The organism is Vibrio sp. 1F263 (assembly GCF_041439035.1).
Lineage (GTDB): Bacteria > Pseudomonadota > Gammaproteobacteria > Enterobacterales > Vibrionaceae > Vibrio > Vibrio tasmaniensis_A.
The window spans coordinates 1-57,671 of the sequence record NZ_JBGONI010000001.1; the positions used below are offsets into that span (position 1 = coordinate 1).

Annotated in this window: 53 protein-coding genes and 1 tRNA gene (1 of these 54 running past the window's edge); 16 read left to right on the forward strand and 38 right to left on the reverse strand. The window is 43.8% G+C overall.

Annotated features, from left to right (window positions below):
• On the reverse strand, positions 1-310 hold a 310-nt coding region (locus ACED25_RS00005; protein WP_371694383.1), incomplete at its 3' end, for a transposase.
• 420 nt (positions 311-730) lie between these two features.
• Between ACED25_RS00005 and ACED25_RS00010 the strand changes: the two genes are divergently transcribed.
• Together ACED25_RS00010 and ACED25_RS00015 are read left to right on the forward strand one after the other, a co-directional pair.
• Positions 731-1,003 (forward strand): hypothetical protein, encoded by a 273-nt coding sequence (locus ACED25_RS00010; RefSeq protein ID WP_009846433.1) that lies wholly within the window; start codon positions 731-733, stop codon positions 1,001-1,003.
• Between the two features lie 19 nt (positions 1,004-1,022).
• Positions 1,023-2,387: a hypothetical protein gene (locus ACED25_RS00015; protein WP_009846432.1), complete on the forward strand. Its 1,365-nt coding sequence runs from the start codon at positions 1,023-1,025 to the stop codon at positions 2,385-2,387.
• A 238-nt stretch (positions 2,388-2,625) separates the two neighbouring features.
• On the opposite strand, the gene ACED25_RS00020 is transcribed toward ACED25_RS00015, so the two are convergent.
• Together ACED25_RS00020 and hisC are read right to left on the reverse strand one after the other, a co-directional pair.
• On the reverse strand, positions 2,626-3,399 hold the full coding sequence (locus ACED25_RS00020) for an ABC transporter substrate-binding protein (protein WP_017085617.1): 774 nt from the start codon (positions 3,397-3,399) through the stop codon (positions 2,626-2,628).
• 10 nt (positions 3,400-3,409) lie between these two features.
• Positions 3,410-4,543 carry a histidinol-phosphate transaminase gene (gene hisC / locus ACED25_RS00025; protein WP_017104259.1) on the reverse strand — a complete coding sequence of 378 codons (1,134 nt, stop codon included), beginning with the start codon at positions 4,541-4,543 and terminating at the stop codon, positions 3,410-3,412.
• 181 nt (positions 4,544-4,724) lie between these two features.
• Here hisC and ACED25_RS00030 point away from each other — a divergent pair, with 181 nt between their 5' ends.
• The 6 genes from ACED25_RS00030 to ACED25_RS00055 all read left to right on the forward strand — a co-directional run bounded on the left by ACED25_RS00030 (position 4,725) and on the right by ACED25_RS00055 (position 8,428).
• Complete coding sequence (locus ACED25_RS00030; RefSeq protein WP_009846429.1) at positions 4,725-5,612, forward strand: LysR substrate-binding domain-containing protein; 888 nt, start codon at positions 4,725-4,727, stop codon at positions 5,610-5,612.
• Positions 5,613-5,897: 285 nt separating this feature from the next.
• Positions 5,898-6,146, forward strand: a complete 249-nt coding sequence (locus ACED25_RS00035; protein ID WP_017104260.1) for a hypothetical protein — start codon at positions 5,898-5,900, stop codon at positions 6,144-6,146.
• A gap of 161 nt (positions 6,147-6,307) precedes the next feature.
• On the forward strand, positions 6,308-6,928 hold the full coding sequence (locus ACED25_RS00040) for a septation protein A (protein WP_009846427.1): 621 nt from the start codon (positions 6,308-6,310) through the stop codon (positions 6,926-6,928).
• A 195-nt stretch (positions 6,929-7,123) separates the two neighbouring features.
• Positions 7,124-7,522: an acyl-CoA thioester hydrolase YciA gene (gene yciA / locus ACED25_RS00045; protein WP_009846426.1), complete on the forward strand. Its 399-nt coding sequence runs from the start codon at positions 7,124-7,126 to the stop codon at positions 7,520-7,522.
• A gap of 209 nt (positions 7,523-7,731) precedes the next feature.
• The gene (locus ACED25_RS00050) at positions 7,732-8,028 is read left to right on the forward strand and encodes a YciI family protein (RefSeq protein WP_012603655.1); all 297 of its coding nucleotides are present in this window, start codon (positions 7,732-7,734) and stop codon (positions 8,026-8,028) included.
• Between the two features lies 1 nt (position 8,029).
• A complete protein-coding gene (locus tag ACED25_RS00055) occupies positions 8,030-8,428 on the forward strand; it encodes a GspS/AspS pilotin family protein (RefSeq protein WP_029223165.1) in 399 nt (132 codons plus the stop codon).
• Positions 8,429-8,529: 101 nt separating this feature from the next.
• Here the strand turns inward: ACED25_RS00055 and metE are convergent, their stop codons facing one another.
• On the reverse strand, positions 8,530-10,878 hold the full coding sequence (metE, locus tag ACED25_RS00060; protein WP_371694384.1) for a 5-methyltetrahydropteroyltriglutamate--homocysteine S-methyltransferase: 2,349 nt from the start codon (positions 10,876-10,878) through the stop codon (positions 8,530-8,532).
• Positions 10,879-11,156: 278 nt separating this feature from the next.
• Between metE and ACED25_RS00065 the strand changes: the two genes are divergently transcribed.
• Positions 11,157-12,068 (forward strand): LysR substrate-binding domain-containing protein, encoded by a 912-nt coding sequence (locus tag ACED25_RS00065; RefSeq protein WP_009846422.1) that lies wholly within the window; start codon positions 11,157-11,159, stop codon positions 12,066-12,068.
• A gap of 156 nt (positions 12,069-12,224) precedes the next feature.
• On the opposite strand, the gene ACED25_RS00070 is transcribed toward ACED25_RS00065, so the two are convergent.
• Positions 12,225-12,425, reverse strand: coding sequence for a DUF4250 domain-containing protein (locus tag ACED25_RS00070; protein WP_009846421.1), 201 nt, complete (start codon positions 12,423-12,425; stop codon positions 12,225-12,227).
• 121 nt (positions 12,426-12,546) lie between these two features.
• Entirely contained in the window at positions 12,547-13,227 is a 681-nt protein-coding gene (locus ACED25_RS00075; protein ID WP_009846420.1) for a hypothetical protein, read from the reverse strand.
• A gap of 330 nt (positions 13,228-13,557) precedes the next feature.
• Between ACED25_RS00075 and ACED25_RS00080 the strand changes: the two genes are divergently transcribed.
• The gene (locus tag ACED25_RS00080; RefSeq protein ID WP_371694455.1) at positions 13,558-15,891 is read left to right on the forward strand and encodes a YgiQ family radical SAM protein; all 2,334 of its coding nucleotides are present in this window, start codon (positions 13,558-13,560) and stop codon (positions 15,889-15,891) included.
• 125 nt (positions 15,892-16,016) lie between these two features.
• On the opposite strand, the gene ACED25_RS00085 is transcribed toward ACED25_RS00080, so the two are convergent.
• The 3 genes from ACED25_RS00085 to ACED25_RS00095 are packed head-to-tail and all read right to left on the reverse strand — an operon-like array spanning position 16,017 to position 18,971.
• Entirely contained in the window at positions 16,017-16,481 is a 465-nt protein-coding gene (locus ACED25_RS00085) for a GtrA family protein (protein ID WP_371694456.1), read from the reverse strand.
• Entirely contained in the window at positions 16,468-17,955 is a 1,488-nt protein-coding gene (locus ACED25_RS00090) for an ArnT family glycosyltransferase (RefSeq protein ID WP_371694385.1), read from the reverse strand. The genes ACED25_RS00085 and ACED25_RS00090 overlap by 14 nt, the downstream gene beginning before the upstream one ends.
• On the reverse strand, positions 17,952-18,971 hold the full coding sequence (locus ACED25_RS00095; protein ID WP_017101037.1) for a glycosyltransferase family 2 protein: 1,020 nt from the start codon (positions 18,969-18,971) through the stop codon (positions 17,952-17,954). Before ACED25_RS00095 ends, ACED25_RS00090 begins: the two co-directional genes overlap by 4 nt.
• A gap of 125 nt (positions 18,972-19,096) precedes the next feature.
• Here ACED25_RS00095 and ACED25_RS00100 point away from each other — a divergent pair, with 125 nt between their 5' ends.
• The 4 genes from ACED25_RS00100 to ACED25_RS00115 all read left to right on the forward strand — a co-directional run bounded on the left by ACED25_RS00100 (position 19,097) and on the right by ACED25_RS00115 (position 22,981).
• On the forward strand, positions 19,097-19,774 hold the full coding sequence (locus ACED25_RS00100; RefSeq protein WP_009846415.1) for a response regulator transcription factor: 678 nt from the start codon (positions 19,097-19,099) through the stop codon (positions 19,772-19,774).
• Positions 19,771-21,069, forward strand: coding sequence for a sensor histidine kinase (locus tag ACED25_RS00105; RefSeq protein ID WP_371694386.1), 1,299 nt, complete (start codon positions 19,771-19,773; stop codon positions 21,067-21,069). The genes ACED25_RS00100 and ACED25_RS00105 overlap by 4 nt, the downstream gene beginning before the upstream one ends.
• A 127-nt stretch (positions 21,070-21,196) precedes the next feature.
• Positions 21,197-22,126, forward strand: coding sequence for a 1-aminocyclopropane-1-carboxylate deaminase/D-cysteine desulfhydrase (locus ACED25_RS00110; RefSeq protein ID WP_371694387.1), 930 nt, complete (start codon positions 21,197-21,199; stop codon positions 22,124-22,126).
• Positions 22,127-22,243: 117 nt separating this feature from the next.
• Positions 22,244-22,981 carry a dienelactone hydrolase family protein gene (locus ACED25_RS00115; protein WP_017101034.1) on the forward strand — a complete coding sequence of 246 codons (738 nt, stop codon included), beginning with the start codon at positions 22,244-22,246 and terminating at the stop codon, positions 22,979-22,981.
• Positions 22,982-23,057: 76 nt separating this feature from the next.
• Here ACED25_RS00115 and ACED25_RS00120 read toward each other — a convergent pair whose 3' ends face one another.
• The 5 genes from ACED25_RS00120 to ACED25_RS00140 all read right to left on the reverse strand — a co-directional run bounded on the left by ACED25_RS00120 (position 23,058) and on the right by ACED25_RS00140 (position 29,461).
• Positions 23,058-24,311, reverse strand: coding sequence for a D-amino acid dehydrogenase (locus tag ACED25_RS00120; RefSeq protein ID WP_122046849.1), 1,254 nt, complete (start codon positions 24,309-24,311; stop codon positions 23,058-23,060).
• 225 nt (positions 24,312-24,536) lie between these two features.
• Entirely contained in the window at positions 24,537-25,463 is a 927-nt protein-coding gene (locus ACED25_RS00125) for a LysR family transcriptional regulator (RefSeq protein WP_371694388.1), read from the reverse strand.
• Between the two features lie 572 nt (positions 25,464-26,035).
• Positions 26,036-26,126 (reverse strand) — tRNA-Ser (locus tag ACED25_RS00130).
• Between the two features lie 180 nt (positions 26,127-26,306).
• On the reverse strand, positions 26,307-26,756 hold the full coding sequence (locus tag ACED25_RS00135; protein WP_009846408.1) for an L-alanine exporter AlaE: 450 nt from the start codon (positions 26,754-26,756) through the stop codon (positions 26,307-26,309).
• A gap of 248 nt (positions 26,757-27,004) precedes the next feature.
• Positions 27,005-29,461, reverse strand: a complete 2,457-nt coding sequence (locus ACED25_RS00140) for a hybrid sensor histidine kinase/response regulator (RefSeq protein ID WP_017104265.1) — start codon at positions 29,459-29,461, stop codon at positions 27,005-27,007.
• Positions 29,462-29,632: 171 nt separating this feature from the next.
• On the opposite strand from ACED25_RS00140, the gene ACED25_RS00145 reads away from it, so the two are divergent.
• Entirely contained in the window at positions 29,633-30,202 is a 570-nt protein-coding gene (locus ACED25_RS00145; RefSeq protein ID WP_009846406.1) for a UPF0149 family protein, read from the forward strand.
• 118 nt (positions 30,203-30,320) lie between these two features.
• On the opposite strand, the gene ACED25_RS00150 is transcribed toward ACED25_RS00145, so the two are convergent.
• From ACED25_RS00150 to aspS, 24 genes are all read right to left on the reverse strand, one after another.
• Complete coding sequence (locus ACED25_RS00150; RefSeq protein ID WP_009846405.1) at positions 30,321-31,352, reverse strand: potassium channel family protein; 1,032 nt, start codon at positions 31,350-31,352, stop codon at positions 30,321-30,323.
• Between the two features lie 189 nt (positions 31,353-31,541).
• Positions 31,542-32,354 (reverse strand): ABC transporter ATP-binding protein, encoded by an 813-nt coding sequence (locus ACED25_RS00155; protein WP_371694389.1) that lies wholly within the window; start codon positions 32,352-32,354, stop codon positions 31,542-31,544.
• Between the two features lie 354 nt (positions 32,355-32,708).
• Positions 32,709-33,770 carry a FecCD family ABC transporter permease gene (locus ACED25_RS00160; RefSeq protein WP_371694457.1) on the reverse strand — a complete coding sequence of 354 codons (1,062 nt, stop codon included), beginning with the start codon at positions 33,768-33,770 and terminating at the stop codon, positions 32,709-32,711.
• Positions 33,767-34,807: an iron ABC transporter permease gene (locus ACED25_RS00165; protein WP_017101028.1), complete on the reverse strand. Its 1,041-nt coding sequence runs from the start codon at positions 34,805-34,807 to the stop codon at positions 33,767-33,769. Before ACED25_RS00165 ends, ACED25_RS00160 begins: the two co-directional genes overlap by 4 nt.
• A gap of 53 nt (positions 34,808-34,860) precedes the next feature.
• Positions 34,861-35,844 carry a Fe2+-enterobactin ABC transporter substrate-binding protein gene (gene fepB, locus ACED25_RS00170; RefSeq protein ID WP_371694390.1) on the reverse strand — a complete coding sequence of 328 codons (984 nt, stop codon included), beginning with the start codon at positions 35,842-35,844 and terminating at the stop codon, positions 34,861-34,863.
• 117 nt (positions 35,845-35,961) lie between these two features.
• Entirely contained in the window at positions 35,962-36,777 is an 816-nt protein-coding gene (locus ACED25_RS00175) for a siderophore-interacting protein (RefSeq protein ID WP_371694391.1), read from the reverse strand.
• A gap of 168 nt (positions 36,778-36,945) precedes the next feature.
• The gene (locus ACED25_RS00180; RefSeq protein WP_371694392.1) at positions 36,946-39,006 is read right to left on the reverse strand and encodes a TonB-dependent receptor; all 2,061 of its coding nucleotides are present in this window, start codon (positions 39,004-39,006) and stop codon (positions 36,946-36,948) included.
• 905 nt (positions 39,007-39,911) lie between these two features.
• A complete protein-coding gene (gene nadA / locus ACED25_RS00185; RefSeq protein ID WP_009846384.1) occupies positions 39,912-40,973 on the reverse strand; it encodes a quinolinate synthase NadA in 1,062 nt (353 codons plus the stop codon).
• A 209-nt stretch (positions 40,974-41,182) separates the two neighbouring features.
• Positions 41,183-41,965 carry a tol-pal system protein YbgF gene (gene ybgF / locus ACED25_RS00190; RefSeq protein ID WP_009846383.1) on the reverse strand — a complete coding sequence of 261 codons (783 nt, stop codon included), beginning with the start codon at positions 41,963-41,965 and terminating at the stop codon, positions 41,183-41,185.
• Between the two features lie 33 nt (positions 41,966-41,998).
• Complete coding sequence (pal, locus tag ACED25_RS00195; RefSeq protein ID WP_009846381.1) at positions 41,999-42,541, reverse strand: peptidoglycan-associated lipoprotein Pal; 543 nt, start codon at positions 42,539-42,541, stop codon at positions 41,999-42,001.
• Positions 42,542-42,652: 111 nt separating this feature from the next.
• Positions 42,653-44,008, reverse strand: coding sequence for a Tol-Pal system beta propeller repeat protein TolB (gene tolB, locus ACED25_RS00200; protein ID WP_371694393.1), 1,356 nt, complete (start codon positions 44,006-44,008; stop codon positions 42,653-42,655).
• Between the two features lie 17 nt (positions 44,009-44,025).
• On the reverse strand, positions 44,026-45,093 hold the full coding sequence (gene tolA / locus ACED25_RS00205; RefSeq protein ID WP_371694394.1) for a cell envelope integrity protein TolA: 1,068 nt from the start codon (positions 45,091-45,093) through the stop codon (positions 44,026-44,028).
• 13 nt (positions 45,094-45,106) lie between these two features.
• Positions 45,107-45,550, reverse strand: coding sequence for a protein TolR (gene tolR, locus ACED25_RS00210; RefSeq protein WP_371694395.1), 444 nt, complete (start codon positions 45,548-45,550; stop codon positions 45,107-45,109).
• A gap of 3 nt (positions 45,551-45,553) precedes the next feature.
• The gene (tolQ, locus tag ACED25_RS00215) at positions 45,554-46,237 is read right to left on the reverse strand and encodes a protein TolQ (protein ID WP_009846377.1); all 684 of its coding nucleotides are present in this window, start codon (positions 46,235-46,237) and stop codon (positions 45,554-45,556) included.
• Positions 46,227-46,664 (reverse strand): tol-pal system-associated acyl-CoA thioesterase, encoded by a 438-nt coding sequence (gene ybgC, locus ACED25_RS00220; protein WP_017104273.1) that lies wholly within the window; start codon positions 46,662-46,664, stop codon positions 46,227-46,229. The genes tolQ and ybgC overlap by 11 nt, the downstream gene beginning before the upstream one ends.
• A 172-nt stretch (positions 46,665-46,836) precedes the next feature.
• Entirely contained in the window at positions 46,837-47,139 is a 303-nt protein-coding gene (ybgE, locus tag ACED25_RS00225; RefSeq protein ID WP_009846375.1) for a cyd operon protein YbgE, read from the reverse strand.
• Complete coding sequence (gene cydX / locus ACED25_RS00230) at positions 47,132-47,239, reverse strand: cytochrome bd-I oxidase subunit CydX (protein ID WP_000270284.1); 108 nt, start codon at positions 47,237-47,239, stop codon at positions 47,132-47,134. The genes ybgE and cydX overlap by 8 nt, the downstream gene beginning before the upstream one ends.
• Positions 47,240-47,270: 31 nt before the next feature.
• Positions 47,271-48,407, reverse strand: a complete 1,137-nt coding sequence (cydB, locus tag ACED25_RS00235; RefSeq protein ID WP_122046858.1) for a cytochrome d ubiquinol oxidase subunit II — start codon at positions 48,405-48,407, stop codon at positions 47,271-47,273.
• A gap of 13 nt (positions 48,408-48,420) precedes the next feature.
• Positions 48,421-50,007 carry a cytochrome ubiquinol oxidase subunit I gene (gene cydA, locus ACED25_RS00240; RefSeq protein WP_009846373.1) on the reverse strand — a complete coding sequence of 529 codons (1,587 nt, stop codon included), beginning with the start codon at positions 50,005-50,007 and terminating at the stop codon, positions 48,421-48,423.
• A gap of 552 nt (positions 50,008-50,559) precedes the next feature.
• Positions 50,560-51,576 (reverse strand): Holliday junction branch migration DNA helicase RuvB, encoded by a 1,017-nt coding sequence (ruvB, locus tag ACED25_RS00245; RefSeq protein WP_009846372.1) that lies wholly within the window; start codon positions 51,574-51,576, stop codon positions 50,560-50,562.
• Positions 51,577-51,679: 103 nt separating this feature from the next.
• Positions 51,680-52,291: a Holliday junction branch migration protein RuvA gene (gene ruvA, locus ACED25_RS00250; protein ID WP_009846371.1), complete on the reverse strand. Its 612-nt coding sequence runs from the start codon at positions 52,289-52,291 to the stop codon at positions 51,680-51,682.
• A gap of 92 nt (positions 52,292-52,383) precedes the next feature.
• The gene (locus ACED25_RS00255) at positions 52,384-53,844 is read right to left on the reverse strand and encodes a methyl-accepting chemotaxis protein (RefSeq protein ID WP_371694396.1); all 1,461 of its coding nucleotides are present in this window, start codon (positions 53,842-53,844) and stop codon (positions 52,384-52,386) included.
• Between the two features lie 213 nt (positions 53,845-54,057).
• Positions 54,058-54,579 (reverse strand): crossover junction endodeoxyribonuclease RuvC, encoded by a 522-nt coding sequence (gene ruvC / locus ACED25_RS00260; protein ID WP_009846369.1) that lies wholly within the window; start codon positions 54,577-54,579, stop codon positions 54,058-54,060.
• A gap of 171 nt (positions 54,580-54,750) precedes the next feature.
• On the reverse strand, positions 54,751-56,529 hold the full coding sequence (aspS, locus tag ACED25_RS00265) for an aspartate--tRNA ligase (RefSeq protein WP_017062081.1): 1,779 nt from the start codon (positions 56,527-56,529) through the stop codon (positions 54,751-54,753).
• A 314-nt stretch (positions 56,530-56,843) separates the two neighbouring features.
• Between aspS and ACED25_RS00270 the strand changes: the two genes are divergently transcribed.
• Positions 56,844-57,671: the 5' portion of a DUF72 domain-containing protein gene (locus tag ACED25_RS00270; RefSeq protein ID WP_371694397.1), read on the forward strand. It continues 78 nt past the right edge of the window; the window shows 828 of its 906 coding nt (coding positions 1-828); the start codon lies at positions 56,844-56,846; the stop codon falls past the right edge of the window.

A 57,671-nucleotide genomic window follows, 5' to 3' on the forward strand; every position in this document is an offset into this window, starting at 1 on the left:
CCTCAACTTGCTTGGCTCTACGACTGATGCAGGTGTAATGCGGACAACTTAACGGCACATGGGCTAACCTAAATATCGAGTCGATAAATCCTTGCAGCGCTCTCAGTGGCATAGAAAAAACTCGTTTCACCATGAGTGCTGTCGTAATAGCTAAATCACTGAACCGACGTGGCCTCCCGCGCTTATTCTGTTTGCTTTGCGCCCACCCACTTATTGCTTCTTCATCGATCCAGAAGGTCAGAGAACCACGGTTAATGAGCGATTGGTTGTATTGCTTCCAGTTGGTTGTTTTGTAACAAGGTTTAGGCATAAGGCTACGAGAGAGAGTGGTGGTAGCTGATCAGATCGTAGGTTCTTGATTTAGTTCCATTGAATTACGCAACAAAGCCCTTTATGTCAACCCGCTTATCGCTTCTCATCAATCCAAAGGTAATAAAACAACTGTTAATGAGTGATTGTTACTTCCAGCTGGTGTTTTGTAACGAGGCATGAGCTACGAGAGGGAGTTGACGTAACTGTTCAGATCGTTGGTTCTTGATTTAGTTCCTCCGAATTACGCAACAAAACCACCAATTTGCACTGAACAATATGGAATTTCTGTTTAACGCAATCGGTTGCTCCGCTTTGGCAGTATGACTTATAAAATGAATTGTAAGCAGTTGATACAAAGCTTAATAACCCAATCAGCTACTAGGTTGGTCTCCCCGATGTTATATGAGGTCCCATAACAATGATTAAATTTCTACATATCAGTGCAATTATATTACCTATAGCTTTGATCGGCTGCGGGGGAGATAGTTCAAAAAAATCAACCACCACTTCAAAGCCTAAAACCCAGCAAGTTACCGCGACTAAATCTACTCTAAACCAAAAACTGAACAAGGTAGATTTGCAATCAAAAAAACTGAGCTCAGAAGGCGTTAATACGATTATGAACTTGCCTGTCGGAAAGACGAGCCTATCTATCTCTACACCGACCAAATTCAGTCAAGTTAAACAATAGATATTGAAGGATTAGTATTATGAAAAAAACCGTTTTAGCTTCAACCATTTGTATAAGCCTATTCTCTTCATCTATCGTTAACGCCCACTACAATGGTGCTCATGAAGTCGGTGAGAACATGCGTAGTAGCATTGATGAAATGATTACAACTAAGCTTAAAGCGTCATTTTTTGACTCTGCTGCGCTTTATATGGACGCAACAAATGTTAAGCAATTAAAAACCTCCCCAACTGGATTGCTAACATCTTTGACTACGGGTTCGCAGAACACGGAACTTCCGTTGGAAACTAGACAGGAGTTGATCGACGCATCTCAAGAAGTCGGCTTTGTCGTTGACTACTTGAAGAAAAACCCTAAGACACAAGGTGTCGATAAAGAGGTGATGGATTTCTGTATTGCAGAAAACGTAGAAGCGAAGAATTGGCCGGGTATTGATTATGTTGTCGATCAATACGGCACAAAAAATGGTATCACTACGCTCCCCGTCTCTATTATCTATTTCGCATCCAAAGGCGAATGCCAAGATCCAAATGATTGGGCACCCAAGTTAAATCAGAGCACCGCAAAATCAGAATTTGAATCCTCAATTCCCCAAGAGATCATTGCTTACAGCTCAAACGTAGGTAACACTGGCGGTGAACTCGTCTTCATTCTTGAAAACAGTTATAACTTCAGTGACGAGCCCGAAGAGCAATTTGAGTCTTTTACTTTCTATCAAACATCAAGCGATGACACTCCTGGAACAGGTCTGTTTAGACGTACTCAAGTTAATAAAAACTCCTCAGATCCTACGCAAGCGTATTCAAAGTTTATCAACGTGGCATGTCAGGACTGTAATAGTGACAACGAGAAGTTTAAAGTTGAGAGCCGCGCCGAGTCTGGCTACGGTACAGTGTCAGTCGCTTCAAGTGCTGTCGAATCTGGAGGCAAATTAATTCCTGGTTTCGTAAGTGAAGATTCAACCGAAACCGAATACTTTGTTCAAGTAAACTATGAGACAAAGGCCCCTAACAAGGCTACATCTCTATTCGTTGATGCATTCAAATTCGAAGATTCCCTGATCCATGGCCGTTACTATTACGATGGTTTTAAAGGTGTGAAGTTCAGTGCTGAAGAGTTACAAACCGCGAATTTAATTGCTGAGTATTCCCTAGCTCATCCCCTAAGCTTAAACGGGCTATCGGTAGTGGAAACCAACGGTGTTCTAACGAATAACTCTTACTCACTACAGGTAAAATCAAATAACTCGGTCATTGTTGCTCCAGTAACCGTGACGGACGCAGAAGATATTCAATTATTAAATGAGATATCTAAGGTTACAGCAGAAGCTATCAATTACGACAATAGCGATGTGACGATTGCTGATTGGAATAAAATATACTAATCAGATCATTAGTTACGATTGTTGGCAAGGCACTGCCTACTTTCCTTGCACTAAGCCACTCAGTCGAGTGGCTTTTTTTGTACGTCTCTTCTCCCCTTCCCAACTACACACTTAAACACTTAAACACTTAAACACTTAAACACTTAAACAATGGTCTTTTGGAGCCAATAAAAATCCGAGAGCCTCACAGCCCTCGGATTTTTGTTTTTGGTGTTCTAATTTTTAGGCGTTAGACGAATTACAAATCAGCGCCATAGATATCAAACGTAAAGTACTTCGCGGCGATCTTGTCGTAAGTACCGTTTGCTCTGATCTCTTCAATCGCGGCATTGAATTGTTTCGCCAGTTTTGAATCCTGCTTTCTTAGTGCTAACGCCGTACCTTCGCCAATGTAGGCTTTGTCGGTCACTGCTTTGCCTTTGAATTCAAAGCCCTCGCCTTCTTTCTTGTCTAAGAAAGCCAATGACAGTTGATCTGAGTTGCCGAAGGTTAGATCTAGACGACCGTTTTGCAGATCCAGATAAACTTCATCTTGGCCGGTATAACGCTTAATGTTTGCCACATCGCCAAACTTGTCGGTTACGTAGCGATCGTGAATCGTACCTTGCTGAACACCGATGGTTTTACCTGCTAAGCCTGCCTCATCGACGCTGAATTCCGCGCTTTTAGCAGCAACAAACACGGCTGGAGTTTGGTAGTACTTATCAGTAAACAAGATCTTACGCTTACGCTCTTCGGTAATACGCATTGAAGCCATAATCACATCTGACTTTCTTGCCAACAAACTTGGAATTAGCGAGTCCCAACTTTGTGAAACCCAAGTACAATCGAGTTTGGCTTGCTCACACAAGGCATCCGCTATCTCAATATCAAACCCGACAGGCACACCATCACTGTTTTTGTAGTTAAATGGCGGATACGTAAAGTCTGACGCCAAACGGATTTCTTTCGCCTGTACCGTTGTACCAAGTAAAGCGGCCGCACAAGCGAGTCCTAGTATTATCTTTTTCATCATTGCCATCCTAGATATGATCTTTATCGAGTTGAGATTGAGTTTCTTTATGCTGAGATTGTTTGCCTTGTTGATTCTTTTCTAATTCGGTTTGGTAGCGTGTTAGTGACGTTATCACTTCTAGCATGCTCTCTTGGCTACCAATACTGATTCGTACACAGTTACGCAAAGCAGGTTCGTGGTTTTGGTTTCTTGTCACAATGCCATCCTTCGCCAATACGCTAAACACATGGTGCCCCGGTTTTTGACGTAGCAAAACGAAATTAGTCGATGAAGGGTAAACCTGTTCTATAAATTCAAACCGCGTTAGCTCACAAGCAAACCGATTACGCAATTCAACCAACTTTAACGTCGCGCTTTCCATCAACGCAATTCGTTCATCAGACAATGCGTCTAGCACTATTTGAGATGAGCAATCTGGCATTGGATAAGGGGGAATCAGTTTCGCGACATACTGCATCACATTTTGACTCGCTAAGATAAAGCCACATCGAACCGCAGCCAATCCAAACGCCTTAGACAAGGTGCGAATCACAACCAAATGCGGATAACGCGCAATAAGGCTCACCGCTGAAGTTTGTGGTTCAAATTCGATATACGCTTCATCGACTACCACTAGCGACTTGCCAATCGTGCCTTCCAGTACCTGAATCAAATCCAATTTAGGGATCACATTGCCCGTAGGGTTGTTTGGTGAGCAAAGAAACACGATATTAGCCAATTCCGCTTTATTCACTATATCAGCGACGTTAAGGCTGAAGTCTTCCTGCAATGGAGAGTCTAAAGTATTAATCGCCAATGCATCGGCGCAAAACTCATACATCGCATAGGTTGGAGAACAGATAAGTATGTTGTCGCTCGCCGGCTTACAGAATGTTCTAATCAGCAAATCAATCGCTTCATCTGCACCACGGACAGCAACCGTCGCGGCATCAGTGCCACAGTAATCTTGGTAAGCCTTAGCAATATCTTGTGGTAAGAAGTCTGGGTATCGGTTGTGACTTGCTTCTCCTTGAAACAGCGAGCTTTCCAATTCATTGGCGTTTAACCAAACACGTCCATCACCACCAATTCTTCTTGCCGATTGATAAGGTATTAATTTTTTTACAGCCTGAGGTACTAAGCTATCAATAAAAGATGTCAAGAAGCTATCCCTTTCACAAAATCACAATGTCTTCATCATTGCCTTCATATTCAATAAATGTGACCTATACACATATTGAATCACAAATGATGATTAAGTATTTACATTCAAACAGAACACTATTGATAAATGAATCGAAATAATCACACAATAGCCATGATAAAAAATCATAGGTAAAGATATGAATCGCACACTTCCTTCAACTAAAACCTTGCTCGCGTTCTTGTCGACGGCAAGGCACCTCAATTTTACGCGAGCGGCACATGAGCTGAATGTTACGCAAGGTGCAGTGAGTCGTCAGGTATTGTCGTTTGAAGAAAGTCTCGGGTGCGATCTTTTCTACCGACATGCTCGCGGGTTGTCATTAACACCTAAGGGAGAAGAACTGGTTCCGCTGATTCAAGATACCATCCAACAACTGCAATCGGCGTTAAATCAAGTTGCCAGCTCTCCATCGAAGATCAAGCTCAACGCACCAAGTTGTATTACCTCTTGGCTGCTACCCAAGTTGATGTCTTTTCAGCAAGCCTATCCTGAAATTGATGTCGAACTCACGTCGACCATCAAGCACGTTTTTGAACCAAGCTTTGACCCGTTTGACGCCGTAATCACCTATGGTAAGAAGCCAAGCCAACAATCGATAGTGAGCCAGTTATTGTTCAACGAGCAACTGGCTCCGGTCTGCCAAGCTCAAAGCATTACGCAAAGCCATCTTGTAAGTAGCGCTTCTACTATCATCAAGCCACACAAGCTCGCCCAATACACTTGGTTGCACGCCAACAATGAGCAGAGTGATTGGCGGCTTTGGTTGGAACACATAGGCAGCCACGACCTTTCAAGCAAGAACAACCAACAATTCGCGACGCTCGATCAAGCGATGAACGCAGCCATTCAAGGGTTTGGTATTGCCATAGGCGACATCACGCTGGCCAAGCAAGATATTGATTTGGGTAGATTGGTGAAAGTGAGTGAAGGCAGTGTCTTCTCTGGAAATGGTTACTTCTTACTGCAACCCAAGAATCGACAAAATACATCCTTATCTACGCTGGTTGATTGGCTCGTCGATTAGCGGCAATCATCTTTGGAAAGCCCCCACTGTAGCTTTAATAGATCGTCATAATGAGAATTTTACCGTTCTCAAAATGAAACTATTTTCCGGTAGCTACGTATTGGTGTTTAGAGTTTAGAACGGACGTTTCTTTAACTAGTTGAAAAGAAAATTAATTCAACTTTTTGCGTCAGAAATTCTATCCCAATGGATAAAATGGCATTCGAATTGCTTTGTCATAGATAACCCAACCAATATACAGCAGGTTGCACCAATAACATTGCAGCTTGTCACGGAGGATAGGCTATGACCTTACAAAGACATACATATTACGGCTTAATTCACCATGGAATTAAAACCCTATTAATGGACAGAATTGGCCACTTCACAGAGCGTGAATATCACGAATACCTTGACCTAACGACCGGCAAATCGACATGTTTTGCCATGAGTGAACAAGAGCTCGAGAATACCTTAGACAGTTTAAAGAGCGAAGGTTACCTTGAAGATATCAAGAAGCTAATACCTCGCTACCAAACCACATCAATACAATAACGTTCTTAATCTCGATTGGGCGCTTCAATCCTTTATTGGGGTTAAACTCGCCAAAACGGTTAGATGTAATTAATTGGCATCCAATTGTCTCGAGCTATTTAGCATCGAGACAGTTTTGGTTAGACTGTCTGCAACTCAACTAACTGGATAGTCAGTGCCACATGAAGCAAATTCTTGATTTCATTCCTCTCATTATTTTCTTTGCGCTTTACAAGATGTACGACATCTACACGGCTACAGGTGCATTGATTGTTGCTTCCGCAGTACAAATCATTTTGACGTACATCATCTACAAGAAAGTAGAAAAAATGCAGATCATCACCTTTCTAATGGTTGCCGTATTTGGTGGCATGACCATCTTTTTGCATGATGACAACTTCATAAAATGGAAAGTGACCATCGTTTATGCGCTATTTGCTATCGGCCTTACAGTCAGTCACCTAATGGGCAAATCAGCGATTAAAGGCATGTTGGGTAAAGAGATCTCTCTTCCTGAAGCAGTATGGGGCAAGATCAACTGGGCTTGGACTCTGTTCTTCACATTGTGTGCGATCCTCAATGTTTACGTTGCTTTCAACCTGCCATTGGATGTGTGGGTCAACTTCAAAGTGTTTGGCTTACTGATCGCTACTTTTGCATTTACCTTACTAACGGGCGTTTATATCTATAAACATTTACCAAAAGACCAACATTTGCCAAAAGATAAGCATCAGCAAAGAGACCAAGAAACACAAAACGATACGCAACAAGAGCTCTCAGGTAAAAATACCGAGGAGAAATAACCCTTAGGGATGAGTCCTCACCCCCTTTTTGATACAATTATTATCAATATGCGATTTAACAGTGGCCAATGATACTCGTGATCATTGGCCACTGATTGTTTGTGTTCGGTGAATACGTTAAAAATACGACCACCGCGAACCCCGCAAACACATCTATTTAAATTTAAAACAATCAATACCATTAAGAGTACAACAATGACAATTCAATCAACTTTGAACCCGATTGGTTCTTTACTTCTTCGCACTTTGGCGATGCCTTCTGATACCAATGCAGCAGGCCAGATTTTCGGTGGTTGGATAATGTCTCAGCTCGACCTTGCTGGCGGGATACTGGCGAAAGAGATCTCTAACGGCAAGATAGTCACCGTGTCAGTATCAAGCATCGAATTCAAACAGCCAGTGTCGGTTGGCGATGTGGTCTGTGTTTATGGCGACTGCACCAAGATTGGCCGTAGCTCGATGAATATCGACCTAGAAGTCTGGGTTAAGCCTGTACTTGATCACGGTATTGGCGATCGTTACAAGGTATGTGGCGCGACATTCAACTACGTTGCCGTGGACGAAAGCGGTAAACCTCGCTCAATCAACAAATAACGTTTTTCATTAAGCCATTAACGCAAATGGTCTTTAGTTTCAGCAAATGAAATTACTAAAGACCATACAACTCTCTCGTACCAATTCACCTCGCACCAATTCACAATTTCTTATCATTAACTCTTCCAATACCGATTAGTTCGCGTAAATTAGCCAGATAACTAATTTAATCGCTCTAATTCAGTGAAGTAACATAAGGATATCTCAACATGTGGTACGTGATTTTTTCTCAAGACGTCGAAAACTCATTAGAAAAACGCCTAAGTGTTCGCCCACAACATCTAGAACGCCTACAAACACTTCACGACGAAGGCCGACTGTTAACAGCAGGTCCAATGCCAGCCATTGACTCCGATAACCCTGGCGAAGCAGGCTTCACTGGTTCTACTGTTATTGCTGAATTCAACTCTTTGGAAGACGCACAAGCATGGGCTGATGCAGACCCGTACATCGCTGCTGGTGTCTACCAGAATGTAATTGTTAAACCATTCAAGAAAGTATTTTAACGTGAAAAAATGGATTATTGGGTCACTGGCTATTGCCCTACTCGCAGGCTGTAGCTCATCAAGTGAACAAGACAAACAAAGACAGTTAGAGATGATGGCTCACCATCGTGCGGGCGTTTTATCTGCTGGCCTACCTATTGAGTATGGTCCACTCTCTATCATGCGTGTGCTAGCAAAAAATACTGTCGTCGAAATCATGATGATCTACAACCAAGATGCAAAAGGTGCTAAGCCTTTAAACCAAGTTGTAGATATGAGTGTGAATAGCTACTGCACCAACTCTGAAGTAAGAGCTAACCTCGACATGGGCTTAGCTTACAACATCAAAATTCGCAATACACGCGGACAACTGATGGTTGAAAAGCTGATCAGCAAAGAGACTTGCCAGAGCAGCAGCTAGATTCGATATTCGAACAAGCATAAAACCAGAAGGCCTCGCAAATGCGAGGCCTTTTTTGTGGTTCATCGTGGAGTAGAGGGTCAATCAAATCTTAGACTAAATTATGCCTCAGCGGATCCCCACTCTTTACGCAGTGTCTTCGTCGCCGAAACTAAGTTAGTAAGTGCCGCTTCTGTCTCTGCCCAGTTACGAGTCTTTAATCCGCAATCAGGGTTTGCCCACAAACGTTCTGCAGGTATTTTTTCTGCCGCTTTCTTAAGTAAATCTACAATCCACTCTTCTGAAGGGATGTTTGGCGAGTGAATATCATAAACGCCAGGTCCAATCGCATTCGGATAGTTAAACTCTTCAAACGCTTTCAGCAATTCCATGTTCGAGCGAGAAGTCTCAATGGTGATCACATCGGCATCTAGCGCGGCCACTGAATCAATGATCTCGTTGAACTCGCTATAACACATATGGGTATGAATCTGAGTTTCTGGTTTAGCACTCGCCGCTGAGATCTTAAAGGCATCCACTGCCCATTCTAAGTACTCTGCATGGTCGCGTTTTTTCAAAGGCAAACCTTCGCGAATAGCAGGCTCATCGATTTGAATTATGTTAATACCTGCGTCTTGTAAATCAGACACTTCATCACGTAGAGCAAACGCCAGTTGGTTAGTGATCTCTTTGCGTGAGATGTCTTCACGAGGGAATGTCCAACATAGAATAGTGACGGGTCCGGTCAGCATGCCTTTCATCTGTTTCGAGGTCAGAGATTGCGCATAAGTCGACCACTCGACCGTCATTGGTTTTTCACGCTCGATATCCGCAACCACAATCGCCGGTTTCACGCAGCGAGAGCCATAGCTTTGTACCCAACCAAACTTAGTGGTTTGGAAGCCTGCTAGGTTTTCTGCAAAGTACTCCACCATGTCATTGCGTTCCGCCTCGCCATGCACAAGCACATCCAAATCTAAGGCTTCTTGGCGTTTAACCGCATCAGCAATATGACCTTTCAATGCGGTTGTGTATTCCGCTTCATTCAGTTTGCCAGTTCGGTAAGCACTACGCTGAAGACGAATCTCTCCTGTCTGTGGGAACGAACCAATGGTTGTGGTTGGTAACAGCGGTAAGCCGAGAACTTCAGACTGATGCGCTGCACGCTCTGCGTATGGAGCACTGCGTTCTGCCAGTGCTTTGGTAATGGTATTGATACGAGCCTGAACTTGTGGCTTGTTCACATGAATCGCGCTCTTACGGGCAACAATTGGTTGGCTGTAAGTCTCACACGCCAAAATGGCCTTTTGATCGCCGTCTAACGCCGCACCCAACAAGCTCACCTCGGTCACTTTCTGTTTTGCAAAGGCAAACCAACTCTTCACTTCTTCGCTGAGCGTTTCTTCTAACTCCAAATCAACAGGACTATGCAGCAATGAACATGAACTTGCGATCCAAAGCTTATCTCCTAGTTTGTCTTTCACCGGTTGCAGTAACTCAAGCTGCGCGGCTAAGTCAGCTCGCCACACATTGCGTCCATTGATTGCACCCGCAGAAAGTACCCAATCTTCCGGTAACTTATTAACCACTTCATCGAGTTGCTGCGGTGCTGCTGCTAAGTCGATATGTAAGCCGTTGATAGGCAGATCTACGATTTTATCTAATGTATCTGTGACCGAATCAAAGTAAGTGGTAAGTAGTAGTTTTACATCGCCTTGAATCACTTGGTAAGCCAGCTTGAATGAATCTACCCACTGATTATCAAGCTCCAAAGCCAGGATTGGCTCATCAATTTGGACCCACTCTACGCCAAGCTTTGAGAGCTTTGCCAAAATGGCTTGATACGCGGTAAGAAGGCGAGGAAGTAGAGATAAGCGGTCAAACCCTTCTTCCACTTCTTTGCCTAGGTATAAGTAAGAGAGTGGCCCAAGGAGTACAGGCTTAACTTTGTGTCCTGCTTTAATCGCTTCATTCACTTCATCAAACAGTTGAGGCCAACTTACTTCAAAAGAGTCATCTTTGCTGAACTCAGGAACAATGTAGTGGTAGTTAGTGTTGAACCACTTGGTCATGTCAGAAGCAGCTGAACTGTCTTTAGTGACATCATTCGACGTATGCGAACCACCGCAGCAAGTAGATTGAACTTGAGACTGACCACGACCAACGCGGAACAAGGTATCTAAATCTGGGAAGGCTTTTTCATCTTCTGATCCACCAGCATGGCGCTTGGGAACGTGGCCTAGAAGTAGAGTCGTAGTTAGTACATGGTCATACCATGCGAAGTCACCCGCAGTTGCAAAGCTTAGATTCGCGTCAGCTTGTACATTCCAGTTACGATTTCTTAATTCACTGCCGGTCTGCTTGAGCTCAGATTGATCGATCTCACCGCGCCAGTACTTCTCGAGAGTGAATTTGAGTTCGCGTTTTTCACCGATACGTGGGTAGCCAAGAATATGCGTTGTTGTCGTCATGTGTCTGTTCCTTATTCGATAATTTTAATTTCCGGTCAGACTGCCTGTAATGATTGTATTTTTAACAAAGGCGTCTGGATGGCTAAACTATCTCCCTAATCTGAACGATGAACAAGGTCCAAATATTCATCTTGTTTATTAATAATATTCATCTTGAATCATCCAAAGATGAACAGTTTAAATCCATCTGGACATCTAGACGTTTACAAGAGAGCAAAAACACCGTAGGGTGATTATTAAGAAATATTGAATTGGCTTAGGGAATATGAGGAATACTCATGATAGAGCTTAAACACCTTCGAACATTGACCACCTTGAGAGACAGCGGCTCGCTAACCGCGACTGCAACTTCTCTTCATCTGACTCAGTCGGCACTTTCTCACCAGTTGAAAGACCTTGAGGCTCGAATTGGCGGTCAGCTTTTTTTGCGTAAAACAAGGCCGGTTAAATTTACCTCGGAAGGCGAAATTTTGTTAAAACTGGCTGATGAGATACAGCCACAAATCGCCAAAGCTGAAAACGAACTCGCAAGCCTAAAAGAGGATGTGAATGGCCGATTGCACATGGCGATCGAGTGTCACTCATGCTTCCAATGGCTAATGCCCGCTTTGAAGGAATACCAAGTTGCTTGGCCAAGCGTGACCTTAGATTTCTCGTCAGGGTTTGGGTTCGAGCCTCTACCGGCATTGATGGCTGGAGAACTCGATTTGGTGATCACCTCTGATATACAGCCCCGTTCTGAAGTTCACTACGAACCTCTCTTTGATTTTGAGATGCGTTTGATCACTGCAATCAACTCACCTTTGGCAGAAAAACAGAGCATAGAACCGCAAGATCTTAGCGATATAACCATGCTCTCTTATCCGGTTCAAAAACAGCGTCTCGATGTAGTGAAACACTTTTTGCAACCAGCAGGCGTTGAACCAAAGAAATGGAAACAAGCAGACAACACATTGATGCTGGTGCAAATGGTATCGGCAGGTTTAGGTGTTGCGGCCTTACCTAATTGGGCAATCAGTGAATTTTCGAGACAAGGGTTAATCGCCAGTAAACCATTGGGTAACGGGCTTTCAAGAAGGTTGTTCGCAGCGGTAAGAAACTCAGAAAAAGACAAACGTTACCTACAAGCTTTCTTTAGCACGGCAAGACAGCAAAGTAAGAGTCACCTAGATGGCATTGAGGTCGTTTAAGAGACTCGTTGTTGGGTTAGTTTATGCCTGCGTTGAACCTGATAGATATGCGCCAGAAACAAAAAAAGTCACAGATTATCTGTGACTTTTTTATTGCCAATACCGACAACAGGTAATGAGTGTTAATCCACGATAGAAGAAACTCTCATTGTGAGCTTATCTTGAGTAAGACTTGAACTGATTAGTCAGTGGGTCGTATTGATAGCCCAACATATCAAGCTTGCCCACGACACTTTCTATATCCATTTCATACATACTGATCAGCTCTTCAAAGCTATCGCATTCTAAGCGAAGTTTTTCATTCACGATTCCCAGCAAAATAATGCTATCGAAACCTTTGACGTTGCTTAAATCCATCCCGTACTCCTAACGAACACACCGACTAGATTTAAGTTTAGAACGCTTACCAACACCACGCTAAAAAACAGATCACACTTTTTCGATTCAACACCGAAAGGCTTGTGAGATCAGTAACCGCCTACATCGCCCAAACTGGCGTTAAACCAACAGCCGCCGCCAATAACATCAACAATGAAATAGTCAGCTGAAGCTTTTCAGGGGTTTTAACGAACAATAAATGCCAACACCACACCACGATAGCTGAGATTAGCAAAGCAAAGCTAAACAGCAGAGTTGAAATCATTGGCTCTAATTGAGCTTCAGACAGAGAGTAAACATTGATGACCGTCGCCAAAACCACCAACATCCCCGTCAGCACACCAACAACGGGCAGAACACGGTGAAAAGCCTGTAAGCGTGTTCTTGCAATCGTCAGCAGTAAATGACCAAACGCTGCCCCCAATAAAACCACGAGTAATAAAGTGCTAATAATACCGACTGTGGTTGCTTGCTCCGTCGCTTGTATAGCAACGTATGACAGTGCTAAACCACAAGCTAAATACATCACCCAAATAGGGCCAGAATCTCGAGTCTTCTTGGTTTGAACTTGAGAATAGAAATAAAAGATCGCGAACACGACAAGAAATGCTTCAATTCTTAATGAGGCAACGGCAAGCCACAGCACGCCAATTGCAGGCAACATCTTGTGAATGCGGCCACGTTGTCCCGGGCAAATATCCCCTTTCACTAAGATGAGGGTTAAGATCAGTTGGGCTCCTAATAGCATCGGAGCAAATTGTACTAATAACGTTTCGACCATTGTGGATCTACTTCTTCAAACTTATTTTCGCGAATAATATCAAAAACTGGTGCGAACACTAATCAAAATCATAAATTAGAGACGAGATTCAAGGCTTCAACTATGCTGATGTATGGCTCTTCTGTCGCCATTTACCGTAAAAATACGAAAGACATCAAAACTAACAGGGGCATGTTCTACTGGCTAGTCTAGGCTCATGCCGCTATAATTCCCGCCTCAAAAATCAGAGGTTGAAATATGTACAGCGATATCACTCCTATTCACGAACACAAAAAATACTGGGCCGAGTGCTACGGAACTGCACCCTTTTTGCCTACCAGTAGAAAGGAGATGGATGCTCTTGGATGGGATAGCTGTGACATTATTATTGTAACTGGTGACGCTTATGTCGATCACCCGAGCTTTGGCATGGCTATCATTGGTCGCCTTCTTGAAGCTCAAGGATTCCGCGTGGGCATTATTGCGCAACCAAAGTGGGACAATAAAGACGCCTTCATGAAGCTAGGTAAACCTAACCTATTCTTCGGCATTACAGCGGGTAACATGGACTCCATGATCAACCGCTACACCTCTGATCGCAAATTACGTCACGATGATGCTTATACGCCAAACAACGAAGGTGGCAAACGTCCTGACCGTGCAACTCTAGTTTATTCCCAACGTTGTCGCGAAGCCTACAAAGGCACGCCAATCGTTCTTGGTGGTATCGAAGCAAGTTTGCGCCGTGTGGCTCACTACGACTACTGGTCAGATAAAGTTCGTCGCTCTGTATTGTTTGACGCAAAAGCAGATATTCTTCTTTTTGGTAACGCTGAGCGTGCACTGGTTGAAGTGGCACACCGCATTGCCGATGGCGAAGACATGTCTACGCTGACCAATATCCGCGGTACTGCTATCAATCTTCCTGCTGCCCCAGAAGGCTTCAAGATCATTGACTCTTCTCGTATCGAAAAGCCGAACAAAGCGTACGTTCCGGTTAACCCTTACGAAGTTGAAACCCAGTGTGATACTAAGAAAGACGAAAAAGAAGAAGTAAAAGCGCAACCTATTACTATTCGTCCTTCTCGTCACGACGCAAAAACAACCGCGGTTCGTATCCCAGGTTACGAAAAGCTAAACAATGACCGTATTCTTTACGCTCACGCTAGCCGTATTCTGCACCTTGAGACAAACCCGTACTCAGGTCGAGCTCTGATTCAACGTCACGGTGATCGCGAACTTTGGGTTAACCAAGCGCCGATTCCATTGGCCACAGAAGAGATGGACTACGTGTTTGGCCTTGCTTATAAGCGTGTTCCGCACCCTATGTACGGCAAAGCGAAAATCCCTGCATACGACATGATCAAAACCTCGGTTAACATCATGCGTGGTTGTTTTGGTGGCTGTTCTTTCTGTTCAATCACAGAGCACGAAGGTCGTATCATTCAGAACCGCTCGAAAGAATCTATCTTGGATGAAATCGAAGACATTAAAGATAAAGTGCCGGGCTTCACAGGTACTATTTCTGATTTGGGCGGCCCAACGGCGAACATGTACCGTTTAGGTTGTTCAGATCCTAAAGCAGAAATTAACTGTCGTCGTCCATCATGCGTGTTCCCGAAAATCTGTGAAAAGCTAAACACAGACCATCAACACACCATCGACCTGTACCGCTCTGCGAGAAAAGTACCGGGCGTTAAGAAGATCATGATCGCTTCTGGTGTACGTTACGACTTAGCGATTGAATCTCCAGAATACGTTCGTGAGCTTGTGACTCACCACGTTGGTGGTTACTTGAAGATTGCTCCAGAGCATACTGAAAAAGGCCCACTGGATCTGATGATGAAGCCGGGTATGGGCACTTACGATCGTTTCAAAGAGATGTTCGAGAAATACAGCGCTGAAGCCGGTAAGAAACAGTACCTAATTCCTTACTTCATCTCTGCTCACCCGGGCACAGAAGATGAAGACATGCTTAACCTTGCAATGTGGCTGAAAAAGCACAACTACGAGTGTGACCAAGTACAGAACTTCTATCCATCGCCAATGTGTAATGCAACGTCGATGTACTACTCAGAGACCAACCCTCTGAAGCGCGTGAAATATAAAAAACGTGAAGATGTTCCAGTGCCTAAAGGCGATCGTCAACGTCGTCTGCATAAAGCATTGCTTCGTTACCACGATCCAGAAAACTGGAAGATCATCCGTGAAGCACTGATCAGCATGGGTAAAAAGCACCTAATTGGTGACAAAGCGAACTGCTTAGTGCCTGAAGAAGACTTTGAGGCTCAGACACCGGCACAGCGTCGTAAGTCTGGTCGTCACGGCTCGCAACGTTTTGCAACTAAGCACAGTAAAGCTCAACCAGGTCTTGGTGGCGAAAGCCCACGTAACCATTCTAAGCCTGGCGGCAATAAGCCTAAGCCAGGTGGCAATAAGCCAAAACCGGGCGGTAAGAAGCCAACGGGTAGCCAAGGTAATGGCAATCAGGGCAACGGAAAGCAGAACGGCAATGGTAACGCGCATAAACCAGCGACGGGCTTCATCAAAAAAGCCCCTGCTAGTCAGCAATCTCAAGGCAATGGCGGCGGGAATGGCAAGCCAAACCGTAGCAAAGCGGGTAATGGTCAAGGTGGTAAACCTGCAAGTAACGGAAAGAATCGCCAGCGCGCAACACAGCGTTAATATAGCGACCCCATTTACTTGGTTATCATAAAAATACAAAGCGCAGCTATTTAGCTGCGCTTTTTTGTGTCTGTTACTAATGAACTACCCAAAGGTTTCACTTGGTTATGTGATTACAAGGGATTCTAACGGGTAAAGACCCAATACTGACTAAACAAATAGTTAGTGACCATGCCCACCAAGATACCAACCGCCATGGTAATAAATACTGCCCCAGTAAACGCAGGCAGTAATTCCGTCATCAGCTTAAAACATAGCAAATTAGGTACCGCCGATATCGATGCGGTAAACATGAACTTTTGCCACTGAATCAACTTCTCTGACCAACTACCCTGACCTTTGAACTCAAAGGTCAGCACACGGTTACCAAACCACGTTGTCGTTGCGGCTGCAATGAAGGAGACAATTCTCGCAGTCATTAAGGGCAATCCAATAACGTAATGCATCAATGCAAACACTAAGCAATCAACAACAAACCCGCCAACACCAACCACAGCAAATCGAACCATCTTGTGGTGGGACTGTAGTCTTTGGCTATGTGATTGAAGCTTGTCATTAAACATTCGTAGCCTTGAGTTAACGCTGAACATCATTTTCACTTTCAATATGATTCAACGAAAAATTTGGTGTGTTGCTCTGGTGATGGCAGCTGAACAGAGCACGCTTAATCTTGACCGTCGGTTCCAAAATACACGTTAATGCGTTCTCTTTGATCTTAATTTCCACTTCCGCTTTATGGCCGATCAAATAGAATTTATCGATGCCATCTAGTTGCTCGATATCAAGAAGCTTTTTCGCTTGCCCATGACTGTAAAATTGCCCTGAGAATGGTCTTTTACCCACATAAAAACTTGGCGCAGAATCCGTAATCTGTTCAAAAATAATACGGTCACTTTTCTCGTTCGCCTTCCCTAAGTTCAGGTAAACCATCGCAATCATTAACAGCACAGGTAGCACCAAAGCCACACTCGAAAACCACTTCTTATCTTTTTCCACCACAAGTATAGCAACCAGCATCCCAAGGGCTGGAATCCCCGGCAGTACGTACGCAGGGAGAATATTGCCCGCCATAGTGAAAAGAATCAGTGGCGAAATCAACCAACAGACAAGGAATGAAAACAACCCACTATTCTCAGCGTTAATTTCTGCAATTTTCTTGCGACGAGCGAAAGTTAAAATAGGTAATACAATCGACCACGGCGCAGCGGCCTGAATCCAAAATACCCAGATCATGCCTCTGGTTTCATCATGAGCAGAACCGTATAAATCGCCCTCCCAACCACTCACAACAAAACGCTTAAAGTGTTCGCCAACAATAAAATAATCAATAAAGCCCGGAGTAGCCATTTCAGCCATAATGTACCAAGGCAAGGCAATCGCCAGCATGACACCTAAACCAGACAACAGTGGAAAGCGTTGCCACAACACTTTAAAAGCCCCAAAAATACCATGCTGTAATAGCAACCAAGGGAATACTGCGATACCCATGATCACAATCGCAACAGGACCTTTTGCAAGCAAGCCCAACGCCAAGCCTACAAATCCAACGTAACCCCAGGTTTTGTTGGTTCTCTCACTTCCTTCGCCTTTACAGTCTTCTCCACCGAGCCAACATAAGTAAAAGCCCAGCATCGCGATGGTCATGGCTAACGTTAACGCCATGTCGGTCATCACAGCACCCGCGGCGATAGAGAAAATCCCACATGTTGCCAATACAACAGCCGCCACTAAGGCACTTTGTCCCGTACGCTTCGCCAGATACGCGACCAATAGAATCGTCGCGAAACCTGCTAACCAATGCGGAGCACGCACAGCAAACTCACTCAAGCCGAACAACTCAATACCAGCAGCACTCATCCATGTGAACAACGGTGGCTTACCCCAAAAAGGAATACCGTAATCAAACTGAGGGGTTAACCAATTGCCAGTTTCTACCATCAAGCGAGCCATTTCTCCATAGCGAGCTTCAGTGGTGTCCATTAACGGATAAGTCGCCAAAGATAAAAGCCTTAAAACTAGTGCAAAAGCCAACAAATACCATAGATGCGTTCTGTTCAAACTCATGCTGATTCCTCTAATTTAAAATGTGTTTTCAATGCGGGAGTATCAACGACCGATTGGATCAGATAAAGAGGGCGATTCTTGGTTTCGATGAAAATACGACCTATGTACTCCCCCATTAAACCAATACTCAACAGTTGGATTCCGCCAAGTGCAAGTTGCACGACCATCATTGACGGATAACCCGTAATTGGCTCGCCAAACATCATGGTTTTGAATACGATGAAGACGCCATATACAAAAGCAGTAAGAGCCACTAAACCACCAACGGCCGTCGCAATACGCAGAGGTCGGATAGAGAACGAGGTAATCCCATCCATCGCCAAACCGATTAACTTGAGGTAGTTCCACTTGGTCTCGCCACAGAAGCGAGCATCACGCTTAAATTGGAGTGTCGCTTGTCGGAAACCCGGCCATGAAAAAATGCCTTTCATGTAGCGGTTACGTTCTGGAAGCTGATTGATATGGTCGACAACCTCTCGGCTTAACAGTCGAAAATCACCCACATTCTCAGGAACATCAATCTTCGCAGCCACGTTCATGACTTTGTAAAAGCTCGCTGCTGAAAACTTCTTAAACCATGTTTCACCATCACGCTGGCTGCGCTGCATATTGACGACGTCATAACCTTCGCGCCACTTGGCAATCATTTGCGGGATAAGCTCAGGTGGATCTTGTAAGTCAGCGTCTAGCAAAATCACCGCTTGTCCACGACAGTGCTCAAGGCCTGCGCTCATCGCTGATTCTTTGCCAAAATTACGGCTTAAACCGATAACAGAAATTGAGCTATTGATTGAAGTGAATGAACTCACCAACTCCAAGCTGTTATCTTTGCTGCCATCATCGACATAAACGATTTCACTGGTGATGGGTAAGCTATCCAGCACCTTGGTAAGGCGAGAGTGGAACTCTTCCAATACCTCTTGTTCATCGTAAAAAGGCACAATGATAGACAGAGAAACCGCAGGGTTGATCTGCGATGTAGATATCTTAGGGCGGCTTATATGAAGTTCAGACATAATACGTTCTTCTATTTTTTAATCTGAATCCAATCTACCCTCCCATAAGTGAAAGTTATGTTATTGACATATTTTTCACGCTCACTCAGGATAATGTTACCGTCTATTTCTGTATGAGAATCAAAATGAAACGAGTTCTATTAGTCGAAGATAACCGTGAAATCGCAGGTGTCTTGTTTGATTATTTTGAGTGTATTGGTATGGAACTCGATTATGCGGACAACGGCGAACTCGGCCTGCAACTCGCGTTGGAAAACTCATTTGATATCATCATATTGGATCTGATGTTGCCAAGAATGGACGGCCTCACGGTTTGTAATAAATTGCGAGACCAAGGCAACGCGACACCTATTTTGATGCTGACCGCGCTAGATAGCCGCGATGATATGTTGAAAGGGTTTGAGCATGGTGCCGATGACTATCTAACCAAGCCTTTTGATTTGGATATTTTAGAAGCAAGAATGAACGCACTAGTTCGTCGTTACCGCGGAAAAGTAGCCTCTTCAAAACTTCAGTTCGGTGAACTCACCATCGACCAAAAAACCCGTAAAGCTTACCGCCAAGATAAGCTTCTTGCGCTAAACCCAACCACTTACACCATACTTGAGATGCTCTGCCAAAACGCACCGGAAGTGGTGACTCGTGAAGATATCTCCTACAAATTATGGGAAGAAGATGAACCCAATAATGATGTGCTGCGCAGTCACATCTATCAATTACGAAATCAACTCGACAAGCCTTTTGACAGTCAAATGTTGATTACGGTTCCTAAAATAGGATTCCGCTTGGAGTCATCTAATTGATTTCCAACTTTCTGACAAGCACTAAAACCCTCACCGGCCGCTTAGCTGTTTTCTTTGGGCTAATGGCCGTGATTGTGTCTGCGTTCGTCTATGTCGTTTTTATTGTCGCGCTCTACATGTCTGAAGACCGGGTCGGTGAAAGACGCATCTTGATTGACCGCAATTACGCCGTCGAGCTATTTCAAGCCGGAGAAAGTGGTGAGTTAAGAATTGATGATCTGACAGTCGCCTATAACGACCCGTCATTCGTACCTCCCGAATATTATAAGCTCATTGCAAATAAAGAGAGCTTTCTCGGAGAGATCGGCGAAGAGCCAGAGTCAAGAATGGTCTATGTTGGCGAGTATTCTGACAAAGGAAAAACCCACCCAATAATCCTACTTTCCGAAATAGACCGTGTTGAATTTGCTATTTCTGAACTTGTGTACGCGACCGCCTTTGTGCTCACGTTACTTTCTATCTTAATTTTTAGTTTTGGTGCTCTGCTCTATCGACTGTCAAAACGACTGATTGAACCATTCAACTCTCTGTCTGAGCAACTTGAGTCGAATAAACTCAATCTCAACGAAGAGTTCGGTGTGAGTGATGATGCGGCAGTTGAATTTCGTCAGCTAACCGATCAACTGAATCAGTATCGTCGAGAAATCAATTCCTTGGTCAAGCGTGAACAAGCCTTTGCTCGATACTCAAGCCATGAGTTAAGAACACCACTAACCGTTGCTCGTGGTGCGAATAAATTGCTATTAAGAAGCGAAACCACCGAGTTTCAATCTCGGCAGGTTGAACGCATTGATGAAGCCATTGTTCAGATGTCTGAGATGGTCGATGCTTTGCTTGGCCTAGTTCGTTACGAAAGAAATAGTGACGATGCACCGCTGCGCTTGTTTAGCCAGCAAGAATTAGAGACCATCGTTTCCAAAAATACGTTACAAGCAAATGAGAAAGCAGTCGAAATATCCCTACTCATTCAATCTGAGCCTATAATTCAAGCCACCAGTGCGATCATGAACATGTTGGTTGGCAACTTGTTGAGAAATGCGATTGCAGCGACCAATAGTGGCACAGTGAGCATCACTCTCTCACAAGACAATCTGGTAATTGAAGACCAAGGAGAAGGCCTTCAGGAACAGTACAATCCGAATGGTCATGGATTAGGTTTATTGATTGTCGACGACTTGTGTCAGCGCTTCCATTGGGACTTTGAGTTGGTCAATCGCAACTCTGGAGGGTGTACTGCAAAAATCGCCTTTCAGACAGATTCCTCCTTATCCACATTAAAGCAAGCAAACTCGTAATACGAAGCTCAATACCCTATGAAAACTTGATTTAGTTGGTTTACAGCACTCGCTAGCTACTAGATACTCAGTAGTCCTTTTTGATTTAAAAATGCTGGCTCTTGAGTCAGCATTTTGTCTAAGTGCGATGAAACTAAATAATAGCCCTGTAACTCAGCATCAATACAACGATCACACCTTTTTCTTAAAGCGAGACGATAAGCTTCACTCCCACTTTTGCGGCAACAAAGCCAGAAAGTTCATGAAGCTACTGGAAGACGATCACCCAAACACCACCACTCTAATAAGCTATGGATCCGCTCAAGCTAACTCCTTGTTCTCGCTAGCCGCACTTGCAAAAATCAAAGGCTGGACGCTTGAGTTTTACGTCGACCACCTTCCTCAATGGCTACAAGAACGCCCACTCGGCAACTACCGTGGCGCTATCGATCTTGGGGCTAAGGTTATTTCAGTCAAAGAAACAGGCTCTGAGCTTCATCCACAAGCGTATATTGAACAAATAAGGCAACCAGGTTCCGATTGTATTGTGTTACCTGAAGGTGGACGTTCTCAGCTTTCTGAATATGGCGTGAAGCAACTGGCGATGGAAATACTCAGCTGGACGCGCTTCGAAAACAAACACGATTTTGTGGTGGCACTACCCGCTGGTACAGGCAGTACGGCTCTGTATCTACATAAGCATTTAAAAGTACACAATATCCCGGTGTTAACCTGTGCGTGTGTAGGTGGTAATGACTATTTAACTCAGCAGTTCAATGAGCTTGGCGAGACCGATCACCCGCAGATCTTACCGCTCAAAACCAAACACCACTTTGGTAAGTTGTATCAGCAGGATTATCAAACTTGGTTAGATCTACAAGAGCAAACCGACATTGAATTTGACCTGCTCTATGACCCTTTGATGTGGCAATGCTTGGAACGTTGGCAAGAAGACAACCCGACCAAAACCATCATCTATATTCATCAAGGCGGCATCTTAGGCAATGAATCGATGTTGCCGCGCTATCAGCGGAAGTATCCGGAGATGAGCATTAGCAAAACCAACGCATCTTGGTAATTTTTTTCCTTTATTCTCCAGTTTAGCTATTCAAGTTATAAACTGAAATCTGGCGAGAATCATCGCGTTATCTATACTTTCGATTGGAACGTCAATTGTCATCGAAAGGAATAACGCATGCGAAAACTCACAACGCTCGGCCTGTTTTCAGTTTTACTGCCCTTCTCTGCGATTTCAGGAGAAAACATCACTTACCAAGTCGATGGTATGGATTACGAAGGTTATTGGAGTGAGGCCAGTGACCAAGCGCCTTTGGTGCTGCTAATTCACGATTGGGATGGCTTAACTGATTACGAAAAGAAACGTTCTGAGATGCTCAACGAACTCGGTTACAACGTGTTCGCCATCGACCTATTTGGTAAAGGCATTCGCCCTACCGAAGTGAAAGGCAAAAAACAACACACAGGCGAGTTGTATAAAGACAGAGAAAAAATGCGTGCACTACTTAATGCGGGAGCGATGGAAGCGAAAAGGCTTGGTGGTAACTTAGATAACAACGTGATAATGGGTTACTGTTTTGGTGGCGCAGCCGTTTTAGAAGCCGCTCGTGCTGGCATCCCATCGAAAGCTTATGTCACCTTCCATGGCGGTTTATCGACACCTAAAGGACAAGACTACTCTGAGACAAAAGCTCCAGTTGTCGTGTTCCATGGTACAGCAGACGCCATGATCTCAATGCACGACTTTGGAAGCCTCGCAGCTCAACTTGAATCAAGCAAGGTTCCGCATGAAATGATCACCTACAGTGGTGCGCCACATGCCTTTACCGTATTCGGCTCAAACAACTATCAACAAGAAGCTGACCAGAAATCGTGGGATAGATTTACCCATGTACTAGAAACCACCACCAGATAATCTTCTCCTTGAGAACCCATAACCCCATTCTACAGTTTAAGAATGGGGTGACTTTAGTTAACACGGTGTCATGCCGCTACAAATAACGATGGATACTTAAGTCATCAGATTTAATATCACTGGCAGAGCCACTGACTATGCTTGCTAAGATCTTTCCTGAGCCACATGCCATTGTCCAACCTAATGTCCCATGACCTGTATTGGTAAATAAATTTTTGATAGGCGTCTTGCCGATGATAGGCGTGCCATCTGGCGTCATTGGTCTTAGCCCAGTCCAGTATTCAGCCTTAGAAAAGTCCCCCGCTTGTGGGAAAAGATCTTTTATCACCATATCAATCGTGGCTTTACGTTTTTCTGGGATTAGGTAGTCAAAACCAGCGAGTTCTGCCGTACCCGCGATACGAATACGATCATCAAATCGCGTCATCGCGACCTTGTAGGTTTCATCCATAACAGTCGAAGTCGGTGACTTATCTACATTCACGATAGGCAATGTTAGTGAATATCCTTTCACTGGGTAAACCGGTATAGACAAGTCGACTTGCTTTAATAGTTCTCGAGAATAGCTTCCTGACGCGACCACGTAAGCATCCGCTTTAAACTCGCCTTGAGTCGTTGTAATAGTCTCAATGGCTTGATTCTGATGATTCAAACTTACCACTTCAGTATCAAACACGAACCTAACACCGAGTTGCTTGGCTTTCTCAGTCAAGGTTAAACAGAACTGATGGCAATCACCGGTTTCATCATGAGGTAAGTATAAGCCGCCCACCAGCTTGTCTTTGACGTCCGCTAAACCCGACTCCACTGACAGACACTGGTCAACATCAAACAGCGAGTGTTCGATCCCACTCTCTGTTAATAGCTTCATATCCTGCTGAATAGCATCGAGTTGCTTCTCGCTTCTGAATACTTGCAAGGTGCCTTTCTGCCTGCCCTCATAAGCTAAATCTTCACTGGTTCTTAGATGAGTGAGACACTCTCGACTGAAGTTTGCCACTCTTAACATGCGTGACTTATTCATGGCGTACTTGGCTTCATTACAGTTGGCCAACATCTTAGTCGCCCAAGCAACTAATTCAGGAGAAAGTGACGGCTTCACTTTTAGAGGCGCATGCTCTTGGGTAAGCCATTTCATTGCTTTCAACGGAATCCCCGGTGCCGCCCATGGTGAAGAATATCCGTAAGAAATTTGCCCTGCATTCGCAAAGCTGGTTTCCTTGCCACTGCTATCTTGACGATCAATAACTGTGACCGAGTGACCTTCCTTCGCCAGGTACCAAGCACTGGTTAACCCAATAACACCGCTACCAATTACAATAACTTCCATTCTCTTCTCCTAATGCCCGACAAAGCCAAAATCTGTCTAACACAGCTGTCAGTCTAAAACTTGTTTCGTTAATAATTTGTAACTTATTCCGCGCATGTTGACTTAACAATAGAGGGAGCGTTGACAAAAACTCAATTCAACTTAAAAACGAATTCGGCAGTTTGGAACTGTGATATTGGCGGTATTTGGTCGCTTAAGAGGAGTCGCTAAGTAAATCTACTATTCTTAGATATTGTAAGCGTCATGACTCAAGAAAGTGGCGTTTTCAAGTAAGAAATCTAACAAGGTTTCGGCCTGTAGTGTGAGTGCGTGGTCTTTTAAAGATTGAACCTTAACCGTCGCCTTCGATAGCATCTCCAACTCGGTCGCAACCACTTCAATCTGCCCTGACTTTATTTCATCGATCACCGTGAGCTTAGGCATAAAGGTGACGCCCAACCCTGCTGAAACAAAGTTAGTCAGTGCAGTGACTGAGTTCGTCTGAAGCTTAGGTTCTAACGTGAAATGCGACATTTGCTCGGCCTGCTTAACCAATCGACCCATCCCTGTTGAGTTGTCGATCAACGCCAAAGACACATCCTTAATATCTTGCAGTGTCACAGGTGCTTCTTTCATCGTAAGGAAGTGCCCCTTCGGAGCAATCAATTCGAGCGGATGGCTACGTTCAACGTGGGAGTGCAGTTTAGGATGTGGAGCAGAAGCATAGGTTATTGCGAAGTCTATCTGTTGATCTTCCAACATCTTGACCGCGTCCAATGCCCCAGCAATTTCAATAGAAAGGTTGATATCAGGATAACGGGTCATAAAGGTTTGCATCGGCTTTGACACCAAGTTGGTAATAAACCCTTCACCGATGGCAATACTGACACTGCCTCCTTTGAGGTTTTTAAGCTTGGCTAGTCGAGTAAGCACTGCAGCCTCTCCACGAACAATGGAACGATAGTAATGCAGCAGCTCATTACCCGCCTCAGTTAACAGTGATTGGCGGTTGTTGCGTTCCCAAACTTTCATTCCCGCTTGCGCTTCGAGCTGGGTCAGCATTCTGCTCATTGCAGCAGGGTCAACATTCATCATCTTGGATGCCTTACGCAATGAGCCATACTTAGACAACGCGTTTAAATACTCAAGAGCACGGATATTAAAGTGGTGCATTCAACTTCCTTGTGATTCGACTGACACTAGATCAAGCGTCTCACAAATTGGCTGCGAACATGTATCCCATTTTATCAAGAACGTATTTACACTTACTAACTTGTGCACCGAGTCACTTCAAGACAGCTAAAGGCTCATGCTCGTTTATTCGATCTACTCTTGATAGACAGATGGAAAGAGCTTAAAGAACCTGTTTGAAACCGCTTAACGAAGCATTTTCGATGACATGGCACCTTTGAAGTTCGGCTTTCACTTGAGTAATACCAATCACAGTAAATAAGTGATCAAACATAGCGTAGGAAAAAAGCTTGAGAACAAGGCAGAATTTTTCGATAAGTAGTTATTCTACAATCAAAAATTCTAACGAAGTTATCGAGGTTTTTAACAAGCTAGGGTGACCAGTTATTTACTACGATTGGTATAATACCAATCACAGTAAGCAAGTGGTCATAAATAGCGTTGGAAGGCGTGATAACTAGGCAAAGGACTTTGGGCTAGAGATAGAGATAGAGATAAAATATAGGTGCTCTAAAACGAGAAAACCCCAGCATTTCTGCTAGGGTTTTGAATAGTGGTGGAAGGATGGGGATTTGAACCCCAGATACGCTATAAACGTATACTCGCTTTCCAGGCGAGCGCCTTAAGCCACTCAGCCATCCTTCCACAAATCGTGTGTTGAGCTTGTCACTCAACGAGGCGCTACTTTATTGATTCTGCTTGCTTTGGTCAAGAGGCATTATCAAAAAAAGTGCCTTTTTCAGTTTGTTCGATTACAAATTAACTCATTAGATCAAAAACAAACCAAATTTCATTCTATCGTTGTACTTACGCTTGTTGCTTTTCTTAAGCTTGTTGATAGTAGCCCGGAACTCTAAACCATTTACGGCACATATCTAAGAAATAACCGTACAGCACGCCCATACCACATGAGATAACAGCGTTACTGGTGACAGCCGTAACAATCTGGTCGCTCGAAGCACCTACTGCCAATAAAATACCGGCATACACAGGTGACTGGAATAACACGTACGCCACCAAGTCAGACAAATTTTTCATCAATGAGCTTTGTGAAAGCTTTGCGCCGTTACGCAAGAACCAATCACGAAAGACTCCATAAGGCCAAGCGATAGCTATGTTTACCGGAATAGATAACGTTCGAGAAGCAAGAGACTGCTCAAACGTCATACCAGAAATAAACACTTCAACAATCATTCCAGAAATAAAACAGAAAACGACCATAGCGAATGTATCCGCAGCTGCGTTTCGAATACAGAATGGACCACGAGACTTCATTGACGATAAACCTAAAATATATCACTATTTAATTAGTGATTTAACAACACATAAACAAGGCTAGATTACACCTAGCCAGATAATGTCACTATTAAATCACAATATAAGCAGTCATACATTCCAAATTAAAAATGAAGTTGTAAATTAACAACCAAAAACCACTTTAAAAGCAGTCACTTCCACCAACAAAACCCACAAAGGTCAAATAACGAGCGATTTGTTATTATATTTCCGTAATTAAACAACAACTATGCCATAGGAAGATTTACCGTAATGGTATTGATGATTTCTTGTTCAGGAGTGAAACCGAGAGAAACCTGCTCTAAAGCTTTATCGACGTGATCTGTGAGCTTTGCATTATTCATAGGTTCAGCATGAACACGCAAGCTCTCTAATGCAGACTTAATCAGCGCTAAGTTATTATCTTCGAGCGCAACGTACAGCGTGACGAGTAGCTCTTCGGTGTTATCTTTGTTTCGTAGATCAGGTTTAGGTAGTGACTCGCTGTTACTTTGCGAATCGTTTTTTTTCACATCCAGGCAATCAAGATCATGAGGTTTAACTTCATGGTATTGGTAAAGCTTGTTTGAATAGCGGAATAACGCATCATCCAACTCACGCTCATCAATCGGCTTGGCAATAATATAATCCACACCCGCACCAAGCATACGTTCGCGAGTCTCTTTAAAGACATCAGCCGTACAACCAAACACCAGTACCGATGATATCTCGCCTATCAAAGCTCGAATTGCAGTGGTTGATTCAACGCCGTCCATCACTGGCATATGGTTATCCATTAATACCAAATCAAAGCGCTCAGCCACCACGGCTTGTATCGCAAGTTCACCATTTTCGACGCTCTTACAAGTAAAGCCTTTACTGCTCATGAAAGTTTCAATAATGACTGTATTGGTTCGGTTATCTTCGACAATCAGTACCTTCAAGCCAGAGTAATCTAACTTCTTATGTGGCAAGCTCTCTATTTCACCAGGCTGGCAAGGCTTAATCTTCAAGCGAACATCGAAGCTGGTGCCTATCCCTTCTTCACTGGTGACGCTAATACTGCCCTCCATCAATTGGGCAATTTTCTTCACAATCGCTAACCCGAGACCTGTACCGCCAAAGCGTCTCGTAGTCGAAGACTCAGCTTGTTCAAACGGTTTGAAAATACGTTTTTGTGCTTCTTTAGATATACCAATACCGGTGTCGCGAACTCGAATACTAAGGTAGGTGTCACCTCCCTCTACGACCTCTTTAAGGTACACCTCGACAAAGCCTCGAGAGGTAAACTTGACTGCGTTGTTTAAGAGGTTAAATAAAATTTGGCGAAGGCGTGCTTTGTCTGAGAAGTACCAACGGCCAGAAGGCACTTCGGAGTACACTTTGAATTGAAGCCCTTTCTCGGAAGACAATGTGTAATAGACACTGTTGATACTTCCTATAATTGAATCAAGCGGGAATCGTGTTTCATCTAGGTCTAACCGACCCTGCTCTATCTTTGAAAAATCCAAAATTTCATTGAGTAACGTCATCATATGATCACCCGAATCATACAGGCTCTTAAGATGCTTCTCTTGCTCTGTGCTCAAAGGGGTTTTCAGTAAGATCTGAGCCGTTCCTAATACACCATTCATCGGGGTACGAATTTCGTGTGACAAGGTCGCAAGAAAGGCCGTTTTGGCATTGGTTGATGCTTGAGCTTTAACCTTCTCAGCTTCGAGATAGATGGTTTTTTCGTTGAAGGTTTTGATCAAATGTCCGATTTCATCATCACTAGAGTAGTCAACATCGATGATCTCGCCCGCTTTAGAACTATCAACTTGGGCGGCAATCGTTGTGATTGGGCTTATCAAATAGCGGTTCAGTAAGTAATAACCGGCCATGACACACAACAACAACAGCGGCACAATACCGCCTTCAACGCTCATTACCTGACGAAACACTTCGTCTGCTACTCGTGATTTTGAGTTGACGACATCCACTTGCCATCCAAACTCTCCAAATTGGTTACTACTAATATAAATTCCATCAACGAGATTGAAGTTATGAGAAACCAACACTTGGTTGAGTTTGTCTCTTAGAGTAATACCAAGGTTGTATTCTTCCGCATGGTTCTTGATAAAGCCGAGCAACTCTTCGAGTGAGAGATCCACCGTCGCGACACCTGCAAAAGTTCCATCGTAATAGTAAGGTGAAGATGCTGTGATCATTTGAACATGTGTATATGGGTCAATATACACATTGCTCCATGCAATGGTTCCCTGCACTTTGTTTACTACAGATGTATACCAATATTCGTTTTGATAAGGCGCATTTTTGGGGTTGTTATAAGAAAAGAGCTGGTCAATATCACCATCGTCGGCTTTGTTGAAAAAATAACTGTTAAGGATTTTATCAGAATCCAATGCATGCGGTTCTGGCCAAATACCTGCGCTGACGATCGTGTCATCGCTCGCCGCCAACATTGACTTAATAAATAACGGTATAACATCAGTATCACTGCGCTGCGCCTGAGCGAAACCAACCAAACTATCAACAAAACCTTGAGAGCTACTGAGGGGCTCTGTAATCAATTCCGATAACAGTTGTGTACGTAAGTCGAGATTTTGTTGCAACTTAGCGCGTACAGGAGATTCTACGACGTAATACGTCACACTACCGACAATGGCAATGAACATTGCGAGGTATACACCAAGCGCTACCATACTTTTTTTCTTAAGAGACGACCGTATTTGCATAATTATCTTGTTGTTTTCTTTTCTGTTTAACCTAGTGTTTATCACTAATGACATCAAGCGTTTTTAGATTGAAGCTTGATTGGCGCAAGTTCATTGGTACTATAAGCGCAAATATGTTCCCTTTTACGGTACCTCACTTTGACTTTACAAGATATTCTTGCGCTTCCAGAGTTGGAAGGAAAGCTAATCACAGAACACAAAACCATGGGCTTTGTCACTGCAATGGCAGCAGCTCCAAATGTGTTAACTCCTCATGAATGGCTACCATTCCTTTGGGGTGGCGAAGAAGTCGCGCCTTTTACCGACGGTGAACAGCTGGAAAGCTACATTGAAGTTATCATCGCGCTTTGGAACAAAACCCGCCCAGAACTGATCGAAGGTACTTGGGTATGGCCTGAAGCTTGTCAATTAGATGATGCAGAAGTTGTAAATACAGCAGCTCGCGATTTTTGTGAAGGCTTACTTCAAGGTTGGCAGATAGCCCGTGATGATTGGGAAACACTGATGCCCGAAGACAGCGAAGACAACGCATTGGTCGGCGGCGTGTTGCTTTCACTAAGCATGCTTTACGATCCAGAAACTTCCATTGCTACGCTTGCAGAACAAGGCATCGAAGGCCTTGAGCAATTTGAAGAGATCTTTAATGCTGTGCCAGTGATGCTTTGCGGGTTAACGCAACGCGGTATCGCATTAGCCGAAGCTCAATAATTTTCCATTCTCTCTAAAGCGAGAGATATAAAAGAAATAAGCTGCGCTATATTCGAACGATAGTAAGAAGGCCTCACAATGAGGCCTTCTTTCGCTTCAGGAGAGACTAAATAGCCGTCTAAAAGCCTTTCCAATCGAAATGATCAATTCGCTCATCGGCAATGTAAAACAACTTAGTGCCGCTGCTGACAACTTGGTCTAACTCCGGATTAAGCTCTATACCACTCCCCGTATCAATCGCGATCAGCGTTGCTTTATACTTCTCTTTGAATACAGAGAAAATAGGCGCGACGGTTACAGGTTCGGCATCTTTAGGGTAATACGTCGAATACTGTGTCATACCTCTAGTTGAGCTTAAAAGCTCTTGATGAAGCGCACTTGAACCGGGATCAACCGCAGCTTTAGCCAGCATTTCGGCACCCACTGCCGGAATACATTCAGAGTTTGGGCAATGTTGATGCAGTAAATCGCTCAACGCCTCATCTTTAAAGTAAACCAGAAGATGAGCCTTAGGGTTTCGGTTCGCACAATAAAGCGCTGCAGACAGCGTGATGTCGTCTTCGGGGTTATCAATAAGAATACAACTGGCTGACTCAATGCCCGTTTTCTCCATCTCTTTACCATCGGTGTAGCTGTTTACCTTAACGAAATTGATCTCACCGGGTAACGGATTTTCGATATCTGAACGCGTACATAATACGATTGGTCGCTTGCCCGTTTCTTCATGTTGCAGCATACGGATGAGATGAATGGTTCTTTGTTCATTCCACCCCAACATCAAAATGTGGTTTTCCACTCTAACTCTCCTTTTACCTAACAAGCCCGCTCGCCAATATTCAACACCTTCTGTTGCCACCTTACCCAGTAAAGCAGCGAAAAGGCTGAGCCCTCCAGGGATAACAAACAAAATAACAATCCATCGCCCCGCTTCCGTTGTCGGTGACAAATCGCCATAACCAACCGTAGAAGCCGTCACGACTAAATAGTATGCAAATGTAGTAAACGAGTTGGTTAAGTCCGTTTCACCCGCTAAATACAATGTCGACCACGATAAAAACACGTAGCCGAGGAAAGTAAACAGTAGGTTTTTGCCATTCAAAACAAAGATATTCGCTTTGACCCAACGTTTGAGTTGTAACCAGATTATCATTAGAGCCTCTAATCCATTTCTCTTAATTACATGCTAGAAAAAATAAATGATATCAACAAGATGTATCTTAAGAAAAAGGCACATGAGCCCAAAATAATGCCAATAGTCCACATTTAGGTACAAAAAGACTTAGAAATATCTACAAACAATTTCTGGAGTTAATCAAAACTGAGCAAAAAGTCATATGAGTTACTTCCCCAAAGGCACAATCAATGGAGTATGACTTACGGGATCATCAATAATAACGCTATCTAAGCCAAATACTTGCTTAACGAGTTTGGCGTCAATTAAAGACTTAGGTTCCCCTTGTGCGACAATTTCTCCACCAGCAAATGCAATCAGATGATCCGCATAACGACAGGCTTGATTCAAATCATGCAGCACGGCGACGATAGTGTGTTTTTTCTCTCTATTGAGGCTGCGGAACAACTCCAACAAATCGATCTGGTGTGCGATGTCCAAATAAGTTGTTGGCTCATCAAGTAATACTATCGGTGTCTTTTGTGCTAATACCATTGCAATCCAAACTCGTTGTTTCTGACCTCCTGATAGTTCATCAACCTGCCTCTCGGCCAAATCGGTGACACCAGTATCTTCCAGCGCTTGGAAGACCGCCTCTTGATCATCTAAGCTCCACTGCTTAAATAGTTTTTGATGCGGATAACGGCCTCTTGCTACCAAATCAACGACTCGAATCCCTTCTGGAGCTTGTGAACTTTGGGGAAGTAACCCCAACTCTCTCGCCAACTCTTTAGCTGGTACTTTTTGGATATTCTGACCATCTAGACAAATTTGGCCTTTAGAAGGTTTCAATAAACGGCATAAGCTTCTCAATAAGGTCGACTTTCCGCACCCGTTGGGTCCGACAATGACCGTAAATTTACCTTCAGGAATATGAAGTTCGAGATTTTCACAAATAACGCGATTCTCGTATGCAAGTTTAAGGTTACTTCCATTTAGTCGAGAGGTGATTTTAGATTTAACCGGTGTCGATAGGCTCATAAGTTTCTGATTTAATTTATGTTAAACAATATCCCCAAGTAACTTTTAGCTATTTGCTTATTTAGCTAATTACTTAACTAATTAGCTCTAGCTATTCAGTTGCTTGGGAAAGCGTAGCATCAAGAATAGACTTGTTGCTGCTTAAGGTTACACTTGGTTTCTTCGGGGCTAAAACAGGCAGCGTTACACGATTTCAAGTTCAGTTGGGTACACCATAACCCATTGGACCAACTTGTCATTTTTGAGTACTGATCTAACTCGGTAAAACGAGTCTTGCTCTAACACTCATATACTTGACAAATAATCGGTAAACTTAAGAAGTATCGCTCTCATTAATCATATGAGTACCTATGCTTAAAACTGGCGAGATCGAGTCAATAGCCAAATTAAATATATGCCACCTACAATACCCGTCATCCTGCCTATCGGCACGCTTGCTTGAAAAGGCAACCATTGAATTAAAACATCCGCGGTTAAGACCAACAACGCGCCCATAAGAGCTGAGGAGAACAAGGATAATGCTCGCGACTTTCTCAATCGACCAACTAATTGAGGAGCAGCAAGGGCAATAAAGGCAATAGGCCCAGCAGCTCCTGTCGCGAATGCGGCTAAAACCACAGCAAAGAAAATCATAGAAAGACGGACTCGCTCAACTCGGATACCCAGCTGAGTTGCGATGTCATCCCCCATCTCTATCATGGCAAGCGCACGCTTTAGCATCATCATAAAAGGGAGGAGGAGAAATACCCCAATAAGTACAGGATATACATGTGTCCATGTCCTAGCATGCAGTGATCCTGCAAGCCATAGATTAGCCAAAATGGCATTGTCCAAATTACCCTTAACTAACATCAGGCTGTTCAGCGCACTCAAAATGGACCCGATCCCAATACCAGTGAGTATTAAGCGATACCCTCCAACCACTCCTGCCTTTACCGCGAGTAAGTAAACGATAACGGCCGTAATTACTCCGCCGACTATCGCCGCGATTGCAACTTCTATTGCCCCTTGCTCAAACAAAACTATTTGAGCAATTGCACCGGTCGCAGCCCCCGTAGTGAAGCCAATGACATCTGGAGAACCAAGAGCATTTCTTGATACCGATTGAAATACCGCACCAGAAATGCCTAACGCAGCCCCAACAAAGACCGCAGTAAGAACCTTCGGTAGTCTTATGTTAAGAATTATTCGCTCTTTTACGCCCCCCTCTCCAACCCCAAGAATGATATCGGCCACTTGAGGCAACGAGATATTAAACTTACCCAATGTCATGGAATAAGTTGCAATAGCGCAAACTGATATCAACAAAATCAAAGCGACAAGTATATAAGACGGTTGATAACAGAAAGAAAACTGACCGAAGCGTACAACACTTCCCGAGCCAGAATTTTGAAGAGTGTAAGGCTCAATCATCATAGGAGAGATATCTTCCAACGTTTCACTAAGAATACAAAGAATGGCCCGCCGATTAGAGCAATCATAATACCTACACTGATCTCATTGGGATACCCGACGATCCGGCCTAGCACATCGGCGACAACCGCCAGAATGGATGCAATCAGTAAAGAGAAAGGCATCAACCATTTATGATCCGGCCCCGCCGCCATCCTTGCAATATGAGGGGCAGTAAGACCAACAAAGCTGATAGGACCAGCCGCCGCAGTAGAGGTCCCCGCTAAAACCACAATAGCAATAGAAGCAAAACACCATATTTTGATCGGGTTAACACCTAAGGCGTGACCAATATCGTCCCCTAACGAGACAGTATCTAAGGCTTTACTTAATGAAAATGCGATTACTAATCCAATGGCTACTAACATGGCAGCCGGGATTAAGACATCGTAACCTCGCCCTTGAAATGACCCCACAGCCCAATGTCTATATTGTTCAAACACCATTTCATTGCTGTTTATTGTGATCATATGAGTCAGTGCAAGCAACACAACCGACAAAGCAGTTCCCGCCAATACAACTCTTACAGGGTTAACCCCTTTATTGACCCCAGCAAGGGCAAAAACACCCGCTCCGGAAACAGCCGCCCCAAGTAAACCAAACCACATCACATAGGCCATATCATGGATGCCCAGAAAGGCTATCGCTGATACTATGGCAACTGTCGCCCCCGCATTGACACCGAGTATCCCAGGATCTGCTAATGGGTTACGAGTTAAGCTTTGCATGATAACGCCAGCAACACCAAGCGCACCGCCAACAACTAAAGCTAACAAGGTGCGTGGAATTCGAAGGTGGACAACCAATAGATGATCACTGTTGGTTGGATCAAAAGAAAAAATCGCATCCAAAGTCACTGCCGGCGATATGTAATGCGTGCCGATAAAAAGGCTAAAACACGAGGCAAAAAATAACAACACGACTCCCGCCATCAGCCACCGTCGTCGTTGTCCATTTCTTATCTGTTCAAATGCTTCTGCAGGACCAGCAATACTTGTCATTACGGACATCCTTTACCCATTTACCATTGGCATTAACCATTAGCCATTAGCCATTAACCTGCATTTGTATCTCGTTCAAAAAGCTGAACAATGTCGTTAACGATTTCAGTGGCACTATACATATCGATACGAAATGAATTCTCACCTAGGCCAAAGACTTGTTTATTCTGGACGGACGGAAGGTTGATCAAGATTGGGTCATGCATGAATCGATTAGCGCTGTCGTCGCTCGCTTCTAGCAAAAATGTCGTATCGGCTTTAAGTTGAGTCAGCAGTTCAAAGTGGACGCGCATAAAATCTGATAAAGGCACGGTGTTGTCATGCCATTGACGATTTTGCACTTCCATTTTGAAACCGAGGTCAATGAGCAAGTCCGCATGAACGCCGTCCTCTAATGCGATAGCATTGGTAGCTCCAGGTCCAAAATACGCCACAATATTGGTTTCGCCTTCTGGTATCTGTAGTTTGTTTTTACTCTGGTTAACGAACAACTCAAACTGGCTAATTTTTTGTTGGGCTTGTTCTTCTAACCCTGTCGCCTGTCCAAGCCTCAAAGCCAAGTCTTGCCATGATTGTGCGGTGTAATCCAAAATAATGGTTGGTGCTATTTGCTTAAATTCAGCTATTTGATCTCTCGCCGAATCACCACCGCGCCATGCTACAACAATCAAATCAGGTTCATAGATATAGGCAGACTCTAAATCAACGCTGCCGGCAGGCCATGCCTTTTCCACGCTTCTCTGTTCAGCAATATCTGCCCATTGACTAAAAAACTTCCCTTCATAAGTGAGTGCTGTTGCGGCTAAAGGAGCATCAATAGCCAGTAGCGTCCCACTAATCGTCACCGAGGTAGAAAGGATTCGAGTCGGTTTAGATGGGATCACTGTCTGTGAGCCATCCGCATTAACGAAAGTCTTGGGGTAAGTATTTTGAGATGTCATTTCGGTTTCTGCGAAAACAGAAGCCGAAGCTGAAATCAAAAAAACAACAACGAACTTAAACACAATATTGATTTTAAAAATTACATTGATTCTCATTTACTGCTTGCACTTCATTTAGTCTAAGTTTAATTATTAAGATGGACTTGCTGTGGTGATTACTAAATCAGAAAAATCATGGCTGAAACATCTATCGAATAACTTCAATAAAGCTGATTAGTACTCTTCATCCATAACTTCATGACGTTCATCATGGTACGCTTCTTCATCCTTACCTCGTTTCCAGTAAGGAATCGCATACATATCTTTTTTAGACAGCTTGTACTCTTGTTTAAGCGCTTTACGACACGCAATCACGCTTTCATTTTCACCCGCAATGAAAGCCGAAAGCGAGTGAGATCCATTCGGTGCAATTAAGCCGGAAATAGCTTCGCTCAATAGAGATTGATCGCTATTTTCGTCTCTAATTAGCCACTTCAGAACCAGACCTTGCGGATGCTGAATATCATGCTTATCTGCGGCATCCTCTATCTCGATAAATACATAGCCTTGAGTGTCAGAGGGAAGGCTCTCCAAAATCGCATTAATGGCTGGTACTGCTGTTAAGTCTCCCGCAATAATATGCCAATCTGCGGGTTCAAGTAATGGGTCAGGCCCAGCAGGACCTACAAGGCCAATTTGGAAACCTTGTTCTGCTTTAATTGCCCACCCGCCGCCGGGAGAATCGGTTCCGTGGATCACGAAATCGATATCAAGCTCATTCACATCAGCTCGATACTTTCTTACGGTATAGGCTCGGGGCACGGGTTTATGCTCAGGCCAAATCACAGTTTCACCTTCTCGGTAAGGTAACTGCAATATCCCACTAGCTCTATTGGGGAAAAACACTTTTATGTGTGTACCATTTTGATCTTCAGGGAACCCTTTTAAAGAGTCGCCCGTAACAGTTACTCGCAGTAGATGCTTTGAGATCTTCTCCTTACGAACAAAGTCCAACAACATCGGATGTAAACGCACTGGTTGATCGCTCATCAATTTTCCTCTTAAAGAGATCTACAGTATTGAGGGGAAAGCATGACTTTGGTGGGAGCCTCTCCTAATGTTCAGAGTTTTACTCATAGGATCTTCGCCACTTTCCATGCTAATGATTTCAAAATAAACGCCTTGTTTTGAGCAAGGCGTTTTCTTATATCTAACCGATTAGAAGTACAATTCTACTGAACCACCAATTTGGCGAGGTGCTTGCTTCGTAATATCGTCTCCACCAAAGTTGAATGTTTCTTTTTCAGAATCAAACAAGTTTGTAGCGAATAAAGACATACGTCCGTTAGTAAACACATAGGCAACTTGTGCATTTGCAACCCAGTAAGCATCAATACTCTGGTTAGCTGAGTTTTCAACGTCACTGAAGTAATCTCCAGTGTAATTCGCATTACCACTCAATTCGAAATTCTCAGCAAACATGTATAAAGCACCGAAGCTTGCCGTCAAAGAAGGGGCTCGAGCGAGTTCTTTTGAGCTATTAGCATGATCTTTGTAACTTGTTTTCAACAAACCAAGTGAAGCCAATAGTTCTAGGTTTGATGTCGTTAACCAACGGCTTCCTAGTTCTGCACCGTAGGTATATGCTTCATCAACATTATCAACTTTCACATCACCTTTTGATGAAGTCTCCAGAACTTGGAAATTATCGTAGTCGTTGTAGAAGACGTTAGTTGTTAACTCAAGTTCATTATCTAGCAGACTATGGCGAGTGAAGAATTCATAGTTCCAAACGTATTCGTCTTCATACGTATATGAAGAAAATGCCCACGTTTTGTTATTGAAGCCAACACCGCCACCTCCAGAGTTAAAGCCCTTAGCTGCTCGGATACCCACGGTTTGATCTGATTCAGGCTTATAGGCAACTTCAAGCTTAGGAAGGAATACATTTGATGTTTCATCATAATCTAAGCCGAAGCGACCCGGGGCAACATAGCGTTTTTTGCTTTCGCGTTCGAATCGCCCTGCCGCTACAACTTCGATGCTCGGCATCACCAAGTACGTCACTTCAGCAAATGCCGACATAGCACGGTTTTTGCCTTCCATTGGTATTGATGACCCAGTCTGTTCAAATACATCATCATCTTCAGATTTGAAGTAGCGTAAACCAAACAAACCAGAAAGATCTTCGCTAAGGGAATCAAATCGAACCAAAGGCTCTATTTGGAACTCATTACCTTTCGATTTGAAATCCTGCTTTCTGCCTGCAGGATCAGTGATTCGATCGTAGGTGCGATCGGTGTAGATCAAATTATTTTCGAACACTAACGTATCTGAGATGTCATAAGATACATCCCAAATGCCGCTTGTTGACTGAGTTTCGTAAACAGCTCTATTGATCTTTGTTTGTTGAGATTCAGATTGAGGTCCCACAGTATCCATATGGGCAATCGTTAACGTGGTTTTGAACCCAGGAAGGCCTGCTGGCTCTAGCAAAAATTTACCACGAGCTGTCGTCATTTCAATGCGATTAGGGTCACCGACTGGTTCATAAGCAGTAAGGTCTGCGTAACTACTGCGTTTTTGTTGATCAACACTCAATCTGAAGGCCAGTTGATCTTCTAGTATTGGCGCCGAGATAACCGCTGCGGTTTGAGAATAGTCTTGCTGACCAATAGCAGCCTTTACTTTGCTCTCAAAATCGTAAGTCGGATCATTAGATTTTAAAACGATAGCACCCGCAGATGCATTTCGGCCTTGAACGTAGCTTTGCGGTCCAAGATAAATTTCCGCTTGCTGCATATCCCATAAAGAGCGAGGACCGAACGCGACTTCAGAATAGCTGAGTGAGCGTCCATCAATTGAAAGATTCAATCTTGGCACAGAGCCACCAAAGGCTGCAAGACCACCGAATGAAGGACCTGACCCATCAACACCACGAATCGATGGTAGGTTATTACCCTGACCTGAATCTACAATGTTCGGTGTTAGCTGCAGCAAGTCATCGACCTCAGATGCACCTGGAGTACTCGCAATACGATCTTCATCATACACATGCACGCTTGAGCCCGTATCATAAATCGAACGTTCTATTTTCTCGCCATACACGGTAACTTCAAAAGTAGTTTTTTCTTCGTTAGCGGTAGTTTCATTATTATTGTTTGTCGCTGCAAAAGCTTGACCACTGACACAAAGTCCCATGATGATTGCAGATAAAGTACGTAGCTTGAATTTGCTATTTCCTAGCTCATTCACTGCCGCGGGGCGTAATGCTGTCATTTAAAATTCTCCTTGATTAAGCATTAACTTTAGGTGGGCTCATGTAACGGCATTTATAATGAAAACTAGGGAAGACATTCAAAAGGTGTTGAAAACGCAACAACTCAAAATAAGTATAAGCTGTACTTCCTTAGCTCCTTATTGACCACTGCTTTAATACATGAGCCAAAATTCCGACTGAAAACCGTCACATTGAACAAGCCCTAAGTCACTCAACGAATAAATTGAAAAATGATTTCCCTTTCAATGACCTGACGAATTTTCAACCGTACCTTATCGGTTGCACATTTAAATGTAAAGCATTCTCATTTAATATTGATAATAATTATCACTGGCATTAATTAACTTGAATTGAGAATTCTGATTTTTGATGGTTCGAGCACCTAACGAGACGCCCTATTCATGAAGAAGAGAAGAAAAATTAAAAATAAGACAGTATTAAGCTTATGTAGAGTTAATCTGAGACAGAGTTAAGAGCTTTAGAGAGGTACTTGAGCAAATGATTAGCAGGCTGAGTACGTAATCCTACTCATCTCTTGAATAGTTAAGCGGTAGCCTGCAATTCCGCTATCACTGACACCAATAATCGAATATTGCTCTCCTGCTAAAGCGCTCGTGCGGACTGACCATCTCGCTGATACTGGCTCGTGAACACTCTGTCTCAGACTTACCATGTCCATAAAAATCAGGACTTATTAACTGATAGCTATTACTAATAGTGGTATTTGCTACGATTGGTACATATCTAATGCAAACAGCAGCTACTAGTCAGACTAGATAGAGGCTAATATTCAGATACAAAAAAACCAGCACTGCGGCTGGTTTTTTAATGATGACAAATGCACCACATTATAAAGACTGCATAGTTATAAATATTGGATTATTTATAACCTCACGTCATTAGATTAAGCGTTGCCTTTCACTTGCACGTTAAGCTGCTCAGCAAAATCTAGCATGCGGTTCAATGGGATAAGGGACTTCACGCGCAGTTCGTCAGAAACGAAGATCTCGTGTTGCTCGCCACCATTCTCAAGCGCATTTTCAATCGCTTCAAGGCCGTTCATTGCCATCCAAGGGCAATGCGCGCAGCTTCGACAAGTTGCACCGGCACCTGCTGTCGGCGCTTCAATCAGCTCTTTTTCAGGAACCAGTTGCTGCATTTTGAAGAAGATACCTTTGTCTGTCGCGACAATCATCTGTGGATGAGGCAGCTCTTTTGCTTTCTTGATCAGTTGACTTGTTGAACCAACAGCGTCAGCCAGTTCAACCACGCTTGCTGGTGATTCTGGGTGAACCAAAATAGCCGCTTCTGGGTATACTGATTTCATTTTCTTCAAAGCATCGGCTGAGAACTCGTCATGAACAATACACTCACCTTGCCAAAGCAACATGTCAGCGCCAGTTTGATTTGCGATGTAAGAACCTAGGTGACGATCTGGGCCCCAAATAATGGGTTTGCCTTCAGCGTCTAGGCTTTCAACGATTTCTAAAGCGATGCTCGACGTAACTACCCAGTCTGCACGAGCCTTAACAGCCGCAGAGGTATTCGCGTATACAACCACTGTATGGTCAGGGTGAGCATCACAAAATTCTGTAAATTTGTCTGCAGGACAGCCAAGATCAAGAGAACATTCAGCTTCTAGTGTTGGCATTAGAATGCGTTTTTCAGGTGTAAGAATCTTTGCTGACTCCCCCATAAAACGAACGCCAGCGATGATCAAAGTGCTTGCAGAATGGCGGTTACCAAACTTAGCCATTTCTAATGAATCGCCAACAAAACCACCAGTCGCTTCAGCCAGGGCCTGAATTTCAGGATCTGTGTAGTAGTGTGCAATTAGAACTGCATCTTTTTCTTGAAGTAGTGTTTTGATGTTTGCGATGTGGGCCTGCTTCTGAGCGTCGCTCAGTGGAACTGGCTTAGGCGGAAACGGGTAAACTGTATCGATTTTATCTAGTATATGACTCATTGCTCTTGCTCTACGCAACTTCTTCCGAGAATTAGAGTATTCTACACAGGACAGCGATTGGGATCAAAAAGGATTGGTTTCAAGCGATGACTAACTAATGCTTAAAACGCATAAACAAAGCGATGCGTTGGCATTACAAAGAAGAGAAGTAGACACAAAAAGAAAGTGATCAGATATAAAAAAGAGGTACCTGAGCACCCCTATTTTGTTTATAAGTGGGTTTTAGCCACTTTAGCCGAAGCACTGTTTGGGTACTCGGTTACAACTTGCTGGTAATATTTCTTAGCTTGCGTCGCGTTGTTGTTACGCGTAGCTATGTCACCAAGCTTAACCAGAGCATCAGAGCGCTTGTTAGAGTCTTTGTATGACACAACAGCGGCAAAGCTCTTCACAGCTTCCTTATCTTGCTTTTTAGCGAAATAAAGCTGACCTAACCAATAATGGGTGTTAGGCGTGAAGGTCGAGTCTGGGAAGTCTTTTTGAAACTTTTGGAATGCTGCAATCGCACCCGTGTAGTCTCGCTGCTTTAGAATCATATCTACAGCATTCTGATAAGCTGTTTGCTCATCAACATCAGTACTGAACGTACCAGAAGCATCCTTAGAGCCTTCGCTCGCTGCTACTGCTACCGTTGCTGTTCCTGCTGCTTTCACCTCGCCTCTCACACGATCTAGTTCAATGAACAATTCACGTTGGCGCTCGAGCATTTGTTTCATATCGTAGCTGTTTCGCTCCAACTCACCACGAAGTTCACTGATCTCCAGTGACATATCGTCGATTTGTTGCTGCATTTGAAGCTGAACGAGATTACGATTTTGAAGCAAGCGCTCTAAACGCTCAATATCTGATTCGTTAGATGCTGATCGAGAGGAAGATGATGAATTTGTTGCGGTGCTATTGAGATCGGATACTGGAGCTGGTGCAGCGAACGTAGTGTTCGCTGCACTTGCCAGTAACGAAAGCAAAATGACTCGCTTTGTGTTACTGAACATGAGGCAATTCCTCAATTATATAGCCTACTGAAATTAGTAAACTAGTACTGCACGACGGTTTTTAGCGTACACGTCTTCAGATTGACCTAGAAGAAGTGGCTTCTCTTCACCGTAGCTTACGATAGAGATTTGGTCTGCTTGAACACCTAGAGCTTGTAGGTATTTCGCTACAGCTTGTGCACGACGCTCACCAAGTGCGATGTTGTACTCAGGAGTACCGCGCTCATCAGCATGACCTTCAACAGTAACGTTCATATCAACGTTCTTAACTAGGTATGCTGCGTGAGCTGCAAGCATTTCTTCGTAGTCGCCAGCGATAGTAGAGTTATCGAATGCGAAGTAGATTGTTTGAGTTTCGCGTAGCGCTTGCTCTTTAAGCTCTTGCTCAGACAGTTGACCGTTAGCGTCAATTGGCGTTACAACAGTTGTATCTACGTTACCTTCTGAACCTGAAGTTGTTTGGTTGCTTTCTGTGCCAGATGTTGCAGAAGTTGCTTCATCAGTTGAGCTACATGCCGTTACTGCCATCACTGGTAGTGCAATCATCAAGCCTTTAAGAACTTTGTTAAGTTGCATCTTTTTTTCCTTACGTTATCAAACTTAGTTTCTACAGCTACTAAGTGCTATAGATAGTTAAATGCCACAATAGTTAACACTATCAATAGCTAAAAGAATGTATCAAATCGACTAGAGAAACGGTGACCACGAAGGTGCTCTTACGCGTCCGTTCGTTGCTGGTAATCTAGCCTTAAAACGACCATCGATAGAAACCATCGATAGTACGTTTGTTTTGTTGTAAATAGAGCTATAGATAACCATACCTCCATTCGGTGCAATACTTGGAGATTCATCTAACAATGTTTTTGTTAGCACCTGAACCGCACCAGTTTCCAAATCTTGTTTAGCCAAGTTAAAACCCGAGTTGCTGCGATTAACCATAATCAGGAATCGTCCGTCAGGGGTGATCTGGCCACCTAAGTTCTGGCTACCTTGCCAAGTAATACGAGATGTCGAATTATTTGACAAATTTACATTATAAATCTGTGGTTTACCACCACGATCAGATGTGAAAATTAGAGACTTGCCATCTGGGTGCCAGAATGGTTCAGTATTATTAGAACGGCCGCGGGTAATTTGAGTCAGCTTACGGCTAGCAAGGTCGAGTGTGTACACCTGAAGACTGCCTGTTTTCGACAATACCAACGCCAATGTTTTACCATCTGGCGAGAATCTTGGCGCACCATTATGACGAGGGTATGACGTCACTTTCTCGCGCTCACCCGTGTAAATATTCATTATGAATATTTCAGCTTGGCCATTTTGGAAACTCACATACGCAAGCTTCTTACCGTCTGGCGACCATGCTGGTGACATAAGAGGCTGCTTAGAACGAAGCACCAAACGCTCGTTAAAGCCGTCGTAGTCAGCAACACGAAGCTGGTACGGGTATTTGTCTTTGTCGTTCACAACTACGTAAGAAATACGCGTTAGAAACGCCCCTTTCTCACCCGTTAGCTCTTCATACACTAAATCAGAGATTCGGTGTGCGTACTCTCTCAAGCGTTTACCAGGCACTGTCGCTTTCTTGTTGAACAGCACATGATCTTTAGAAAGTACTAATTGGCCTTCATCGCTTAGTGCACGGCTTTGCCCTTTAGTCAGTTGACCACGGACAATGTCGATCAGTTGGTAGTTCACCACATACTGCCCTTCGGCATTTTTAGTGATGCTACCGGTTAGCAGTGAATCAACACCTAGGTTAGTCCAAGCATCAAAATTCACCTCGGTTTCGCTGTAAGGCGTTTGAGGCATTTTACTTGTCGCAACTGGGCTGAATTTACCACTGCGTTGCAAGTCAGAAGCGATAACTGCTGACACATCGTGCGGCAATGGTCCTGCGCCTTCCCAACGGAAAGGAACAATAGCGATAGGTCGTGCAGAGTTAATACCGTCTGTAATAACAATTTCTAATTTTGCAAAAGCAGAGCTAGAAAAAATACATGCCATAACAAACAGGCTCTTGAAAAAGTTACCTTTAAGCATAAGTTATCCATTTCTCATTATGGGATGAACCGAAAGTCAAAATCTCGGAATATTTGTTGTAATGATGAGTCTTGTGGAAAATCGAACTCTCTCGCTTTAACTGTAGCAGCCTGTGCTGCTGAGCAAAGCTGGCGATTTCCGCTAACTACCGAAACCCTTCTCACTACAGCTTTATTACCACCAGTTGGTGTCAACTGAATGTTAAGAACACACTCTTGACCACGGAAGGAGTCTTCCATCAAGAGGTTTCGTTGTACTGTTTGTTGATAAATTGATATATATCGAGCCTTTTCATCTTCTAAATGCTGGTTCAAAGCAGTGTTGTTATTGCTTTGTTCAGTCTCCAGTCCAGCAAAGATATCGTTCAATGCCGCTTCTTGCTGTTTACGCTCTTTCTCCGCTCTTGCTGCAGCTTCTTTCGCTTTACGGGCTTTTTCTGCTGCGGCTGCCGCTTCTTTTTCTTTCGCTATACGTTGTTTCTCAGCACGCTCAGCGGCTTCTTTTTCTTTACGAGCTTTTTCAGCGGCCTCTTTCGCGGCTTTTTCTTTCACCACGCGTTCTTGTTCAGCTTTAGCAATGGCCGCTTCTTTTGCCTTGCGTTCTTTTTCTGCTTTCACAACCGCGGCTTCTTTCAACTTACGATCAGCTTCTGCTTTAGCGGCTTTCTTTTTCTCTTGTTTTAAGCGAGCCTCTTCAACTTTACGTTGCTTTTCATTTTCAACTCGACGCTTTTCCGCGTCGCGAGCCGCTTTGGCTTCTTTAGCTTGCTTTTCTTTCAGCTTTCGAATGTTCTCTTCTTCAGCTTTACGATTTTTTTCAAGTCGTTCGCTTTCACGTCTTAGTTTATCTAAACGCTCTTGCTCTTTTTTGCTCGCCGCTTCTCTTTGTTGACGAATCTGTTGAGCTTGCTGGCGAACCAACTGAGGATCAATCACCACAGCTTGAACCATCTGCCCTGTAGGCTTTGGCTCTGACATGGTGAAATCCGCTCCCCAAATGAGCGCAACGAATAAAACGACGTGCAGCCCAAGAGAAATAAGAAGCGGTGATCTAAAATTATTGGATTTTTTATTATTCGCTTTCATGAATGCTACGGAGCTATTCCCTTATATCCGTTAAAAGGCCAACCTTTGGCACACCTGCACGGCTTAATTCATCAAGTAAGATAACCACTTCAGCGTAAGGCGTTGCTGCATCACCGCCAACCGCCACTGGAGAATTTGGGTTCAGAGACAGTTCCGCCTTCACTCGGACGATAATATCTTCCAGAGACAAGCCTCGCTGAACCTCTTCGTTATTAACGCTCAAACCAAGCTCACCGTCTTTGTTCACTTCAACGATAATAAAGCTCGCATTGTCGTCACCCAATAGATCTTGTGCAGACTGAGCCGTTGAAGCCTTAGGCAATTCAACATCTACGCCTTGAGTAACGAATGGCGAAGTCACCATAAAAATGATCAGCAAAACAAGCATAACGTCGATGTAAGGTACAACGTTAATCTCTGCTGTCATTTTGCGTTTTTTAGGTTGGTATCCGGCCATCTATTATTCCCTGCCAGCCATCGCTTGACGGTGAAGAATACTGTGAAACTCTTCAGAGAAAGTCGCGTAGTTGTGCTCTAGCTTGCCTACTCGGCTGCTGAAGCGGTTGTACGCCATTACTGCTGGAATCGCAGCGAATAGACCCATTGCTGTCGCGATCAGTGCTTCTGCAATACCAGGAGCAACCATTGCTAATGTCGCTTGCTTCACTTCACCTAATGCGATGAATGAGTGCATGATGCCCCAAACCGTACCAAATAGGCCGATGTATGGGCTGATAGAACCGACAGTCGCCAAAAAAGGTAAGTTAGTTTCCAGTTCATCAACTTCGCGGGCAACCGCAACACGCATTGCACGGCCAGTACCTTCCATTATGAAGTCTGGAGACGCTGCATTTGATTTTCGAAGGCGAGCAAACTCTGTAAAGCCGGCGTAAAAAATCTCTTCAGTACCAGAGAGTTCGTCTTTGCGCTTATTACTCTCTTGATACAATTTAGCGAGATCAACACCAGACCAGAACTTATCTTCAAACACGTCAGTTTGTTTAGTAGCTTGAGATAATACTTTGCTTCGTTTGATGATCATCGCCCAAGAAACAACAGACATGCCCATGAGAATTAGCATGACCATCTTAACTAGTAAGCTAGCTTCTAAAATTAGGCCTAAGATTGAGATTTCAGCAGTCACTATTCGTTAGCTCCGTGAGAATAAATGTTGGCATTGCTTTGGGTTTCATTTTTTGATTGTCGATACATGCTACCTTAACCATTGCTTTACACAATGCTTTGCCATCAGGATTTACGATCTCTTGACAGAAGACCAAGGTAGCTCGCTTCAACTCGTAAATATTTGTAATGACTTGTAAAGAATCATCAAGGCGCGCACCTTGAATAAAATCGATGTCCATATGTCGGACTACAAAACCGATATTTTGTTCTAACAAGACTTGCTGAGAGACGCCAATTGAGCGCAACATCTCAGTTCGAGCGCGTTCGAAAAACTTAAGATAGTTTGAATGGTATACAACACCACCTGCATCGGTGTCTTCGTAATACACTGTCACTGGCCACGTAAATGGCTTAGATAATCCCTGCAATTTGATACCACAATTCAAAACGATAAAGATCTCACTATAACCTAACTCCTTATCATTAATAGTATATCGCTGTGAATTTTTTGATTTAAGAGACGAAAAAAAAGGCCATCTGTATAAGATGACCTCTTTTTGGCTAAAAACCCAACAAGTATAAAGGTTCACGTCGTTATTAACCTAAATCCTTTGCCTTTTATAAAAGGCGCAGCACCGTTAGGTAGAGCAAAATTGTGAGTGAAACGTATGGGCTGAACAGTAGTTGCCACATCCAAGCTCTCGGCTTAAATCCGATACCGTAAACCATGCTTGAACATGCTGCCCAAATGAACATTGGCCCGATGATCGCGTTAAAGCCACCGATACTTGTCGCATACGCTTCAGGTTCCCACATCACTAAACCTACATGCATGAACCCCAATACTAGAGATAAAGCTCTTAACAGAGTCTTATCCATTGGTTGATGCAGTTTAGCGATTTGCTCTGCGAGATTACTCACTGTCTTTATCCATCATTTCTGAATGCTCTAACCATAGAGCATTGATGATGCCGAATGCACATGCTAGAAGTACACCCAAAATCCATGCGAAATACCACATAAAATTTCTCCTAAGTTATTTAACTTCTAGCTTAGTAAGCTGAAACGTCGTTATCTTCGATGTGTTTCTTATCTAGACGACCGAACATTTTGTAGTATGTCCACGTTGTGTAGCCAAGAATCACAGGAACCATTACCGCCGCAACTCCAGTCATAAGACCAAGCGTTAGCTCACTTGCTGTTGAATCCCACATAGTCAAACTATGGTTAGGGTTCAGGCTTGATGGCATTACGAATGGGAACATTGCAAAACCAGCCGTTAGAATAACACCAGCGTTCGATAGGCTTGAGAACAAGAATGCGAAACCACCACGCTCAAAGCGAGATGCAATCACAGCAAGCAGTGGCATTGCTACACCAAGGATCGGCGCAGCCCACATTGCTGGATAAGTTTCGAAGTTTGTCATCCAAGCACCAACTTGAAGTGATACTTCTTTATTTAGTGGGTTTGAATCAGCAAACGTGTCTATCGTGCTTGTAATTACATAGCCTTCGATAGATTGAACCCAGAAACCACCGATAACGAACAGAGCAATAGCAATTAGGCCAGTGATCTGAGCAACGTTACGTGCGCGGCTGTGCAGTTCTTCTGTTGTCTTCATTTGAAGCCATGTTGCACCTTGCATCACGAACAACATCAGAGCCAACACGCCACATAGTAATGCAAACGGGTTTAGCAGAGCGAAGAACGTACCATGATACTTAGACATCATCAGGTAGTTCAGTTCGAATGGAACACCTTGCAGTAAGTTACCAAATGCCACACCAAAGATGATTGGCGGAACTGTGCCACTAAAGCAAAGTGCGTAGTCCCATGCCTTACGCCATTTTGGCTCTTCAATCTTTGAACGGTAATCAAGAGCAAGTGGACGTAGCCAAAGTGCTGCTAGCGTCACGTACATTGCGAAGTAGAAACCAGAAAACGACGTTGCGTAAACCAATGGCCATGCAGCGAACAATGCACCACCAGCCGTAATTAGCCATACTTGGTTGCCATCCCAGTGAGGGGCAATAGTATTCAGCATAATACGACGTTCAGTGTCGCTCTTACCGATAACCGGTGAAAGAGCAGCAACACCCATGTCAAAGCCGTCAGTTACGGCGAAACCAACCAGTAGAACACCGATCAATACCCACCAAATAAGTCGTAAGCTTTCGTAATCAAACATAATATTCCCTCACTTATACTTCGACTGAACGGCTAACTTTGTCTTCAACAGAGTTATCGTTTTGTTCAAAGTGGTAACGGCCTGTCTTTAAGCTACTTGGACCTTTACGTGCGAATTTCAGCATTAGGTAAACTTCAGCAATCAAGAACACTGTGTACAGTGCAAGAATTGCAAATAGAGAAGTCCAAAGCTGTTCAATAGTCAGTGCTGATGCAGCAACGTTAACCGGCAGGATTTCACCCACCGCCCATGGTTGACGACCAAATTCAGCAACAAACCAACCTGCTTCAATCGCAATCCAAGGTAGTGGAATTGAGAATAGCGCCGCTTTAAGTACCCATGGTTTCTGTTCGATCTTCTGACGACACGTTTGAACAAACGCCGCACCGAATACAAACAGCATGATGAAGCCACAAGCAACCATCAGACGGAACGACCAGAATAGAGGCCAAACTGTTGGGATAGAATCATCCGCAGCCATTTGGATTTGGTCTTCTGTTGCATCAACAACATCGTCTGTGTAGCGCTTAAGAAGCAGACCGTAACCTAGGTCACCTTTTACTTCATCAAATGCCGCTTTGTTCTCTTCTGAACGGTCACCACCACGTAGCTTTTCAAGCAACTCATACGCATACATACCGGTACGAATACGATCAACGTGATCGTCGCGCAAGTCACGTAGTCCTGTTACTTCTGTATCAAAAGAACGTGTTGCAATAATACCCATAACGTAAGGGATCTTAATTGCGTAGTCTGTGTGCATGGTTTCTTGGTTTGGAACACCAAATACAGTGAATGCGGCCGGTGCTTCTTCAGTGTGCCATTCAGCTTCAATAGCTGCTAGCTTCACTTTTTGAACTTCACCAAGCTCGTAACCAGATTCATCACCTAGCACGATTACTGACAAGATTGCCGCCATACCGAAAGATGCTGCAATCGCAAAAGAGCGACGAGCAAAGGCAAGGTCACGACCTTTAAGAATGTAGTATGAGCTGATACCAAGGATGAACATTGCACCCGTTGTGTAACCAGACGCTACTGTGTGTACGAATTTAACCTGTGCTACTGGGTTTAGTACAACTTCAGCGAAGCTCACCATTTCCATACGCATAGTTTCAAAGTTAAATTCCGCACCCACTGGGTTTTGCATCCAGCCGTTAGCTACCAAGATCCAAAGCGCAGAGAAGTTAGAACCAAGTGCTACTAACCACGTTACCGCTAAGTGTTGACGCTTTGACAATCTGTCCCAACCGAAGAAGAAAAGACCAACAAAAGTAGACTCTAGGAAGAATGCAACAAGCGCTTCGATAGCCAGCGGAGCACCAAAGATGTCGCCAACATAATGAGAATAGTATGACCAGTTAGTACCGAACTGGAACTCCATGGTTAAGCCTGTCGCTACACCAAGAGCAAAGTTAATACCAAACAATTTACCCCAGAACTTAGTCATGTCCTTGTAAATTTGCTTGCCAGTCATTACATAAACTGACTCCATAATGGCAAGTAGAAATGCCATACCTAAAGTCAGTGGAACAAATAGGAAGTGATACATCGCTGTAAATGCAAATTGCAATCGCGACAGATCAACAACATCAATCATGGTAACTCCTTTGTGTCGGCTGAATGACACTTGTGTGATTATTCACCGCAAAAATCTGTGTTAAAACAATTCGTGAGATTGTTATTACAAATTGAAATTTGTAGTAAAAACGTACCGTTATAGTTAGATTATTGTTAAGCATGAGCTAATATAGCTGACGCTAATATTACTGGTAAAATCAGTATGTTTCAAAAGGTTTATAGGAGAACCTTGCGTTGATTTGTATCAATTTTATTCAAGCAAATTAGAGTTATTTTTGAACAGTTATGATTAAAATCACACCAATTATGTCTCTATTAATAGCAGCATATGATATCTGTGACAAAAGCTCAGCACTGCATCAACATATGAATTACAACTACCCATAAAGTATTAACAAAAAACATAACAGCTTATTTCACTTTTTGTTACTCAATTCAAACGTGAAATCAAAGTTTTCATTTTTGAGGGAGCCATTCAGCTTTTTTTATCGACTCGCTCAAAGAGTTGTTATTCAATAGAAAGCAAAAAATCCCAGCGCTTATGCAACTGGGATCTTTAAAAATGAATAAATTAACGATTAGATGGTTTATCGATGCCGAAGTGTAAATACGCTCTGTCGGTCGCGATTCGACCTCTTGGCGTTCTTTGTAGATAACCTTGTTGAATCAAGTAAGGTTCTAACACATCTTCAATGGTATCTCTTTCTTCACCAATCGCCGCAGCCATGTTGTCTATACCAACCGGCCCACCACCAAACTTCTCCATAATCGCAAGCAAAAGCTTCCTATCCATGTAGTCGAAACCTTTAGCATCGACATCCAACATGTTTAGCGCTTTATCAGCAACCTCTGGGCAAATATGTCCATCGCCTTTCACTTCCGCATAGTCACGAACACGGCGCAGTAAACGGTTAGCAATACGTGGCGTACCACGAGCTCGACGAGCAACTTCTAACGCCCCTTGCGATTCCATAGAAAGACCAAGACAATCAGCACTTCGTTGAACGATGTTTTGTAAATCTTCAACTTTATAGTACTCAAGACGCTGAGTAATACCGAAACGGTCACGCAACGGCGATGTCAGTGAACCAGCACGAGTGGTTGCGCCAATCAAAGTGAAAGGAGGAAGGTCGATCTTGATAGAACGTGCCGCTGGGCCTTCACCAATCATGATATCTAATTGGTAATCTTCCATTGCCGGATACAGAACCTCTTCAACCACAGGACTAAGGCGGTGGATCTCATCAATGAATAGAACATCATTTTCTTCAAGGTTGGTCAGCAATGCCGCCAAGTCACCTGCTTTTTCCAATACAGGTCCTGAAGTGGTACGAATGTTCACATCCATTTCATTAGCAACAATGTTTGCCAATGTGGTTTTGCCCAAGCCTGGAGGACCAAATATCAACAGATGATCGAGCGCTTCATTACGCATTTGTGCTGCTTTGATGAAAATTTCCATCTGACCACGGACGTGATCCTGACCTTGATAGTCAGCCAGTGCTTTAGGGCGTATTGCACGATCAATGACATCTTCATCTTTGAATACTGGGTTGTCCGGTGCAATAAGGCGATCGGCTTCAATCATAAATTCTGCTATTCCTAACTATGCTCTTGTTGACTCTGCGCTTCTTGATTCAGTGTAAAGGCAAAGTGAATGAGTCTATTTTGTAGAACAAGTATATGAGGTATTAAACCATCGATTTCAGAGCTTCGCGAATCAACTGTTCGCTGGTCATGCCATCTTTAGCTACTTGAGAAACCACCTTAGAAGCTTGAGTCGGCTTGTAGCCTAATGCAAGTAGCGCACTTACCGCTTCTTCTTCCGCGTCGTGCACCGTTGGCATAGAGTCCATTGGCGCTGCATCTGTTGCAGGTGTAAACAGATCACCTGCGCCCCACCCTTTCAGGCGGTCTTTCATTTCAACAACAAGGCGTTCTGCCGTTTTCTTACCCACACCCGGCAGTTTAACCAGCGTAGAGATATCTTCTCGTTCAACGCTCTGAACGAATTGGCTAGCGGTCATGCCTGAAAGAATCCCAAGACCAAGTTTAGGGCCGACACCATTAGCTTTAATCACTTCACGGAACAAGGCACGCTCTTTAACCGTGTTAAAACCATAAAGTAGCTGAGCATCTTCACGTACCACAAAATGAGTGTAGATAATTGCCTCTTCGCCTACGTTTGGTAACTCATAAAAACAGCTCATTGGCATTTGAACTTCATAACCAACACCACTGACTTCAATCAATAACTCTGGTGGCTGTTTTTCTATTAATGTACCGCGGAGACGTCCGATCACAATTCACTCTCTTGATGGAATTTAATTTGAGGGACAGAATATAAAAGAACTGGATACTTATCCAGTTCTTTGTGTTTTTTGAAGTGAATAATTTAGGCTTGTTTGGCTTGCGAGACCACGCAGTTCAAGCTCGCGACCAGTTCTTTAACCGAAGTCACATGACCTGTTAGCTCAGAACCATAATTAGCGACTAAGCCTGACACCGATTTAGTTTCCGCCACACTTTGGGCAACTTCTGAACTGGCGAGATCGAGCTCTTTTAACGAATTCATCTGCATCGCCATAATATTGGTAAGCTGATTAACATCTGTTGATATGGTTTGCACCTCAGAGATAATACCGTTCATCTCGCTTGCCGTGGTTTCGATAATCGCTCTTCCGTGTTCAACTTCTTCTTTACTGCGGTCTAACAAAGTTCGAATCTCTATCGCGGAATGGCTGCTTTTCGCCGATAATTCTCGCACTTGATCAGCGACGACAGCAAAGCCTCGTCCCTCTTCACCTGCACGCGCAGCTTCGATTGCCGCGTTGAGTGCTAACAGGTTGGTTTGCTCAGCAACCGAAGTGATCAAATCAGCGACTTTCATTATCTCTTGATTACTTTGAATGATCTGACTGATTGCACTGGTTGACGCTTCTAGCGACTCTGAGCTCTTTTGCGCTTTTGTGCCAACCGCTTCGCTACGGTCTTTCAGTTCACCTACAAATGAATTGGATTCTTCGATGCCTTGAGTCATTTGATGGAGTTGTTGGCTCATCTCTTCTGCAGCGCTCGCTTGAGATTCACAATTGACATTCAACACTTCGACTTGAGCATGCAAGTCTTGTGACTGCTGATCTAAATGAACCGAAACACCTTGTAGGCTCTCTGAATTCGAATTGGCTTGGTCGAGCACGATAGAGAGCCGACCTTCACTTTGCGTCGCTTGGTTGGCAACGTGTTGGCTTTCTGAAATCGCATCCTCTGCCATTTCAATCGCCACCTCTTTTTGCTTAGCGGTAAAGGCTTGGGCAATGCAGATCACCACCAGCGGCATAATCACACCAGACCAAGTTTCTACCACTACCGCATCGGGGGTTAGCTCAAGTAGAGGAAATGCAAATCCATTGAGATGTGCTGAGGTCATCACTAATGAAACGCCGATAACCAGTCCACTCCACACCAAAGCCACAATTCGTGTTCCTGACAAGAAAAAAGCGACCACTAACAAAGGCACCCAATAAGCTTGAGTGGAAGCCACAACCCCACCACTTTGATAAATGATGTTCAACGCGTGTACCGCCATGCCGACAAAACCAAAGTTAAGTGCAAGGCTCGGCTTACTCGTCACACGAAGTAGCAGTGCAGAGATCAGTTCGAATACGATAAGAAATACAGATGTGGCGATCAGAAGTTGCTCTTCGTGCTTAGTCCACTTGATTAAGCTATAGACACCCACGAAGAATGCGATAAAAGTGAAGAGTAATAAGATATCGGCTTGTCTGACTTCGTTGTTACTCCACCCATTGTTTTTAGGTAGAAACAGCGCGCGCCACAGCTTGATTGGGTTCATCAGTGATCATCCTTGATTAACTTGTAAGACCTCCGACCAATGTTAATGACATGTTAAATGATACGCAATGTTATTATCTGGGTTATGTTCGAAAGATCTCATTTCATCAAGGATTTAGAGGCGTATTGTTTTGATATGAGCCAAACAGGGCGTGAGGCTCATCAATAGAATAAGTTTAAAAGGCAGAATTAGGAACTAACAATAGAATGAGATTTAACGGTAACGCCCTTTTCTTGCTCCCGTTGCTTTTCCTGCAAGTGCGACCAAGGTTTTATTGGTGTTAGCGTGAGTGATCGCTACGCCTAGAGCATCGGCTGCATCGGCTTGTGGTTTGGCAGGTAGTTTGAGCATGCTCATCACCATGTTCTGGACCATCGACTTATCAGCACCACCATTACCCGTCACCGCTTGTTTGATCAAACGAGCTGCATATTCATGAACAGGTAAATCCGCATTCACCGCGGCTACAATCGCACTACCACGAGCTTGTCCAAGCTTAAGTGCAGAATCAGCATTCTTCGACATGAAAACCTGCTCGATCGCAAACACATCTGGCTGAAACTGAGTGATGATTTCGCTCACGCCAGCGTAAATCTGTTTTAGTCGACCCGGCAATTCTTTTTCGGAAGTGCGAATACAACCACTACCTAAGTAATATAGATGGCGACCATTTTGGCGAATCACGCCATAGCCGGTAATGCGAGAGCCAGGATCAATCCCTAAGATAATAGACATAACTTCAATACTGATTATTTATACATGCTTTATGAGCTTAGTATATCGAACGCAAAAAAAAATGCCCGTCAAATTAACGGGCATTTTCTAATTTACTGGTAAGTCTTGGCTAATTAATTAAGAGCTCTCTATCAAGTATGAGCTCTTCATCAACAAGAAAAGATAACAGGCTTACGCTTGCTCTTTTTTCTCTGCCAATTTAACTGCGATTGCTAGCTCTTCCAGTGATGCTGGGTTCGCTAGGCTTGGCGCGTCTGTTAGTAGACATGCTGCAGCTGTTGTTTTCGGGAATGCGATAACGTCACGGATGTTCTCAGTACCACAAAGCAGCATTGCTAGACGGTCAAGACCGAATGCTAGACCTGCGTGAGGTGGCGTACCGTACTTAAGCGCTTCAAGTAGGAAGCCGAACTTCTCTTGTTGTTCTTGTGCTTCGATACCTAGGATACCGAATACCGCTGTTTGCATTTCTGCGTTGTGAATACGTACAGAACCGCCGCCTACTTCGTAGCCGTTGATTACCATGTCGTATGCATCAGAGTTTGCTGCTGCTGGGTTCGCTTTAAGCTCTTCCGCGTTCACACCTAGTGGTGATGTGAATGGGTGGTGCATTGCGTGTAGGTTACCTTCGCCGTCTTCTTCGAACATTGGGAAGTCAACAACCCACAGTGGAGCCCATGCAGATGTGTCTGTTAGCTCTAGATCAGTACCTAGTTTAAGACGAAGTGCGCCCATTGCTTCAGCAACGATGCCCGCTTTGTCTGCGCCGAACAGAATGATATCGCCAGATTCAGCTTGAGTGCGATCAAGAATACCGTTGATTACGTCTTCGCTTAGGAATTTAGCAACTGGAGATTGAATACCTTCCATGCCTGCAGCACGGTCGTTAACCTTCATCCAAGCTAGGCCTTTCGCGCCGTAGATGTTTACGTGTTCAGCGTAACCGTCGATTTGCTTACGAGTTAGCTTAGCACCACCTGGAACACGGATAACTGCTACGCGACCTTTTTCGTCGTTAGCTGGGCCAGAGAATACCTTGAATTCAACGTCTTTAACCAAGTCAGCAACGTCAACTAGCTCTAGTGGGTTACGTAGATCTGGCTTATCAGAACCGAAACGACGAATCGCTTCAGAGAAAGGCATTACTGGGAATTGACCTAGTTCAACATCTAGAAGTTCTTTCCACATATCGTGAACAAGCTTCTCAGTCACGTTACGTACTTCTTGAGAAGTCATGAAAGATGTTTCGATATCGATTTGAGTAAATTCAGGCTGACGGTCAGCACGTAAATCTTCATCACGGAAACATTTAACGATTTGGTAGTAACGGTCAAAACCAGACATCATCAGCAGTTGCTTGAACAGCTGAGGAGATTGAGGAAGTGCGTAGAAGCTACCTTTGTGAACACGGCTTGGTACTAGGTAGTCACGAGCACCTTCTGGTGTCGCTTTTGTTAGTACTGGCGTTTCGATGTCTAGGAATAGGTTCTCATCTAGGAAACGACGAACGAAGCTAGAAGCACGTGCACGAAGCTTGATACGGTCGCTCATTTCTGGACGACGAAGATCGATGTAACGGTACTTAAGACGCTGCTCTTCAGAGTTCGTTTGGTTGAAGTCTAGTGGAAGCGCTTCTGAACGGTTGATGATCTCTAGACCAGTCGCGTAAAGTTCTACTTCACCAGTAGCCATGTCTTTATTTACTTGGCTGTCCGGACGAACACGTACTTCACCAGTAAACTTGATACAGAATTCATTACGCAGTTGGTTAGCGATCGGGAAGATATCTTTCATATCTGGATCGACAACAACCTGAACGATGCCTTCACGATCACGCATATCAATAAAGATAAGACCGCCTAAATCACGGCGACGGTTTACCCAGCCGCACAATTCTACAGTTTGTCCCGCCAGGGACTTGTTCAGGTTACCACAGTAATGGGTACGCATAATGAATTTCCCAATCTCTTAATAATTTACTAATTTCCAAGCTGTCAGTGGTCATTCCACACAACAGAGCAAAGGAACATTTATACGCGGAAACTCGCTTAAAATCGACCTTCCACATTCGAATTTATTGTGTTTTATCTGGCTTTGCTGCTTTTTAGCCCATCAAGTGCGCAAAGATTCATCAAAACCGAAAAAATTGCGATAATTATATCTCGAAAGTACCTTAATCAGCAAAACTCTCGTAAAGTAGATTTTCATTTCAACCCAAAAACTTTTTGTAATGACTGATGGCGTGATGGATAACGGTGTAATAGATGGATGATCGTGTAATAACAACAGAAACTTTACCTCTAAGACTTGGATTAACCATGTGGTCTCACTCTGAGTGGCAAAGTCAGTTCTATGGCAAGGGAACCAAGCCTGCTGAACGCTTAGAAAAGTACACCCAAGTTTTTCATACCGTCGAGGGCAACACGACCTTTTACGCTACGCCAAGTATGTCTACCGTTCATAATTGGAAAGCCGCCAGTCACGACGATTTCAAGTTCACCTTCAAATTGCCCAAATTCATCACCCACCAGCAACAACTCAGACACTGCCAAGCTGAACTCAAAGAGTTCTTGATGACGATGTCGCCACTGCATGACCGCATTGGTCAATGGACGATTCAGCTGCCGCACAGTTTTGAGCCCTGCATGCTGCCTGCACTACAAAAGTTTTGCACCTTATTCCCAAAAGATATGCAGCTTGGCGTCGAAGTTCGACACTTGGGTTTCTTTGATAAGGGCGATGCGGAAAAACGCTTCAACCAATGGCTGGTTGAGGAAGGCGTCAATCGCATCATTATGGACAGCCGCCCCGTTTTCTCTGCGCCACCCACCACAGAAGCGGTGATCGATGCGCATCAGAAAAAACCGCGTGTTCCTGTTCATGCAATTGCTACCGCCAATAACCCGATGATTCGATTTATTGGTCACCCAGACCAAGAACCTAATATTGAGTTTTTTAAGCCTTGGTTTGCCAAAATCCCAAACTGGCTTAATGAAGGCAAGCAGCCCTATTTAATGATCCACACCCCAGACAATAACCACGCACCTGAACTTGCGATTGCTATTTATAAGCGACTACAAAAGCAAGTCTCT

What these genes read in the sequence shown, in the direction of transcription:
- ACED25_RS00010 (WP_009846433.1), top strand. Translation starts at nt 731, where the DNA reads ATGATTAAATTTCTACATATCAGTGCAATTATATTACCTATAGCTTTG.
- ACED25_RS00015 (WP_009846432.1), top strand. Translation starts at nt 1,023, where the DNA reads ATGAAAAAAACCGTTTTAGCTTCAACCATTTGTATAAGCCTATTCTCT.
- ACED25_RS00020 (WP_017085617.1), bottom strand. Translation starts at nt 3,399, where the DNA reads ATGAAAAAGATAATACTAGGACTCGCTTGTGCGGCCGCTTTACTTGGT.
- ACED25_RS00030 (WP_009846429.1), top strand. Translation starts at nt 4,725, where the DNA reads ATGAATCGCACACTTCCTTCAACTAAAACCTTGCTCGCGTTCTTGTCG.
- ACED25_RS00035 (WP_017104260.1), top strand. Translation starts at nt 5,898, where the DNA reads ATGACCTTACAAAGACATACATATTACGGCTTAATTCACCATGGAATT.
- ACED25_RS00040 (WP_009846427.1), top strand. Translation starts at nt 6,308, where the DNA reads ATGAAGCAAATTCTTGATTTCATTCCTCTCATTATTTTCTTTGCGCTT.
- yciA (WP_009846426.1), top strand. Translation starts at nt 7,124, where the DNA reads ATGACAATTCAATCAACTTTGAACCCGATTGGTTCTTTACTTCTTCGC.
- ACED25_RS00050 (WP_012603655.1), top strand. Translation starts at nt 7,732, where the DNA reads ATGTGGTACGTGATTTTTTCTCAAGACGTCGAAAACTCATTAGAAAAA.
- metE (WP_371694384.1), bottom strand. Translation starts at nt 10,878, where the DNA reads ATGACGACAACAACGCATATTCTTGGCTACCCACGTATCGGTGAAAAA.
- ACED25_RS00065 (WP_009846422.1), top strand. Translation starts at nt 11,157, where the DNA reads ATGATAGAGCTTAAACACCTTCGAACATTGACCACCTTGAGAGACAGC.
- ACED25_RS00070 (WP_009846421.1), bottom strand. Translation starts at nt 12,425, where the DNA reads ATGGATTTAAGCAACGTCAAAGGTTTCGATAGCATTATTTTGCTGGGA.
- ACED25_RS00075 (WP_009846420.1), bottom strand. Translation starts at nt 13,227, where the DNA reads ATGGTCGAAACGTTATTAGTACAATTTGCTCCGATGCTATTAGGAGCC.
- ACED25_RS00080 (WP_371694455.1), top strand. Translation starts at nt 13,558, where the DNA reads ATGGATGCTCTTGGATGGGATAGCTGTGACATTATTATTGTAACTGGT.
- ACED25_RS00085 (WP_371694456.1), bottom strand. Translation starts at nt 16,481, where the DNA reads ATGTTCAGCGTTAACTCAAGGCTACGAATGTTTAATGACAAGCTTCAA.
- ACED25_RS00090 (WP_371694385.1), bottom strand. Translation starts at nt 17,955, where the DNA reads ATGAGTTTGAACAGAACGCATCTATGGTATTTGTTGGCTTTTGCACTA.
- ACED25_RS00095 (WP_017101037.1), bottom strand. Translation starts at nt 18,971, where the DNA reads ATGTCTGAACTTCATATAAGCCGCCCTAAGATATCTACATCGCAGATC.
- ACED25_RS00100 (WP_009846415.1), top strand. Translation starts at nt 19,097, where the DNA reads ATGAAACGAGTTCTATTAGTCGAAGATAACCGTGAAATCGCAGGTGTC.
- ACED25_RS00110 (WP_371694387.1), top strand. Translation starts at nt 21,197, where the DNA reads ATGAAACTAAATAATAGCCCTGTAACTCAGCATCAATACAACGATCAC.
- ACED25_RS00115 (WP_017101034.1), top strand. Translation starts at nt 22,244, where the DNA reads ATGCGAAAACTCACAACGCTCGGCCTGTTTTCAGTTTTACTGCCCTTC.
- ACED25_RS00120 (WP_122046849.1), bottom strand. Translation starts at nt 24,311, where the DNA reads ATGGAAGTTATTGTAATTGGTAGCGGTGTTATTGGGTTAACCAGTGCT.
- ACED25_RS00125 (WP_371694388.1), bottom strand. Translation starts at nt 25,463, where the DNA reads ATGCACCACTTTAATATCCGTGCTCTTGAGTATTTAAACGCGTTGTCT.
- ACED25_RS00135 (WP_009846408.1), bottom strand. Translation starts at nt 26,756, where the DNA reads ATGAAGTCTCGTGGTCCATTCTGTATTCGAAACGCAGCTGCGGATACA.
- ACED25_RS00140 (WP_017104265.1), bottom strand. Translation starts at nt 29,461, where the DNA reads ATGGTAGCGCTTGGTGTATACCTCGCAATGTTCATTGCCATTGTCGGT.
- ACED25_RS00150 (WP_009846405.1), bottom strand. Translation starts at nt 31,352, where the DNA reads ATGATAATCTGGTTACAACTCAAACGTTGGGTCAAAGCGAATATCTTT.
- ACED25_RS00155 (WP_371694389.1), bottom strand. Translation starts at nt 32,354, where the DNA reads ATGAGCCTATCGACACCGGTTAAATCTAAAATCACCTCTCGACTAAAT.
- ACED25_RS00160 (WP_371694457.1), bottom strand. Translation starts at nt 33,770, where the DNA reads ATGATGATTGAGCCTTACACTCTTCAAAATTCTGGCTCGGGAAGTGTT.
- ACED25_RS00165 (WP_017101028.1), bottom strand. Translation starts at nt 34,807, where the DNA reads ATGACAAGTATTGCTGGTCCTGCAGAAGCATTTGAACAGATAAGAAAT.
- fepB (WP_371694390.1), bottom strand. Translation starts at nt 35,844, where the DNA reads ATGAGAATCAATGTAATTTTTAAAATCAATATTGTGTTTAAGTTCGTT.
- ACED25_RS00175 (WP_371694391.1), bottom strand. Translation starts at nt 36,777, where the DNA reads ATGAGCGATCAACCAGTGCGTTTACATCCGATGTTGTTGGACTTTGTT.
- ACED25_RS00180 (WP_371694392.1), bottom strand. Translation starts at nt 39,006, where the DNA reads ATGACAGCATTACGCCCCGCGGCAGTGAATGAGCTAGGAAATAGCAAA.
- nadA (WP_009846384.1), bottom strand. Translation starts at nt 40,973, where the DNA reads ATGAGTCATATACTAGATAAAATCGATACAGTTTACCCGTTTCCGCCT.
- ybgF (WP_009846383.1), bottom strand. Translation starts at nt 41,965, where the DNA reads ATGTTCAGTAACACAAAGCGAGTCATTTTGCTTTCGTTACTGGCAAGT.
- pal (WP_009846381.1), bottom strand. Translation starts at nt 42,541, where the DNA reads ATGCAACTTAACAAAGTTCTTAAAGGCTTGATGATTGCACTACCAGTG.
- tolB (WP_371694393.1), bottom strand. Translation starts at nt 44,008, where the DNA reads ATGCTTAAAGGTAACTTTTTCAAGAGCCTGTTTGTTATGGCATGTATT.
- tolA (WP_371694394.1), bottom strand. Translation starts at nt 45,093, where the DNA reads ATGAAAGCGAATAATAAAAAATCCAATAATTTTAGATCACCGCTTCTT.
- tolR (WP_371694395.1), bottom strand. Translation starts at nt 45,550, where the DNA reads ATGGCCGGATACCAACCTAAAAAACGCAAAATGACAGCAGAGATTAAC.
- cydX (WP_000270284.1), bottom strand. Translation starts at nt 47,239, where the DNA reads ATGTGGTATTTCGCATGGATTTTGGGTGTACTTCTAGCATGTGCATTC.
- cydB (WP_122046858.1), bottom strand. Translation starts at nt 48,407, where the DNA reads ATGTTTGATTACGAAAGCTTACGACTTATTTGGTGGGTATTGATCGGT.
- cydA (WP_009846373.1), bottom strand. Translation starts at nt 50,007, where the DNA reads ATGATTGATGTTGTTGATCTGTCGCGATTGCAATTTGCATTTACAGCG.
- ruvB (WP_009846372.1), bottom strand. Translation starts at nt 51,576, where the DNA reads ATGATTGAAGCCGATCGCCTTATTGCACCGGACAACCCAGTATTCAAA.
- ACED25_RS00255 (WP_371694396.1), bottom strand. Translation starts at nt 53,844, where the DNA reads ATGAACCCAATCAAGCTGTGGCGCGCGCTGTTTCTACCTAAAAACAAT.
- ruvC (WP_009846369.1), bottom strand. Translation starts at nt 54,579, where the DNA reads ATGTCTATTATCTTAGGGATTGATCCTGGCTCTCGCATTACCGGCTAT.
- aspS (WP_017062081.1), bottom strand. Translation starts at nt 56,529, where the DNA reads ATGCGTACCCATTACTGTGGTAACCTGAACAAGTCCCTGGCGGGACAA.